55 protein-coding genes and 3 tRNA genes (2 of these 58 cut by a window edge) are annotated in these 56,383 nt (G+C 67.8%); 38 read left to right on the top strand and 20 right to left on the bottom strand.

Going from position 1 to position 56,383, the window contains the following annotated elements; genetic code table 11:
• From truA to tsaD, 9 genes are all read right to left on the bottom strand, one after another.
• A protein-coding gene (gene truA / locus PRL19_RS02345) for a tRNA pseudouridine(38-40) synthase TruA (protein WP_273743748.1) crosses the window boundary here: on the bottom strand, window positions 1–497 show its 5' portion. The gene continues 292 nt to the left of window position 1, outside the view; only the first 497 of its 789 coding nucleotides appear in the window; it begins with the start codon at window positions 495–497; its stop codon lies beyond the left edge, outside the window.
• The gene (locus PRL19_RS02340; protein WP_273743747.1) at window positions 497–1,480 is read right to left on the bottom strand and encodes a 5-bromo-4-chloroindolyl phosphate hydrolysis family protein; all 984 of its coding nucleotides are present in this window, start codon (window positions 1,478–1,480) and stop codon (window positions 497–499) included. Before PRL19_RS02340 ends, truA begins: the two co-directional genes overlap by 1 nt.
• 120 nt (window positions 1,481–1,600) lie before the next feature.
• Entirely contained in the window at window positions 1,601–2,608 is a 1,008-nt protein-coding gene (lpxK, locus tag PRL19_RS02335) for a tetraacyldisaccharide 4'-kinase (RefSeq protein ID WP_273743746.1), read from the bottom strand.
• The gene (locus PRL19_RS02330) at window positions 2,605–3,798 is read right to left on the bottom strand and encodes a 3-deoxy-D-manno-octulosonic acid transferase (protein WP_273743745.1); all 1,194 of its coding nucleotides are present in this window, start codon (window positions 3,796–3,798) and stop codon (window positions 2,605–2,607) included. The genes lpxK and PRL19_RS02330 overlap by 4 nt, the downstream gene beginning before the upstream one ends.
• A complete protein-coding gene (locus tag PRL19_RS02325) occupies window positions 3,798–4,043 on the bottom strand; it encodes a DUF4170 domain-containing protein (protein WP_045983303.1) in 246 nt (81 codons plus the stop codon). Before PRL19_RS02325 ends, PRL19_RS02330 begins: the two co-directional genes overlap by 1 nt.
• 238 nt (window positions 4,044–4,281) lie before the next feature.
• The gene (locus tag PRL19_RS02320; RefSeq protein WP_273743744.1) at window positions 4,282–4,701 is read right to left on the bottom strand and encodes an EVE domain-containing protein; all 420 of its coding nucleotides are present in this window, start codon (window positions 4,699–4,701) and stop codon (window positions 4,282–4,284) included.
• Entirely contained in the window at window positions 4,701–4,973 is a 273-nt protein-coding gene (locus PRL19_RS02315; protein WP_045983301.1) for a YciI family protein, read from the bottom strand. The genes PRL19_RS02320 and PRL19_RS02315 overlap by 1 nt, the downstream gene beginning before the upstream one ends.
• Entirely contained in the window at window positions 4,973–5,911 is a 939-nt protein-coding gene (locus PRL19_RS02310; protein WP_273743743.1) for an NAD(P)H-dependent glycerol-3-phosphate dehydrogenase, read from the bottom strand. The genes PRL19_RS02315 and PRL19_RS02310 overlap by 1 nt, the downstream gene beginning before the upstream one ends.
• Entirely contained in the window at window positions 5,908–6,975 is a 1,068-nt protein-coding gene (gene tsaD, locus PRL19_RS02305) for a tRNA (adenosine(37)-N6)-threonylcarbamoyltransferase complex transferase subunit TsaD (protein WP_273743742.1), read from the bottom strand. Before tsaD ends, PRL19_RS02310 begins: the two co-directional genes overlap by 4 nt.
• Before the next feature lie 66 nt (window positions 6,976–7,041).
• Here tsaD and PRL19_RS02300 point away from each other — a divergent pair, with 66 nt between their 5' ends.
• From PRL19_RS02300 to PRL19_RS02285, 4 genes are all read left to right on the top strand, one after another.
• Window positions 7,042–7,704 (top strand): uroporphyrinogen-III synthase, encoded by a 663-nt coding sequence (locus PRL19_RS02300; protein ID WP_273743741.1) that lies wholly within the window; start codon window positions 7,042–7,044, stop codon window positions 7,702–7,704.
• Window positions 7,705–7,803: 99 nt separating this feature from the next.
• The gene (locus tag PRL19_RS02295) at window positions 7,804–9,189 is read left to right on the top strand and encodes a hypothetical protein (protein WP_273743740.1); all 1,386 of its coding nucleotides are present in this window, start codon (window positions 7,804–7,806) and stop codon (window positions 9,187–9,189) included.
• 10 nt (window positions 9,190–9,199) lie between these two features.
• Window positions 9,200–10,921, top strand: coding sequence for a heme biosynthesis HemY N-terminal domain-containing protein (locus PRL19_RS02290; RefSeq protein WP_045983296.1), 1,722 nt, complete (start codon window positions 9,200–9,202; stop codon window positions 10,919–10,921).
• Between the two features lie 78 nt (window positions 10,922–10,999).
• Window positions 11,000–11,075: transfer RNA gene (locus PRL19_RS02285), tRNA-Thr, on the top strand.
• Window positions 11,076–11,120: 45 nt separating this feature from the next.
• Here PRL19_RS02285 and PRL19_RS02280 read toward each other — a convergent pair.
• Window positions 11,121–12,554 (bottom strand): alkaline phosphatase D family protein, encoded by a 1,434-nt coding sequence (locus PRL19_RS02280; RefSeq protein ID WP_273743739.1) that lies wholly within the window; start codon window positions 12,552–12,554, stop codon window positions 11,121–11,123.
• A 62-nt stretch (window positions 12,555–12,616) separates the two neighbouring features.
• Entirely contained in the window at window positions 12,617–13,678 is a 1,062-nt protein-coding gene (locus PRL19_RS02275) for an ornithine cyclodeaminase (protein WP_273743738.1), read from the bottom strand.
• Between the two features lie 115 nt (window positions 13,679–13,793).
• On the opposite strand from PRL19_RS02275, the gene PRL19_RS02270 reads away from it, so the two are divergent.
• Window positions 13,794–14,225, top strand: coding sequence for an Lrp/AsnC family transcriptional regulator (locus PRL19_RS02270; protein WP_045983293.1), 432 nt, complete (start codon window positions 13,794–13,796; stop codon window positions 14,223–14,225).
• On the opposite strand, the gene PRL19_RS02265 is transcribed toward PRL19_RS02270, so the two are convergent.
• The 3 genes from PRL19_RS02265 to secG all read right to left on the bottom strand — a co-directional run bounded on the left by PRL19_RS02265 (window position 14,222) and on the right by secG (window position 17,206).
• Window positions 14,222–14,917 carry an MrcB family domain-containing protein gene (locus PRL19_RS02265; RefSeq protein ID WP_420704405.1) on the bottom strand — a complete coding sequence of 232 codons (696 nt, stop codon included), beginning with the start codon at window positions 14,915–14,917 and terminating at the stop codon, window positions 14,222–14,224. The two genes, PRL19_RS02270 and PRL19_RS02265, sit on opposite strands and share 4 nt — an antisense overlap.
• A complete protein-coding gene (locus tag PRL19_RS02260) occupies window positions 14,806–16,449 on the bottom strand; it encodes a CTP synthase (protein ID WP_273743736.1) in 1,644 nt (547 codons plus the stop codon). The genes PRL19_RS02265 and PRL19_RS02260 overlap by 112 nt, the downstream gene beginning before the upstream one ends.
• Window positions 16,450–16,597: 148 nt before the next feature.
• Window positions 16,598–17,206 carry a preprotein translocase subunit SecG gene (gene secG, locus PRL19_RS02255; protein WP_273743735.1) on the bottom strand — a complete coding sequence of 203 codons (609 nt, stop codon included), beginning with the start codon at window positions 17,204–17,206 and terminating at the stop codon, window positions 16,598–16,600.
• 72 nt (window positions 17,207–17,278) lie between these two features.
• Here secG and PRL19_RS02250 point away from each other — a divergent pair, with 72 nt between their 5' ends.
• The 6 genes from PRL19_RS02250 to PRL19_RS02225 all read left to right on the top strand — a co-directional run bounded on the left by PRL19_RS02250 (window position 17,279) and on the right by PRL19_RS02225 (window position 21,926).
• A complete protein-coding gene (locus PRL19_RS02250) occupies window positions 17,279–18,709 on the top strand; it encodes a cobyric acid synthase (RefSeq protein WP_273743734.1) in 1,431 nt (476 codons plus the stop codon).
• A gap of 95 nt (window positions 18,710–18,804) precedes the next feature.
• Window positions 18,805–19,761, top strand: a complete 957-nt coding sequence (gene ispH, locus PRL19_RS02245) for a 4-hydroxy-3-methylbut-2-enyl diphosphate reductase (protein WP_252928999.1) — start codon at window positions 18,805–18,807, stop codon at window positions 19,759–19,761.
• A gap of 68 nt (window positions 19,762–19,829) precedes the next feature.
• Window positions 19,830–20,159, top strand: a complete 330-nt coding sequence (locus PRL19_RS02240) for a DUF1330 domain-containing protein (RefSeq protein ID WP_273743733.1) — start codon at window positions 19,830–19,832, stop codon at window positions 20,157–20,159.
• Between the two features lie 63 nt (window positions 20,160–20,222).
• Complete coding sequence (locus PRL19_RS02235; protein WP_148910969.1) at window positions 20,223–20,828, top strand: glutathione S-transferase family protein; 606 nt, start codon at window positions 20,223–20,225, stop codon at window positions 20,826–20,828.
• Complete coding sequence (gene rnhA, locus PRL19_RS02230) at window positions 20,821–21,273, top strand: ribonuclease HI (RefSeq protein ID WP_148910970.1); 453 nt, start codon at window positions 20,821–20,823, stop codon at window positions 21,271–21,273. The genes PRL19_RS02235 and rnhA overlap by 8 nt, the downstream gene beginning before the upstream one ends.
• Window positions 21,270–21,926 carry a trimeric intracellular cation channel family protein gene (locus PRL19_RS02225; protein WP_239441277.1) on the top strand — a complete coding sequence of 219 codons (657 nt, stop codon included), beginning with the start codon at window positions 21,270–21,272 and terminating at the stop codon, window positions 21,924–21,926. Before rnhA ends, PRL19_RS02225 begins: the two co-directional genes overlap by 4 nt.
• Here PRL19_RS02225 and PRL19_RS02220 read toward each other — a convergent pair.
• Window positions 21,923–22,321 carry a group III truncated hemoglobin gene (locus PRL19_RS02220; protein WP_273743732.1) on the bottom strand — a complete coding sequence of 133 codons (399 nt, stop codon included), beginning with the start codon at window positions 22,319–22,321 and terminating at the stop codon, window positions 21,923–21,925. The genes PRL19_RS02225 and PRL19_RS02220 overlap by 4 nt on opposite strands.
• Before the next feature lie 102 nt (window positions 22,322–22,423).
• Here PRL19_RS02220 and queF point away from each other — a divergent pair, with 102 nt between their 5' ends.
• Entirely contained in the window at window positions 22,424–22,885 is a 462-nt protein-coding gene (gene queF, locus PRL19_RS02215) for a preQ(1) synthase (protein ID WP_045981386.1), read from the top strand.
• Between the two features lie 7 nt (window positions 22,886–22,892).
• Here queF and PRL19_RS02210 read toward each other — a convergent pair whose 3' ends face one another.
• A complete protein-coding gene (locus tag PRL19_RS02210) occupies window positions 22,893–23,720 on the bottom strand; it encodes a DUF6635 family protein (protein ID WP_273743731.1) in 828 nt (275 codons plus the stop codon).
• A gap of 201 nt (window positions 23,721–23,921) precedes the next feature.
• On the opposite strand from PRL19_RS02210, the gene ileS reads away from it, so the two are divergent.
• Window positions 23,922–26,819 (top strand): isoleucine--tRNA ligase, encoded by a 2,898-nt coding sequence (gene ileS, locus PRL19_RS02205; protein WP_273743730.1) that lies wholly within the window; start codon window positions 23,922–23,924, stop codon window positions 26,817–26,819.
• Complete coding sequence (locus PRL19_RS02200; protein ID WP_273743729.1) at window positions 26,816–27,052, top strand: DUF3253 domain-containing protein; 237 nt, start codon at window positions 26,816–26,818, stop codon at window positions 27,050–27,052. The genes ileS and PRL19_RS02200 overlap by 4 nt, the downstream gene beginning before the upstream one ends.
• Here the strand turns inward: PRL19_RS02200 and PRL19_RS02195 are convergent.
• Both PRL19_RS02195 and PRL19_RS02190 read right to left on the bottom strand, forming a co-directional pair.
• Window positions 27,049–28,050 carry a hypothetical protein gene (locus PRL19_RS02195; protein ID WP_273743728.1) on the bottom strand — a complete coding sequence of 334 codons (1,002 nt, stop codon included), beginning with the start codon at window positions 28,048–28,050 and terminating at the stop codon, window positions 27,049–27,051. The genes PRL19_RS02200 and PRL19_RS02195 overlap by 4 nt on opposite strands.
• 116 nt (window positions 28,051–28,166) lie before the next feature.
• Window positions 28,167–28,250: transfer RNA gene (locus PRL19_RS02190), tRNA-Tyr, on the bottom strand.
• 124 nt (window positions 28,251–28,374) lie between these two features.
• Here PRL19_RS02190 and rlmB point away from each other — a divergent pair.
• The 23 genes from rlmB (at window position 28,375) to PRL19_RS02075 (ending at window position 52,448) form a co-directional block, all read left to right on the top strand.
• Complete coding sequence (rlmB, locus tag PRL19_RS02185) at window positions 28,375–29,178, top strand: 23S rRNA (guanosine(2251)-2'-O)-methyltransferase RlmB (RefSeq protein WP_273743727.1); 804 nt, start codon at window positions 28,375–28,377, stop codon at window positions 29,176–29,178.
• Between the two features lie 89 nt (window positions 29,179–29,267).
• Entirely contained in the window at window positions 29,268–29,669 is a 402-nt protein-coding gene (locus PRL19_RS02180; protein WP_045981380.1) for a YHS domain-containing (seleno)protein, read from the top strand.
• Window positions 29,670–29,875: 206 nt separating this feature from the next.
• Complete coding sequence (locus tag PRL19_RS02175; protein ID WP_273743726.1) at window positions 29,876–30,307, top strand: CoA-binding protein; 432 nt, start codon at window positions 29,876–29,878, stop codon at window positions 30,305–30,307.
• Between the two features lie 55 nt (window positions 30,308–30,362).
• Window positions 30,363–30,438: transfer RNA gene (locus PRL19_RS02170), tRNA-Trp, on the top strand.
• A gap of 97 nt (window positions 30,439–30,535) precedes the next feature.
• On the top strand, window positions 30,536–30,730 hold the full coding sequence (secE, locus tag PRL19_RS02165; protein WP_042249102.1) for a preprotein translocase subunit SecE: 195 nt from the start codon (window positions 30,536–30,538) through the stop codon (window positions 30,728–30,730).
• 172 nt (window positions 30,731–30,902) lie between these two features.
• Complete coding sequence (nusG, locus tag PRL19_RS02160; protein WP_045981378.1) at window positions 30,903–31,439, top strand: transcription termination/antitermination protein NusG; 537 nt, start codon at window positions 30,903–30,905, stop codon at window positions 31,437–31,439.
• A 76-nt stretch (window positions 31,440–31,515) separates the two neighbouring features.
• The gene (gene rplK / locus PRL19_RS02155) at window positions 31,516–31,968 is read left to right on the top strand and encodes a 50S ribosomal protein L11 (protein ID WP_045981377.1); all 453 of its coding nucleotides are present in this window, start codon (window positions 31,516–31,518) and stop codon (window positions 31,966–31,968) included.
• A gap of 2 nt (window positions 31,969–31,970) precedes the next feature.
• Window positions 31,971–32,669: a 50S ribosomal protein L1 gene (rplA, locus tag PRL19_RS02150; protein ID WP_046001339.1), complete on the top strand. Its 699-nt coding sequence runs from the start codon at window positions 31,971–31,973 to the stop codon at window positions 32,667–32,669.
• 236 nt (window positions 32,670–32,905) lie between these two features.
• Window positions 32,906–33,421, top strand: coding sequence for a 50S ribosomal protein L10 (rplJ, locus tag PRL19_RS02145; RefSeq protein ID WP_045981375.1), 516 nt, complete (start codon window positions 32,906–32,908; stop codon window positions 33,419–33,421).
• Between the two features lie 65 nt (window positions 33,422–33,486).
• Complete coding sequence (rplL, locus tag PRL19_RS02140) at window positions 33,487–33,858, top strand: 50S ribosomal protein L7/L12 (protein ID WP_042249114.1); 372 nt, start codon at window positions 33,487–33,489, stop codon at window positions 33,856–33,858.
• A gap of 228 nt (window positions 33,859–34,086) precedes the next feature.
• Window positions 34,087–38,232, top strand: coding sequence for a DNA-directed RNA polymerase subunit beta (gene rpoB, locus PRL19_RS02135; RefSeq protein WP_046001340.1), 4,146 nt, complete (start codon window positions 34,087–34,089; stop codon window positions 38,230–38,232).
• A gap of 52 nt (window positions 38,233–38,284) precedes the next feature.
• Entirely contained in the window at window positions 38,285–42,523 is a 4,239-nt protein-coding gene (gene rpoC, locus PRL19_RS02130; protein WP_273743725.1) for a DNA-directed RNA polymerase subunit beta', read from the top strand.
• A 114-nt stretch (window positions 42,524–42,637) separates the two neighbouring features.
• A complete protein-coding gene (locus PRL19_RS02125) occupies window positions 42,638–43,009 on the top strand; it encodes a hypothetical protein (protein WP_273743724.1) in 372 nt (123 codons plus the stop codon).
• A 47-nt stretch (window positions 43,010–43,056) separates the two neighbouring features.
• Window positions 43,057–43,995 (top strand): DMT family transporter, encoded by a 939-nt coding sequence (locus tag PRL19_RS02120; RefSeq protein WP_273743723.1) that lies wholly within the window; start codon window positions 43,057–43,059, stop codon window positions 43,993–43,995.
• Window positions 43,995–44,810, top strand: coding sequence for a glycosyltransferase (locus tag PRL19_RS02115; protein WP_273743722.1), 816 nt, complete (start codon window positions 43,995–43,997; stop codon window positions 44,808–44,810). Before PRL19_RS02120 ends, PRL19_RS02115 begins: the two co-directional genes overlap by 1 nt.
• A gap of 256 nt (window positions 44,811–45,066) precedes the next feature.
• The gene (gene rpsL, locus PRL19_RS02110) at window positions 45,067–45,438 is read left to right on the top strand and encodes a 30S ribosomal protein S12 (protein ID WP_042252808.1); all 372 of its coding nucleotides are present in this window, start codon (window positions 45,067–45,069) and stop codon (window positions 45,436–45,438) included.
• A gap of 12 nt (window positions 45,439–45,450) precedes the next feature.
• Complete coding sequence (gene rpsG, locus PRL19_RS02105; protein WP_042252807.1) at window positions 45,451–45,921, top strand: 30S ribosomal protein S7; 471 nt, start codon at window positions 45,451–45,453, stop codon at window positions 45,919–45,921.
• An 18-nt stretch (window positions 45,922–45,939) separates the two neighbouring features.
• Window positions 45,940–48,063 carry an elongation factor G gene (gene fusA / locus PRL19_RS02100; protein WP_045981370.1) on the top strand — a complete coding sequence of 708 codons (2,124 nt, stop codon included), beginning with the start codon at window positions 45,940–45,942 and terminating at the stop codon, window positions 48,061–48,063.
• 61 nt (window positions 48,064–48,124) lie between these two features.
• The gene (gene tuf / locus PRL19_RS02095) at window positions 48,125–49,300 is read left to right on the top strand and encodes an elongation factor Tu (RefSeq protein ID WP_045983513.1); all 1,176 of its coding nucleotides are present in this window, start codon (window positions 48,125–48,127) and stop codon (window positions 49,298–49,300) included.
• 207 nt (window positions 49,301–49,507) lie between these two features.
• On the top strand, window positions 49,508–49,795 hold the full coding sequence (locus PRL19_RS02090; RefSeq protein WP_046001342.1) for a ribbon-helix-helix domain-containing protein: 288 nt from the start codon (window positions 49,508–49,510) through the stop codon (window positions 49,793–49,795).
• Between the two features lie 92 nt (window positions 49,796–49,887).
• Window positions 49,888–50,283, top strand: a complete 396-nt coding sequence (locus tag PRL19_RS02085; protein ID WP_045983085.1) for a VOC family protein — start codon at window positions 49,888–49,890, stop codon at window positions 50,281–50,283.
• A gap of 57 nt (window positions 50,284–50,340) precedes the next feature.
• Window positions 50,341–50,862, top strand: coding sequence for a Twin-arginine translocation pathway signal (locus tag PRL19_RS02080; protein ID WP_273743721.1), 522 nt, complete (start codon window positions 50,341–50,343; stop codon window positions 50,860–50,862).
• An 11-nt stretch (window positions 50,863–50,873) separates the two neighbouring features.
• Entirely contained in the window at window positions 50,874–52,448 is a 1,575-nt protein-coding gene (locus tag PRL19_RS02075; protein ID WP_273743720.1) for a GMC family oxidoreductase, read from the top strand.
• 45 nt (window positions 52,449–52,493) lie between these two features.
• Here the strand turns inward: PRL19_RS02075 and PRL19_RS02070 are convergent, their stop codons facing one another.
• Window positions 52,494–52,994, bottom strand: coding sequence for a ferritin-like domain-containing protein (locus tag PRL19_RS02070; RefSeq protein ID WP_046001347.1), 501 nt, complete (start codon window positions 52,992–52,994; stop codon window positions 52,494–52,496).
• 146 nt (window positions 52,995–53,140) lie between these two features.
• Here PRL19_RS02070 and PRL19_RS02065 point away from each other — a divergent pair, with 146 nt between their 5' ends.
• Complete coding sequence (locus PRL19_RS02065) at window positions 53,141–54,985, top strand: ABC transporter ATP-binding protein (protein ID WP_273743719.1); 1,845 nt, start codon at window positions 53,141–53,143, stop codon at window positions 54,983–54,985.
• Between the two features lie 61 nt (window positions 54,986–55,046).
• On the opposite strand, the gene PRL19_RS02060 is transcribed toward PRL19_RS02065, so the two are convergent.
• Window positions 55,047–56,383: the 3' portion of an OmpA family protein gene (locus PRL19_RS02060; protein ID WP_273743718.1), read on the bottom strand. It continues 1,012 nt past the right edge of the window; only the last 1,337 of its 2,349 coding nucleotides appear in the window; its start codon lies off the right edge, out of view; the stop codon is at window positions 55,047–55,049.

Genomic DNA, 56,383 nt, shown 5'->3' with positions numbered 1-56,383 from the left:
GCCTGACAGATCGACGACCGGAAGGTGGTAAAGTCGTGATGCCCGACCAGATGGGCCGCGCCCGCGCGCATCGCATCCACGTCCAGCGGGTTCAGCACCTGCCACACCTGTCCCCGTCCATGCGTCAGCGGCGCCCGCCGCGCCACCAGTCGGAACAGATAGCGCCGCTCCACGGCCGAGAACCGGGCGTGGAAATCATCCGGCACCCGCGCCGCCCGCAGGATGGCGACGGGCGCGGGCTTCAGGTGCCAGTTCAGTGCCTCGGACAGGCGGAAGGGGTCCCAGTCGCGATCCAGGTCGGCATGGGCCACCTGTCCGGTGGCATGCACGCCCGCATCGGTGCGCCCGGCGGCGGCGATGCGGCGGGTGGCGAAAGCGGGGTCCAGCCGCGCGAGCGCGGCTTCGATCGCGCCCTGGACGCTGGGCTGGTCGGCCTGCGCCTGCCATCCGGCAAAGGGCGCGCCGTCATATTCGACCTGCAGGGCAAAGCGGGGCATCAGTCGCGCGGGACCTTCTGTCCCGGGAACGGGGTGCGCAGCAGATCGTCCAGCGTCTGCGCCTCGGCGCTTTGCAGGGCGGGGCGTTCGGCAGGGTCGACGCGCGTCGCGGCGCCGGTCAGCCCCTCGCGGGCCAGCCGGTCGCGCAGGACCGACATCTCGACATCCAGCGCATCGCGGTCGCCGTCCATCAGCCGATCGGCGCGGGCGATGAAATCCTTTTCCAGATCGTCCAGGAACACCTCATAGTCGCGCCGCGCCTTCTGGTCCTGCGTCCGCACATAGAGATCGGCAAAGCGGATCGTCGCGTCGCGCGCGCCCATCAGGTAGACGCCCAGATAGCGCCGCGCGGATGCCAGCCCGGCGGGATTGTCGCGCACCCGGTCGAACAGGTGCCGCACGGATGCGTCGAACATCGCGACGCGCGCTACCAGCCGGCGGTCGCCGCTGCGCGCGATCGCGTCGCGCATCTGGTCCAGATGGCCCTCGGCCTCTTCGATCATGCGCTGTGCGCGATCCTGCTGAAAGCTGTCCACGCCCGCCGCGGTCTTGTCGCGCCACGGGTCAAGGCCGAAGGACAGCTGGTGCAGGGCCAGACCGGCCATGCCGATCAGCCCGGCCTCGGCCCAGACCCCCGGTTCGGCGGCCCCCAGGCCCAGACCGATCCCTGCCAGCATGCCGCCGAACAGCTTGCGCGGAATGGCCGGGCGCTTGGCCACGCGACGCGCGGCATAGGTCGCCTGCGCGACCAGCCCCTCGCGCGTCAGGACCATGCCGCTGGCAACCAAGCCGAAGGCTGCAAGGTCGGTGACCATCCCCGTGGCCCCCTGGAAGAACGCCCCCAGCAGGAAGGGCGTCGCCGCCAGGGTGATCCACTTGGGCCGACCCTCGTGCGGGTGGCGGGGGGTGGGGGGCAGGGATGCGCCCGGGCGCGTCCCCGGCTGCGCGTCGGGCGAAAAGCGCCCGCCGAAACGTTGCGACATGATGCCCCCTCAGCCCGCGCCGGCCAGGGCCGCGTACAGCGTCAGCAGCAGCAGCAGGTAAAAGCTCAGCCGGCTTTTGGCAGTGGGCGACATGGTGATCCTTTCGGGCATCGTTCGCCCTTATATCGGCATCGCGGGCGCGATTTCAAACAGCCGGTCCAGCGCGGCCGTCAGCGGCGCGTCGTCAGCCAGGGCCAGCCGCACGGGCAGCGCCATCACCTTGGGGCGGAAAGGACGGGGCAGGCGGGCCGCGTCCTTTTCGGTGGTGACCAGCTGCGCGCCGACCAGCCGGGCCTCGGTCTCCAGCCGGGTCAACAGCGCCGGGGTGAAGGGCTGATGGTCGTCCAGCGCCTCGGCCCGGACGATCTGGGCGCCCAGGCCCGTCAGGGTGGCAAAGAACTTCTCGGGGTGGCCGATGCCGGCAAAGGCCAGCACCCGGTGGCCGCGCCAGTCGAATCCCATCTGCAACGGTGCCAGCTGACCGCGCAGATGTACCGGCGCGCCGGGGGGCGGGGCAAAGCCCGCCTGCGCCGCATCCGGCCCGATGGACAGCAGCAGGTCGGCCCGCGCCAGCCCCGCGGCCACCGGCTCGCGCAGCGGACCCGCGGGGATGCACAGCCCGTTGCCGAACCCCTTGGCCGCGTCCACCACGACGATGCCCAGGTCATGCGCCATGGCCGGGTCCTGGAAGCCGTCGTCCAGGATGATCGCCTGCGCGCCGTCGGCCGCCGCGGCCCGCGCCCCCGCCACGCGGTCGCCCGCGACCCAGGCCGGGCCGAACGCCGCCATCAGCAGGGGCTCGTCCCCGGTCAGGGCCGCGTCGTGGCGCCGTTCGTCCACGCGCAGCGGCCCCGTGGCCGACCCGCCATAGCCCCTGGAGACGACATGCACCGCCACCCCGCGCGCCGCCAGCGCCATCTGCAGGTGGATCACCGTGGGCGTTTTGCCGGTGCCGCCCGCATTCAGGTTGCCCACGCAGATGACCGGCACGCCGACCCGCGCCCGCGCGCCCTGCGCCAGGCGGCGGGCCGTGGCGCGGGCATAGGCCGCCCCCAGGGGCGCCAGCAGGCGGGCCGTGGCGGTGGGAGGACTGCGGAACCAGAATCCGGGGGCGCGGGTCATCGTCATGGGGCGGGGCTTTCGACAGGGTCCAGGGCGGCGATCACCCGGTCGGCGATGCGGATCGCGACATCGGCGCCGCCGGTGCTGACCATCCAGGCATTGCTGGCCAGCGTGGCGATGGTTTCCGGCTGGGTCAGTTCGGTGACCGCTTGGGCAAGGTCGTCGGCGGCGCGGACCTGACGCACCGCATGGGCGCCGGTCAGCTGCTGCCATTCGGTCGCATGGGGCCCGGCCTGCGGCCCGTGCACGATGGCCGATCCCAGAGCTGCGGGTTCGAAGGGGTGGCGCATCGCGTCGGCGTCGCCCGACAGGGTGCCGCCCATGAAGCTGACGGGCGCCAGCCGGTACCACAGGCCCATCTCGGTCGGGCCGTCGGTCAGCAGGACCTGGATCTCGTCTCCGAAATCCTCGTCCTCGCTGCGGCGGGCGACGGTCAGGCCGCAGGCCTCGATGTCGCGGGCCAGGCCGTCGATGCGCCTTGGATCATCGGGCGCGATGATCAGCAAGGCCCGGTGCGACCGGCGCAGGGCGGCCTGATGGGCGGACAGGATGGCCTGTTCCTCGGCCGGGGGCAGGCTGGCCGCGAACCACGCGTGGCGGCCGTTCATCTGCTGGGCCATCGATGCCCGTTCGGTTTCCGAACAGCGCAGCGGCTCGCGGATCTCGGATACGGGGCCGGTCATCGCCAGATCGCCCGCGCCCAGGCCCATGCGCCGGGCCAGATCGAGGCTGGTCGCGTCGCAGACCATCACCGCCCGCATCTGCGACAGCAGTTGGCGACGCATCCGGGCATGCAGGCCCCAGCCCAGATCGTTGCCGGTCAGCCGGAATTCGGCCAGGATGACCGGGATCTGGCGCGCGACGGCGGCCGCGATCAGCGCCGGCGGCAGATCGGTGCCCAAGAGCAGGACGGCACGCGGCCTTGCCCGGTCCAGCACCTGCGACACCAGCGCGGGGTCGTCGCCCGGATCGTCCGGTCCCTGGGCCGACAGGCGCACCAGGCGCAGGCCGGGCCGCGCGCGCGACAGGCGGCCCAGGATCTGGGGTTCGGCGCGCAGGGCGTCGGCGCTGGTGTGGATGGCCAGCGCGGGGCCGGTGCCGGCGGGGATGGCGGGCAGGGCGGGGCCGTCGCCGCGGCGGCCGCGCAGATGCAGCCACAGCCCCAGCTGGCCCAGCCCGGACCCCGCCGTGGCCATCAGTCGCCCAGTTCCTCGGTCGCGCTGACGGCGCGTTCCTCGTCGCGCAGGCGGTGCAGATGGGCGATGAAATAGCGGGTATGGGCGCTGTCGACGGTGCGCTGCGCCTCGGATTTCCAGGCGGCGAAGGCGCTGTCGTAATCGGGGAAGATGCCGACCATGTGGATCTGCGAGGGGTCGCGGAACTTGGTGCTGGATGGGTCGACCAGCTCTCCTCCGAAGACAAGATGCAGACGTTGGGACATGGGACCTCCAAGGGGATGTGCAGGGATGGGAACGGCCGCGACCCTAGCGCGCGACCGCCCGGGATTGAAGCGCAAACGCGTAAAACTGGACGCGTTCGGCCTTTGCCAGCCGCCCCCGCGCGCCCCTATGCTGGGGGTGAGGGCAGAAGCCCGGAACCATCGCGGGGACGGGGTGTGCCCGCAGCGCGGCCGCGATCCGGCGCCTTGGCGGGCCGGTCGCGCGCCGCAACCGACGCCGTCAGCCCCGGTCGCCTGCCAGTTCCAGGATCACCGTCCATTCCGCATCGCTGACCGGCTGCACGGACAGGCGCGAATTGTTCACCAGCACCATGTCGCGCAGCCGGGGTTCGGCCTTGGCCTCGTCCAGGCTGATCGCGCGGGGCAGCTTGCGCACCGCGCGGATGTCCACGCATTCCCATTTCGGGTCGGACGCGGTGGTGTCGGGATGGGCGAGGGCGATCACCTCGACGATGCCCACGGCCTCCTTGCCGATGTTGGAATGATAGAACAGGCCCAGTTCGCCCACCTGCATCGCGCGCATGTTGTTGCGCGCCTGATAGTTGCGCACCCCGTCCCATTGTTCCCCCGCGTCGCCCCGGGCGACCAGGTCGTCCCAGCCGAAAACGTCGGGTTCGGACTTGAACAGCCAATGCGCCATCAGCCGATGACCTTGTTCCAGGCGATCACGTCGACCGAGGCGAACAGCCCCGCCGCCTTGTAGGGATCGGCCGCGGCCCAGGCCTGCGCGGCGTCCAGATCGTCGGTGTCCAGGACGACCAGCGATCCGCACATCTGCCCGTCCTCCATCAGGGGACCGGCCATCGCCACGATGCCGCTGTCGCGGATATGGGCCAGATGGGCGTCGCGGGTGTCCAGGCGGACTTGCAGCGCACCGGGCTTGTCCCGGCAGATCACGGCGAACAGGGGCATCATTCCTCCTTCAGGGGTCGGCTCAGCAGGTGGTCCATGGCCTTTTCCACCGAAACGCGCCCCTCGGCAAGGCGGGCGACCATCGCGGCGATGGGCAGGTCCAGCCCGTCGCGCGCCGCCATCAGCGCCAAGGCGCGGGCGGTGGCGGCACCCTCGACGGTGGTGGCGCTGTCCCAGGCCGATCCCGACCCGATCGCACAGCCGAACCGGAAGTTCCGCGACCCCGCAGAGGTGCAGGTCAGCGTCAGGTCGCCCAGGCCGGACAGCCCGGTCAGCGTCTCGGGCCGCGCGCCCAGATGGATGGCCAGCCGCGTCATCTCGGCAAAGCCGCGGGTGATGATGGCGGCGCGCGCGCTGTCGCCCAGGCCCGCGCCGATCACCGTGCCCGCGGCGATGGCGATCACGTTCTTCAACGCGCCGCCCAGTTCGGCCCCGGTCACGTCCGTCGTGCGGTAAAGCCGCAGGACCGGCGTCGACAGGCGGTCCTGCAGCACCTGCGCCGCGGCTCCGTCCGCACAGGCCAGCGTCAGCGCCGTGGGCAACCCACGCGCGATGTCGGCGGCGAAGGAAGGCCCGGTCAGGACCGCCACCACCGCATCGGGCGCCGCCTGCGCGATCAGCGCCGACGGTCCGGTCAGATGCTGCAGGTCGATCCCCTTGGCGGTGCTGACCAGCGCCTTGCCCGCCAGGCGCGGGCCCTGTTCGTCCAGGAACGCCCCCAGGGCCTGCGCGGGCAGCGCCAGCAGGATCGTGTCGCAGGCCAGCGCGGCGTCCAGGTCCTGCGTCACGGTCACCGCATCGGGCATCGCGACGCCGGGCAGACGCGGGTTTTCCCCCTGCCAGTCGATGCGGCGGCCCCACAGGGTCACCGGCCCGTTGGCGGTCAGCGCCACGGCCAGCGCCGTGCCGAAGGCGCCCGCGCCCAGAATGCCGATCATGCCTTGGCCCCCCGCTTGCCGCTGCCCAGCATGGGCGCGGCGCCCTGATCCAGCGGCCAGCGCGGGCGCGCCGACAGCGTCATGTCGTCGCGCTGACCCATGCGGAACCGCTCGATCCCGGCCCATGCGATCATCGCGCCGTTGTCGGTGCACAGGCGCAGGGGCGGGGCCAGGAAACGCGCGCCGGCGCGTGCCGCGACGTGTTCCAACGCCGCGCGAATCTCGCCGTTCGCGGCGACACCCCCGGCGACGGCCAGCACCGGCACCGGCGACAGCGCCAGCGCGCGGCGCGACTTTTCCGCCAGCACATCGGCGACGGCCGACTGGAAGGCCGCGCACAGGTCGCGCCGGTCGGCGGCGCGCAGGCCTCCCTGATCCGCGATCAGCGTGTCGCGGGCGCGCAGCACAGCGGTCTTCAGCCCCGAAAAGCTCATGTCGCAGCCGGGGCGGTCCAGCAGCGGGCGGGGCAGGGAGATGCGATGGGCGTCGCCGCCTGCCGCCTCGGCCTCGACATGCGGGCCGCCGGGCTGCGGCAGGGCCAGCAGTTTCGCGACTTTGTCAAAGGCCTCTCCGGGCGCGTCGTCGATGGTGCCGCCAAGGCGGGTGAAGGCGTCCGGCCCGTCCACGCGCAGGAACTGGCAATGCCCGCCCGACACCAGCAGCATCAGATAGGAATAGTCGATCCCGTCGGTCAGACGCGGGGTCAGGGCGTGGCCTGCCAGGTGGTTCACCCCCACCAGCGGCAGGCCGGTGCCCGCGGCGATGCCCTTGGCGCACATCACGCCCGCCATCACGCCGCCGATCAGTCCTGGCCCGGCGGTGACCGCGACGCCCGTCAGCGCGTCCAGACCCAGCCCGGCATCAGCCAGCGCCTGTTCGACGACCAGGTCCAGGCGTTCGGCATGGGCGCGGGCCGCGATCTCGGGCACGACGCCGCCGAAATCGGCATGCAGGTCGGACTGGCTGCTGACCACGCTGGACAGGATGCGCCGGTCGCCGGTGACCACCGCGGCGGCGGTGTCGTCGCAGCTGCTCTCGATGCCCAGAAAGATCGTCTCGGTCATGGCTCTTGCCCGGATGAGGGGGGACGCGTACCCACAGGGGCGTAACACCCGCCCGACAGGATGCCAATGCCGCCCGCGCCCCGCCCGATCCTGCTGATGACCCGCCCCGGCGACGATTCCGAGCGTACCGCCGCGCGGATCGGCGCGGATGTCATCGTGGCGCCGATCCTGCAGATCGTGCCGGTGGACCATGACGGCGCGGCCCTGGCACGGGCGCCGGGTCTGGTCTTCACTTCGGCCCATGCGGTGGCGTCCGCGGGGCCCGGGCGCGGCCGGCCCGCGATCTGCGTCGGTGAACGCACGGGCCAGGTGGCGCGCGACGCGGGATTCGCGGTGATCCAGGGGGCGGGCACCGCCGACAGCCTGGCGCCCCTGATCGCGGCCAGCCCGGTTCCGTTGGTCCATCCGCACGGGCGGCACCTGGCACAGCGGCTGGCCGTGCCGGGAATCGTCGTCTATGACCAGCGGCCCCAGCCCCTGACGGCCCGCGCCCGCGCGGCGCTGATGGGCGCGCGCCCGGTGGTGGTGCCGGTCTATTCGCCGCGATCGGCGCGGCTTCTGGCGGGGATGGCGGCGGGGGCGCGGGCGCCCCTGTGGCTGGTCGCGATCAGCGATGCCGCGGCTGCGGCCTGGACCGCGCCCGCCGCGCGCCGGGCGGTCGCCGACCAGCCGTCGGGGCGGGCGATGGATGCGGCAATCCGCGCGATGCTGGCGGCGGAACAAAGCTGAGATGGGCGGGTTGAGCGTTCAGCCCGCGCTGATTAGGCTGCGGCCGGCGCATGTGCCGCGCGACCGCCATCCATACGGGCACAAGACGGGGACAGGGACGTGAAGACACCGAAAGACACCATCAGCGGGGACAAGTCCCCGGCCAACGAATCCACTACCGGACCCGAGATCCGCAAGATCCCTGCCCATGTCGGCGTGATCGACCACGCGCCCGTCGGCGCAGGCACCCCCGCGCAGGCGGGCCAGCCCGGAGAGGTTCGTCCCGCGTCGTCGGCCCTGGTGGGCGACGGCACCGACACCATGCCCGCGGCGGAGAAGAAGCCCGCGCCCGGCACGCGTGCAAAAGCTGCGCCGAAGGACACCCCCTTCGCCCCGACATCCGATCAGCCCAAATCCGATCTGCCCAAGACCGACACCGTGCCCCCGCATACGACGCGCGCGAAAGCGGCGGCGCCGGTGCGCAAGAACGGCTTCTGGCCCGTGGTCCTGGGTGGCGTCGTCGCGGCAGGGTTGGGGTCCGCCGCCACGATCTATGCGCTGCCGCATCTGCCCGCGGGTTGGGTGCCTGCCGCGCCGATGGCGCAGCAGGGTGACGATCAGGCGATGATCGACGCAGCCTCGCAGGCCGGACGCGAGGCCGCCGAACAGGCGATCGCCGCGGCCCCGGCTGCCGGTGATGTGCCCGACGATCTGATGCCCCGGATCGAGGCGCTGGAGGAGCAGGTCGCGGCCCTTGGTCAGCCCACCGCCGAATCGGATGCCCCGCAGGCCGATGGCGACGCGACGCCGGCTGCCGGCACGGAGGAGCTTGCCGCCCTGCGCGACCGTCTGGACCAACAGCAGGCCCGCCTAGACGAATTGGCGGCCCGCCCGGCCGTCGACCCCGAGGCCGCGGCCGAATTGCAGCAGCAGATCGAGGCAGCCGCCGCCGAGGCGCAATCCAGCTTGGACCAGACCCGCGCCCAGGCCGAGGAGCTGCAGAGTGCCGCCACCGAAAGCACCCGCCGGGCCGAGGCCGTGGCCGCCATCGCCGCGCTGCAGACCGCGCTGGACGCGGGCGTGACGCCCGACCAGGCCCGCGAAGCGTTGGAAGGTGCGGGGTTGGACACGCCCGAAGCGCTGCAGGCGCAGGTGCCCAGCCTGACCGAACTGCAGGCCGATTTCCCCGAGGCCGCGCGTGCCGCGCTGCGCGCCAGCCTGCGCGACACCAGCGCCAGCGGCGAGGGGAACCTGCTGACCAACTTCCTGCGCGCCCAGACGGGCGCCCGGTCGGTCGAGCCGCGCGAGGGCGACGATGCCGACGCGATCCTGTCGCGGGCCGATGCCGACGTGCAGGCGGGCCGGATCGACGCCGCGCTGACGCAGATGCAGGCCCTGCCGGAGCCCGCCACGGCAGCTCCCGCGATGGCCGATTGGCTGTCCCGCGCAACCGCCTATTCCCAGGCACGGGCGGCATTGTCCGACCTGTCCTCGGGCACGAACTGAGGGCCGCCCGATGCTGTTGTCACTGCTGAAAATCCTGTTCTTCTTTGCCGTCGTCCTGGCCTTGGCCCTGGGGGCGGTCCAACTGTCCGAAACCGGACAGGTGCTGCGCATCGAATATGGCGGCATCGAATATGCTTTGTCGCCGCTGAAGGCGCTGGTGGCGCTGTTCGTGCTGATGATCGCCGCCTGGCTGATCTTCAAGCTGCTGGGGCTGGCACTGGCCGTCCTGCGGTTCCTGGTGGGCGACGAGACCGCCATCAACCGCCATTTCGCCCGCTCGCGCGAGCGCAAGGGCTATGCCGCCTTTGGCGAGGGCATGCTGGCCGTCGCCTCGGGCGAGGGGAAGCTGGCACAGGACAAGGCCGCGAAGGCCGCGAAGTACCTGAACCAGCCGCATCTGACGAACCTTCTGGCCGCGCAGGCGGCCGAGACGTCGGGCGACACCGGCAAGGCCATCGGCATCTATCGCACGCTGCTGGACGACGACCGCACCCGCTTTGTGGGCATCCGCGGGCTGATGCGCCAGAAGCTGGCGGAGGGTGACACCCACAAGGCGCTGCTGCTGGCGCAGAAGGCCTATGCTTTGAAGCCGCGCCACAAGGAGGTTCAGGACACCCTGCTGGACCTGCAGACCCGGGAACAGGACTGGAAAGGTGCCCGCCAGACCCTGAAGGACAAGCGCACGCAGGGCGACCTGCCCAAGGACGTGGCACTGCGCCGCGATGCCGTCCTGGCCCTGCAGGAGGCCAGCGACGTGCTGGCGCACGGCAATTCCATCAGCGCGCGCGAGGCGGCAATCTCGGCCGCCAAGGCGTCGCCGGACCTGGTCCCCGCCGCCGTTCTGGCCGCGCGCAGCTATGTCGCGCAAAAGGATTACCGCAACGCCTCGCGGATTCTGGAGAAGACTTGGTCGGTGCGTCCGCATCCCGACGTCGCGGCCGCCTATGCCGAGATCGTTCCGGACGAGACCCCGGCCGCCCGCCTGCGCCGCTTTGACGCGCTGATCAAGAAGAACGCCGATCACGAGGAAACCCGCCTGCTGAAGGCCGAACTGCTGCTGGCCGCAGAGGACTTTCCCGGCGCGCGCCGCGCCTTGGGCGATCTGGCGGAAAAGCACCCGACGGTGCGGACCCTGTCGATCATGGCTGCCGTCGAACGCGGCGAGGGTGCCGATGACAGCGTCGTGCGTGGCTGGCTGACCCGTGCCCTGTCGGCATCGCGTGGACCCCAGTGGTGCTGCGACAAGTGCCACAACGTCATGCAGGCCTGGGCCCCGGTCTGCGACAGCTGTGGCGGCTTTGACACGCTGACCTGGCGCGAACCCGAGACGCGGCACAGCACGACCTCGGCCACCGGGGCCGAGATGCTGCCGCTGCTGGTCGGTGCGCCCAAGCCCGCGGATGACGTGCCGGACCTGACCGAACCCGTGCAGCCGCACCCGCCCGGCCCGGCAGAGCCCGAAGGCAAGCCCGCCCCGCGTCGGGTCGAGCAGGCGGTCGTCGCCCCCGGCATGGTCCCGCGCGAAAGCGACTATCGGGTCATCGACGAGCCGTCCTCGACCGTGACCACGCCGGAGCCCGTGCTGGTCACCGAGCCGGAGCCCATGCCACAGCCCGCGCCGCTGCCCGAACCGGAGCAGGCTGCCACCCCGGCCGCGGAACCGGTCATGGTCCGCCCCGATGTCGAACCGACGGATGCGGCGGACTGGACGGACACCCGCGCACGGCGCTGACCCGGTGATGCGAATTTTTCGCAGCTGACCCCTTTTCGTCATGGCGCGAAGATGCTATCCGCGCGCCATGACCAGAATGCCGCAGTAGCTCAGCTGGTAGAGCACATCATTCGTAATGATGGGGTCGGGGGTTCGAGTCCCTTCTGCGGCACCATGGTCCGACAGTCAAAGGCCGCCCCATCGGGCGGCCTTTGTCGTTCTAGAGCGGCAGGGCAGGGGTGCGCCCGCTGTCCTCCAGGTCCCAGGCCGCCTGCCATGCGCCCTTGCGGCGGTCCAGCACCAGGAAGTTGCGCTGCGCGATGTAGCGGTGGCGCTGTCCGGGCAGGGGCCGGATGCGGATCGGATGGTCCGGCAGCGGGTCCTCTCCCAGCCAGGCCAATGCGCCCAGAAACCGGGCCCAGCCCTTTGGCGGCGCGCGATGCGCGATGCCCGAGGCCACCAGCTGATGCAGGTGCAGCCCGCCGCCCAGGTCCATCTCGGCCCGTGTGGCCAGGTGGATCTCGCCCGACAGGGCGGTCACGTCATGGCCGTCGCGGCGCGCCATGTCGCGCACCAGGCGCAGGATGCGGCGCCATTCGTCGCGATGGGTGCGGCTTTGCCACTGGTCGCGCAGGTCGTCCTCGTATTTCTGCATCCGCGGAATGGCCACCATCAGCGATTCCAGGATCGACATGCGGGGCCCCAGCAACGGCACGCTGGACATCAGCATGGTGCGGCCCTGCGTCTGGCGACGCGCCTCCGCGTCCATCATCTGCCAGCCGCCCGGCCCCATGATGTCGCGCCGCGTGCGTTCGGACCGCATGTCGGGCGCCAGCAGCCGCAGGCCGGGCGCGTTGATCACCCATCCCAGATGCCCGCCCTGCGGGTCGGCGAAGCGGGCGGGCAGATCGCCCGCCACGGTGCCGTGCTGGAACAGAAGGAAGCTGTCTCGCGCGGCGGCGAACAGCGCCTGTCCCACCGCCGATTCGGTGCGCGACCGGGGAAGCGAGCCCCACCCGTCGCAGATGTCGTGATCGTCCCACTGCATCAGCGACGGCACCCGCGCGGCAAGCCAGGCCAGCTCGGGGGCACCATAAAGCGCGGCATAGCGGTCGAAGAACCGCTGGCGCAGATGCGCGCGCAGCCCGTCCAGCGCCTGGGGCGACGGGCTGTCGGGCACGCGGTCGGGCCAGTCGTCGCTGAGCGGGTGGCCCTCGGTGACCTCGTCGGCATAGACCTGATCGCCACCATGCAGCAGCAGCGCGAAGGGCGCGCGGCGGTGGTCGTCGCGCAGGCGCGCCCACATGGCGTTGCGCTCGGACCCCTCGCGGTCCATGTCGCCGACCTCCTCGCCGTTGCACGAGACATAGGCCAGCCGCAGATCCCCGGTCAGATCGCTCGCGACCTCGAACCGCTGGCCATCCCAGTCATAGGTCGAGGCCCGGTCCGCAGGCAGCGCGAATCGCGCCCGCCAGACGGTGGCGCCGTCATAGCGGGCCAGCGCCACAGGCGCGACCGGACCTGAGGGCGCGGCGACCGGGGCCGGGGACTGATCGCCCGGCATGATGAACAGGGCCGACAGCGACATCCGCCCCAGGGCGACGTCGTCAAGCAGCAGGATCGGGCCGATGGGGCGGTTGATCTGGATGGACATGCCGATCAGCTAAGGCGGAACCTGCGGCTTCGCAATTCGCGATCGTGCCGCAGGCGATCACATCAGGCGGCGTCCTGCCGGGGTGCTGCGCGACACAGCATACCGAACAGGTCGCGCGGGTCGTCGGGATCGGCGATCATGTCCAGGTCCAGGAACAGCCCCGTGCCCTGCAGGCGCTTGTGGATGTGGCGCAGGGCGCTGAAATCCTCGATCGCGAATCCCACGCTGTCGAACAGGGTGACCTGGTCGGCGTGGGTGCGGCCGGGCACGTGGCCCGCGATGACCTGCCACAGTTCGGTCACGGGATGGTCGGGGTCCAGCTGCTGGATCTCTCCCTCGACGCGTGTCTGGGGCGGGTATTCGACAAAGATGCCCGCGCGCAGCAGGATGTCGCGGTGCAGCTCGGTCTTGCCGGGGCAATCGCCGCCGACCGCGTTCAGATGCACGCCCGCGCCCACCATGTTGTCCGACAGGATGGTCGCATATTGCTTGTCCGCGGTGCAGGTCGTCACGATCTGCGCGCCCAGGATCGCCTCCTCGGCACTGGCACAGGGGACGACGCGCAGGCCGCGCCCGGCCAGGTTCGCCACGCATTTCGCGGTGGCGGCAGGATCGATGTCGTAGAGGCGCAGCTCGGTGATGCCGCAGATCGCCTTGAAGGCCAGGGCCTGGAACTCGGCCTGCGCGCCGTTCCCGATCATTGCCATCACCCGCGAATCTCGCGGGGCCAGCCAGCGGGCGGCCATGGCGCTGGTCGCGGCGGTGCGCAGCGCGGTCAGGATGGTCATCTCGGACAGCAGCAGCGGATAGCCGGTTGCGACATCGGCCAGCACGCCAAAGGCCGTGACCGTCTGCAGCCCCTGGCGCATGTTGCCGGGATGGCCGTTCACGTATTTGAACCCGTAATGCTGTCCGTCGGATGTCGGCATCAACTCGATCACGCCGATGTCGGAATGGCTGGCGACGCGGGGGGTCTTGTCGAAATCGGGCCAGCGGCGGAAGTCGGCCTCGATCGCGTCGGCCAGTTCGACCAGCAGCGGCTCGATGCCCACGTGATGGACCAGCTGCATCATGTGATCGACGCTGACAAAGGGAACAAGCGCCTGGCGCGAGGGCGGGGTCATCGGTCTTCTCCTGCAGGGTTTCGTCCATGATGATGCGCGATATGGGTCGGTTTCAACTGGACAGGCAGCAGGAATGGCGGGATCATTGCCCATATTGGCGGGGAATGGTACCATTATGGACGACCTGGATCAGGCGCTGATTGCGCAGCTGCGCCGCGACGGGCGCGCTTCTGTGCTGCACCTGGCGGACAGGCTGGGTGTCAGCCGCGCGACCGTCCGCCTGCGCCTGGCCCGGCTGCTGGAGCGGCAGGAGATCCTGGGCTTCACCGCCATCACCCGCGCCGATGCGCAGGATGCGCCGGTCCGCGGCCTGATGCTGATCGGGATTGAGGGGCGGGGCGCAGACCGCATCATGGCCCGCCTGACCGCGATGGCGCAGGTGACGGCGGTGCATTCGACGAACGGGCGGTGGGATCTGATCGTGGACCTGGCGGCGGGGTCGCTGTCGGAACTGGACGACGTCCTGCGCCGCATCCGCGACCTGGACGGGGTCATGACGTCCGAGACGAACCTGATCCTGTCCACCCGCCGCGCAGGCACCCGCTAGACCAGCGCGCGATACAGGTCCAGCATCCGTATCAGCGCCCTGTCGAACCCCTCCGGATCGGGCGCAGCCGCATCCCAACTGCGCGACAGGACGCAGCCCGCCTGATAGCCCTGCGGCAGCGTCGCGTCCGACCCCAATGCGATGGGCCTCGTGTCAAAGCCATGTCCCGGCAGGCCGTCCCGCGTGCGTGCCGCCCGGTCGCGCAGATGGCGCAGGCCCGCGTCGTGGCCATGCTCGCGCAGCGCGTCCGCCGCGCCATGCTGCAGCGACAGCACGATCCGTTCGTCCGGGGCGTTCACGAAGCAGGCGACGTAAAGCCCGTGGCGCATGCTGCGAGTCACATGCGGCGCGAACCACGCGACCCAAGGCACCGCCGCCCAACCCGGCGCACCGGTGCTGGCCCGCACCAGCAGGCGTTCGGGACGCCGGGCCACCGCCGCCCGCGCCAGCGCCGCCACGTCGCGGCGAAAGAACCCGGCCAGCGGATGCCCAGCCACCGGTTCGGCCCGCGCGAACGCATACCGCCGCGCCGTCAGGGACAGCGCGGCGGCAAGCCGGTCCGGGTCGGGCGCGGGCGCGGTCAGACCAGCCGCCCTTCCTCCATCGCCGCGCGGACGAAGCCTGCGAACAGGGGCGCGGGTTCGAAGGGCTTGGATTTCAGCTCGGGGTGGGACTGCACGCCGATGAACCACGGGTGGTCGGCATATTCCACGACCTCGGGCAGCTTGCCGTCGGGCGACATGCCCGAAAAGCGCAGGCCCGCGGCCTCCAGCTGCGTGCGATAGGTCGCGTCGACCTCATAGCGATGACGGTGGCGATCCTCGATCTCGGTGGCGCCGCCATAGACGTCCGAAATCCGCGACCCCTGGGACAGGACAGCGGTATAGGAGCCGAGGCGCATGGTGCCGCCCTTGTCATCGCCGACCTTGCGGCTGACGGTATAGTTCCCCTGCACCCATTCCTTGAGATGATAGACGACCGGGGTGAACCGCGTCTGCCCGGCCTCGTGGTCGAACTCCTCGGAACCCGCGTCGGGCATGTCGGCCAGGTTCCGCGCGGCCTCGATCACGGCCATCTGCATCCCAAGGCAGATGCCCAGATAGGGCACCTTCTTCTCGCGGGCATAGCGGGCGGCAGCGACCATCCCCTCAGTCCCGCGTTCGCCGAAGCCGCCGGGCACGATGATGCCGTGATAACCGTCCAGAAGATGCGCGCCCTCGCCCTCCAGCTTCTCGCTGTCGACCCAGTCGGCCTTGACGCGGACCTTGTTGGCCATGCCGCCATGGGTCAGCGCCTCGGCGATGGATTTGTAGGCGTCCTCCAGCTGGGTGTACTTGCCGACGATGGCAATGTTCACCTGCCCCTCGGCATGCTCCAGCCGGTCCATCACGTCTTCCCACCGCGACAGGTCGGGGCGCGGCGCGGGGCTGATCTGGAAGGCGTCCAGCACGGCGCGGTCCAGACCCGCGCGATGATAGGCCAGGGGCGCCTGATAGATGGTCTTGAGGTCATAGGCCGGGATGACCGCATCGGGACGCACGTTGCAGAACAGCGCGATCTTGGCGCGTTCCTTTTCCGGGATCGGGTGTTCCGAGCGGCAGACCAGCACGTCGGGGGCCAGGCCGATGGACTGCAGCTCCTTGACGCTGTGCTGGGTCGGCTTGGTCTTCAGCTCTCCGCTGGCGGCCAGATAGGGCAGCAGGGTCAGGTGCATCAGGATGCATTCGCCGCGCGGCCGCTCGTGGATGAACTGGCGGATCGCCTCGAAGAAGGGCAGGCCCTCGATGTCGCCGACCGTGCCGCCGATCTCGCACAGCATGAAGTCGACCTCGTCGTCGCCGATCGCAAGGAAGTCCTTGATCTCGTTGGTTACATGCGGGATCACCTGGATGGTCTTGCCCAGGTATTCGCCCCGGCGTTCCTTCTCCAGCACGTTGGAATAGACGCGCCCGCTGCTGATGCTGTCGGTGCGGCGCGCGGCGACGCCGGTGAATCGTTCGTAATGGCCCAGGTCCAGGTCGGTCTCGGCCCCGTCATCGGTGACGAAGACCTCGCCATGCTCGAACGGGCTCATCGTGCCGGGGTCGACGTTCAGATACGGGTCCAGCTTGCGCAGCCGGACGGTGAACCCCCGCGCCTGCAGCAGCGCCCCCAACGCCGCCGAAGCCAGCCCCTTGCCAAGCGAGGATACGACGCCGCCGGTGATGAAGATGTAACGCGCCATGAGGCCCCCGTGATGTGCAATTCTGTCTTAGCGGGCCGTCCGAATGACGACGATCACGGGACCCACGAAATAACCGATTCGCCCCGTGGCCGCAACGGACCGCAAGTGGAAGGGGGGCGCCTGGCGCCCCCCGCAGTGGTGTCTGTCGTCAGTTCGCCGGTGCGGGCGCGGTGTCCGGCGTGGCGGGTTCCGCCGCGGCGTCGGGCGCCGCCGCCGGGGCCGCAGCGGCGGGTGCCGGGGCGTCGGGGGCGGGCGGGGTCAGCGCGTCGGCGGGTGCCGTCGCGGGGGCCTCTGCCGGGGTCTGGGCCGCGGGGGCCGGGGTCACGGCCGCGTCTGTCACCGGGGCGTCCGCCGCGGGGGTCTCGGTCGCCGGGGCGTCGGTCGCCGCATCGGGGCTGGGCGGGGTCAGCGGGTTGCCCGCGGTCGAGGGCGGCGGGGTATAGGCCGGCAGACCCGGCAGTCCGGTCGCCGGTGCCTCGGTCGGGGCCTGGCCGCCGAACTGGTCCATGATCGAGCTGTTGTTGGCCTGGCGCGCCGCCAGGATCGTCAGCGCGATCGAGGTCGCGAAGATCGCCACGCCCAGGATCCACGTCACCCGGGTCAGCACGTTGGCCGCCTGGCGGCCCGACATGACGCCGCCACCGGCACCGCCACCGCCGCCCATGCCCAGCCCGCCCCCTTCGGAACGCTGCAGCAGGACGACCCCGGCCAGCATCACTGCCAGGATCAGATGGACGGTCAGGATGACGTTTTCCACGGCTTTCGGCCTTTCATTTGCGGACGCGCCTATCTAGTCACCTGTCAGGGTGATGGCAAGCAAGAGTGTCCGATGGTTGCGGTGATGATCCAGGGCACCGGCTCGAATGTCGGCAAGTCGATGCTGGTGGCGGGCCTGTGCCGCGCCGCGACCCGCCGCGGCCTGTCCGTGGCGCCCTTCAAGCCGCAGAACATGTCCAACAATGCCGCCGTCACCGCCGACGGCGGAGAGATCGGCCGCGCCCAGGCCCTGCAGGCCCGCGCCTGCGGGCTGGAGCCGCATACCGACATGAACCCGGTCCTGCTGAAGCCCGAGACCGACCGCGGCGCGCAGGTGATCCTGCAGGGCCGCGCCATCGGCCGGGCCGAGGCACGCGATTACCAGGGGCTGAAGCCTCGCCTGCTGGGCGGGGTTCTTGACAGCTTTGCCCGCCTGTCGGCCGCCCATGACCTGGTGATCGTCGAGGGGGCGGGCAGCCCCGCCGAGGTCAACCTGCGCCCCCGCGACATCGCCAACATGGGCTTCGCCCGCGCGGCGGGGGTGCCCGTCGTGCTGGCGGGCGACATCGACCGCGGTGGGGTCATCGCCCAGATCGTCGGCACCCAGGCCGTGATCGACGCTGGCGACGCCGCGATGATCCAGGGCTTCCTGGTCAACAAGTTCCGCGGCGACCCGCGCCTGTTCGACGACGGCTACCGCATGATCGAGGCGCGCACCGGCTGGCGCGGCTTCGGTGTCGTGCCGTGGTTCGCGGACGCGCACCGCCTTCCGGCGGAGGATGCGGTCGATCTGCGCGCCAGTGGCGGGACGGGACTGCATGTCGTCTGCCTGACCCTGTCGCGCATCGCCAATTTCGACGACCTGGACCCGCTGGCGGCGGAACCCGGCCTGCGCCTGACCATGCTGGCGCCGGGACAGGCGATCCCCGGCGACGCCGGTCTGGTGATCGTGCCGGGCACGAAATCGACGCTTGGCGATCTGGCCTTCCTGCGGGCGCAGGGCTGGGACATCGACCTGGCCGCGCATCACCGGCGCGGCGGGCATGTGCTGGGCATCTGCGGTGGCTATCAGATGCTGGGCCGGATGATCGACGATCCGTCGGGCGCGGACGGGGTGGCAGGGCAGGTGGTGGGGCTGGGCCTTTTGGACGTGACCACCGTCATGGCCCCCGACAAGCGGCTGACCCGCGTGACCGGCACCGCCCTGGGCCAGCCCGTGTCGGGATACGAGATCCACATGGGCCGCACCGACGGCCCGGACTGCGCACGCCCCTTTGCCCATGTCCCCGACCCCGACGGGGCCATCAGCGCGGATGGCCGCGTGACGGGCAGCTATCTGCACGGGCTGTTTTCCGACGACGCGTTCCGCGCGGCCTTCCTGGCCCGGCTTGGTGCCGCCTCGCGTCCGGGGTTCGAGGCCGGGGTGGATGCCGCGCTGGACGATCTGGCGGATCACCTGGAGGCGCATCTGGACGTGGCGGCCCTGCTGGCCGTCGCGCGCTGATCCCCGATGCGGGCGCCCCCGCCATGCGCGCAGGGTGCAGCAGATGTGACCGCGTGGCGCTGGACGAAACCGGGTCGGCACGCTACCTGAGGGGCATGGAACAGATCAAAGCCCCCCTGACCCTGTATCTGGCCGCCCCGCGCGGCTTCTGCGCAGGCGTCGACCGCGCCATCAAAATCGTGGAACTCGCGTTGGAGAAATGGGGCGCCCCCGTCTTTGTCCGCCACGAGATCGTACACAACAAGTATGTCGTCGACACGCTGCGCGACAAGGGCGCGGTCTTCGTCGAGGAACTGGACGAATGCCCGGCCGACCGGCCCGTGATCTTTTCCGCCCATGGCGTTCCCAAGGCCGTCCCGGCCGAGGCGCAGCGCCGCGAGATGGTCTATGTCGACGCGACCTGCCCGCTGGTCAGCAAGGTCCATATCGAGGCCGAACGGCACCACGCCGCGGGCCTGCAGATGATCATGATCGGCCACAGGGGCCACCCCGAGGTCCTTGGCACCATGGGCCAGCTGCCCGAGGGCGAGGTGATCCTGGTCGAGGACGTGGCCGACGTCGCCCGCGTCCAGGTCCGCGACCCCGCGCGCCTGGCCTTCATCACCCAGACCACCCTGTCGGTCGACGACACCGCCGCCGTTGTCGCGGCCCTGCAGGCGCGGTTCCCCACGATCGTCGGGCCCGCCAAGGAAGACATCTGCTATGCCACCACCAACCGCCAGGCGGCGGTCAAGGCGGTGGCGCCGCATGTCGATGCGCTGCTGGTGATCGGGGCCGAGAATTCCAGCAACTCCAAGCGTCTGGTCGAGGTCGGGCGTGCCGCGGGCTGCGGCTATGCCCAGCTGGTGATGCGCGCGGCCGAGATCGACTGGCGGGCGCTGGACGGTATCCGCAGCATCGGCGTGACCGCCGGCGCCAGCGCCCCCGAGGTGCTGATCAACGAGGTCATCGACGCCTTCCACGCCCGCTATGACGTGACCGTCGAGGTGGTCGAGACCGCCGTGGAACGGGTCGAGTTCAAGGTCCCCCGCGTCCTGCGCGAGACGGCCTGACCGAACCGGCCCCTTGCCGGATCGCCCGCCCCGGTCCTATCCTCCGGCCACAGGTTGGAGGACCCCACATGACCGTCTATCTGATTGCCGAAGTCACCGTCACCGACGACGCCTGGATCGCCCCCTATGCGGCGGCGGTCCATGACATCGCCGCCCGCCACAACGGCCGCTACCTGTCCCGGTCCGGCCATATCGAGACGCTGGAGGGCGAGGCCCGCGACGTCACCCTGATCGCGCTGATCGAGTTCCCGACCCGCGAGGACGCGATGGGCTTCGTCAACGATCCCGACTATGCGCCCCATGCGAATGCCCGCAAGCGCGGGTCCGTCAGCCATTTCCGGCTGATCGACGACAGCGACGCGGCCGGCAGCATCCCGTATCTTCCCGCGCCCGCCTGAGGCCCGCTGGCCTGCCGCGCCGATCGCGGCTATAGCGGCGCGGACAAGGCGGAAAGGGACAGCATGCGGCTCTATTCGATGCCCTCATCGGGCAACAGCTACAAGGTCAGGCTGCTGGCGGCGCTGACCGGCCAGTCGCTGGACCGGGTCGATTGCGAATACGGATCGGCCGCCCTGCAGCAGGCCAAGGACCAGGGCGCGCTGCCCTTCGGCAAGCTGCCGGCGCTGCGTCTGGACGACGGGACCACGCTGGCGGAATCGAACGCCATCCTGTGCTATCTGGGCGAGGGCACGGCTTATTGGCCCGCCAGCCGGACCCTGCGGGCGCAGATGCTGGGCTGGATGTTCTGGGAACAGTACAACCACGAACCGGTCATCGCGGTGCGCCAGGCGCTGGTCAGCTATCCCCATCGCGCGGCGGATGCCACGCCCGACCGGCTGGCCGACCTGCTGGATCGCGGCCACGCGCTGCTGTCCGTGATGGAAAATCATCTGGCGACCCAAGACTGGCTGGTGGGCGACGCGGCCAGCCTGGCCGACATCTGCCTCTATGCCTATACGCACAGCGCGGGTGCGCGCGGCGGGTTCGACATGAACCGCTTTCCGGCCGTGCGCGGCTGGCTGGCGCGGGTGGCGGCCCTGCCGGGGCACGTGACCATCGATGGCTGAGCTGTTCGCCTGGACCGACGGCGCCTGCAGCGGCAATCCCGGCCCCGGCGGCTGGGGCGTGCTGATGCGCGCGCTGGACGGCGCGAACGTGGTCAAGCAGCGCGAGTTGCAGGGCGGAGAGCCTGCCACGACCAACAATCGGATGGAGCTGATGGCCGCCATCAGCGCGCTGGAGGCGCTGACCCGGCCCAGCACCATCGTGATCGTGACCGACAGCAATTATGTCAAGAACGGCGTGACCCAGTGGATCCACGGCTGGAAGCGCAACGGCTGGAGGACCGCCGACAAGAAGCCCGTCAAGAACGTCGAATTGTGGCAGCGGCTTGATGCGGCGCAGGCCACCCACAGCGTCGAATGGCGCTGGATCAAGGGCCATGCCGGCCATGCCGAGAACGAACGTGCGGACGAACTGGCCCGCGCGGGCATGGCGCCGTTCAAGCCGTGACGGGACAGGTGATCGCGGGGCTGCCCACGCTGGTCTGGGTGCTGGACTATGCCTCGGTGCTGGTCTTTGCGCTGACCGGGGCGTTGGTGGCCAGCCGCGCGCAGCTGGACCCGGTGGGCTTTGTCTTCATGGCCGCGATGACGGCCGTGGGCGGCGGGACGCTGCGCGACCTGATCCTGGGCCGCGACATGGTGTTCTGGGTCGCCCGGCCGTCGCTGGTCGTGGTGGCCGCGGTGGCGGCGATGGTCGTGTTCTGGACCGCGCACCGGTTCGAAAGCCGTTATCGCCTGCTGCTGTGGCTGGACGCCTTTGCCCTGTCCGTGGCGGTGCCCGCGGGCGTCGCAGTGGCCCTGGCGGGCGGGTTCAGTCCGGTCATCGTGGTCATCATGGGCGTGGTCACCGGCACCTTCGGCGGGCTGATGCGCGACGTGGTCGGCAACGAGGTGCCGCTGGTCCTGAAACAGGGCGAACTGTACCTGACCGCGGCCTTTGGCGGGGCGCTGGCGGCGGTGCTGCTGGTCTGGATGGGCTTGGGCCGGGTCGAGGCCCTGGCCGCCTGCGGCGTGGTCACCTTCGTGCTGCGTGCGGGCAGCATGGTGCGAGGCTGGAAGCTGCCGGTCTATCGCCCCCGCCCGCCGCGCACCCGCGGCTAGCGCAGGACGGGCGGCCCCGCGCGGCCCGCGTCGATGTTCTGCACCCCGGCGCGCAGCCCCTGGCCGATGCGATGCGCCATCTGCGACCAGGCGCGGGCCGACCAGGGCGGCAGGGTGCGGCGCAGCGCCTCGTCGAACAGCGCCAGCCAGATCTCGAAATGCTCGGGGCGGACGTTGCCCGCGGACAGGTGCGCGCGCATCGGGCTGCCGTTGTAGCCCGCCTTTTGCAGGATCGCGCCCTTCCAGAAGGCAGCGATGCGATCCTCATGCGCGGCCCAGTCGCCGACATGTTCGGCAAAGATCGGGGCCAGCACCTCGTGCCGCCGCACGGCGCCGTAGAAGACGGCGACGGTGCGGGCGATCTCTGCCTCGGTGATGTCGAAACGCGGGTCCATGCGCCGCATCTGGGGCAGGGGCGGCGCGGTTGCAAGGGGCCGCGTGCCGCCGTAAGGGGGGCCACCCGGTCGCAGCCCACCCGGACAAAACAGGAGCGAGCCATGAGCCACTATACCGACGCGCTGACCCAGCTGGGCAGCGACACCCCCCTGCCGCAGCACCCCGACCAGGCCGTGCTGGAACGTGTGCCCAACCCCCAGCCCGGCCAGACCTATGCCGTGCGCTTTACCCAGCCCGAATTCACCAGCCTGTGCCCGCTGACCGGCCAGCCCGATTTCGCGCATCTGGTGATCGACTATGTCCCCGGCGACTGGCTGGTCGAATCGAAATCGCTGAAGCTGTTCCTGGGCAGCTTCCGCAACCACGGCGCCTTCCACGAGGATTGCACCGTGGGCATCGGCCGCCGCATCGCCGACCTGCTGGAGCCCGCTTGGCTGCGCATCGGCGGATACTGGTATCCGCGCGGCGGCATGCCGATCGACGTGTTCTGGCAGACGGGCGCGGCGCCTGCGGGCCTGTGGCTGCCCGATCAGGGCGTGCCGACCTATCGCGGGCGCGGCTAGGCGGCGTTCAGCCGCGCCAGGATCGCAGCGCGATCAGCGCCGTGTCGATCACGTCGCCAAGTCGGGCCAGCAGGTGTTCGGGTTCTGGCGCGCCGCTGTCCGTCTCGGCGTCCAGCCGTGCCATCAGGCGCGACAGGCGCCGCCGATGGACGCCGGTCCACAGCTGGACCGGGTCCGCGATCAGCCCCGCGAAGGTGGTGACCAACGACCCCGCGACGGCCAGCGCCACCCCGGTCGCGACGACCGTCAGCGGCGCGGTCTCCACCGGAAAGGCCCAGTACCATGCCCGCCCCAACGTGTCGCCCAGGGCGAAGTCGCGCACCGCGGCACCATGCGCGCGCATCTGCGCCATGGGCCCGGCAAGCGAGATCATGCCCGGTGTCGCGCGGTGAAACAGCGCGATCCCCACGGTCAGCACGATCAGCGAGGTCGTGATCTCGGCTACGGCATTGCGGGTGTCGGCATGGCTGCGGATGGCGCGGGCGATGCGGTCGGGGGACGTGTCCGGACCCAGGCCCTGCCGCTGCAGATCGGCGATCAGCGCGCCCAGGTCGCGCTGGATCACCGTCGAGACGTCGGACCGCAGGAACACCCGCCGGCTGCGCAGCCAGCCGCCCACCCGCGTGGCCCCCATCCACGTCAGGGCCCAGCCCGCGCCCAGCATCAGCAGGGCCACCGGCGCCAGCATCACGTTCACCGGCGCGCGCAGCAGGTCCGCGCCGATCGCGTGGCGGTGCAGCGCCAGTGTGCCACGCGGACCGTAGCGCAGCCGTGCGAACCGGCGCAGCGCCGCATCGCGACGGGTCAGGCGGCTGCGCAGGGGGGCGGGGGGCATCGGGCTCTCCGAAGGCGGTGGCCGCAGTCTAGCGGGACGGGGGCCCATGCGCTAGGTTCGGCGCTTGCAGCGCCAAGCGGCGCTTTCTATAGAGGGCGGATGAAATTTCCGGCGTTCGGATCTCGAATTAGCAGCCCGGTGGCGTGAGGTTTCACGCCGCCGGGTCAGTCTTGTCCGAACATCTCTCAAAGGAACGCCCCGATGGCCGACGCCACGCAGCCCGATTACCGCGATACCGTCTTTCTGCCCCAGACCGAGTTTCCGATGCGTGCGGGCCTGCCTGCGCGCGAACCCGAATGGCTGGAGCGGTGGGCGCGCATCGGCGTCTATGACCGCCTGCGGTCCACCGCGGCGGGGCGCAAGCCGTTCGTGCTGCATGATGGCCCGCCTTATGCCAACGGGCATCTGCATATCGGCCACGCGCTGAACAAGACCATCAAGGACATCGTCGTGCGGTCGCACCAGATGATGGGTTTCGATGCGCGCTATGTGCCGGGCTGGGACTGTCACGGCCTGCCGATCGAATGGAAGATCGAGGAGAAGTACCGCAAGGAAGGCCGCGACAAGGACGCGGTCGACATGGTCGAGTTCCGCCAGGAATGCCGCCGCTTTGCCGACGAATGGGTCGACATCCAGCGCGAGGAGTTCAAGCGCCTGGGCGTGACCGGGGCCTGGGACCGGCCCTATCTGACGATGGACTACCACGCCGAGGCCGTCATCGCGGCCGAGTTCATGAAGCTGGTGATGAACGGCTCGCTGTATCAGGGGTCCAAGCCCGTGATGTGGTCGCCGGTGGAGAAGACCGCCCTAGCCGAGGCCGAGGTCGAGTATCACGACCATACCAGCCACACGATCTGGGTGCGGTTCGGGGTGCAGGGGCAGGGCGCCCTGTCGAACGCCAAGGTCGTCATCTGGACCACCACCCCCTGGACCATCCCGCAGAACCGCGCCGTCGCGTTCAACCCGCAGATCGCCTATGGCCTCTATCAGGTCGATGCCGTGGCCGAAGGCTCGACCGCCGTCGCCGGAGAGCATCTGGTGCTGGCCGATGCGCTGGCGCAAGGCGTCATGACGCAAGCCAAGGTGACCGAGTTCCAGCGTGTTGCGGACGTGACAGCCGCTGATCTTGAGGGGCTGATCCTGTCCCACCCCCTGCGCGGAGTCGAGGGTGGCGCAGGCGAGTGGGACTATGACGTCCCCATGCTGCCCGGCGATCATGTCACCGACGAGGCGGGTACGGGCTTCGTCCACACCGCGCCCAGCCATGGCGACGACGACTATCAGCTGGGCCTGCGCTTCAAGCTGCCGATGACCTACAATGTCGAGCCGGACGGCAGCTATCGCAAGGACCTGCCGATCTTCGGTGGCGAGGCGATCGTGGCGCCCGACGGCAAGGACGGCCCGGCCAATGTCAGCGTCATCAAGCAGCTGGCCTGGGCCGGGGCGCTGCTGGCTAAGGGCAAGATCAAGCACTCCTATCCGCACAGCTGGCGGTCCAAGGCGCCGCTGATCTATCGCAACACGCCCCAGTGGTTCGCGGCCATCGACAAGCCCTTGGACGACGGGCTGGGCCAGCATGGCGACACGATCCGGGCGCGGGCGCTGACCTCGATCGACCAGCTGGTCAAGTGGTGGCCCAAGACCGGGCGCAACCGCATCCATTCCATGGTCGAGAACCGCCCCGACTGGGTGCTGTCGCGCCAGCGGGCCTGGGGCGTGCCGCTGACCTGCTTCGTTAAGAAGGGCGCCAAGCCCACCGACGACGACTTCCTGCTGCGCGATGCGCGCCTGAACGACCGGATCGTCGCGGCCTTCGAGGCGGATGGCGCGGATGTCTGGTACAGCGCGGGCTTCAAGGCGCGGGTGCTGGACGGGATCGCGGACCCTGAGGCCTATGACCAAGTCATGGACGTGCTGGACGTGTGGTTCGACAGCGGCTCGACCCACAGCTTCGTGCTGCGCGACCGCGAGGATGGCGCACCGGACGGGATCGCCGACGTCTATCTGGAAGGCACCGATCAGCATCGCGGCTGGTTCCAGTCGTCGCTGCTGCAGGCGTCGGCCACCAAGGGCCGCGCGCCCTATCGCAACGTGGTCACGCATGGCTTCACGCTGGACGAGAAGGGCATGAAGATGTCCAAGTCGCTTGGCAACACCATCGTGCCCGCCAAGGTGATCGAACAGTACGGCGCCGACATCCTGCGCCTGTGGGTGGCGCAGGCCGATTATACCGCCGACCAGCGGATCGGCCCCGAGATCCTGAAGGGCACCGCCGACAGCTATCGCCGCCTGCGCAACACGCTGCGCTTCCTGCTGGGGGCGCTGGCCGCGTTCGACGATGCCGAACGCATCGAGCCCGCCCAGATGCCCGAGTTGGAGCAGTGGATGCTGCACCGGCTGGCGCAGCTGGATCACCAGGTTCGCCAGGGCTATGCGGCGTTCGATTTCCAGGGCGTGTTCCAGACGCTGTTCCAGTTCTGCACCGTCGATCTGTCAGCCTTCTATTTCGACGTGCGCAAGGACGCGCTGTACTGCGACGCGGCGGACAGCGACCGCAGGCGGGCAGCGCGGACGGTGCTGGACCTGCTGTTCCACCGGCTGGTGACCTGGCTGGCGCCGATCCTGCCCTTCACGATGGAGGACGTCTGGCTGTCGCGCTTCCCGTCGGAGGATGACAGCGTGCACCTGCACGATTTCGCGCAGACGCCGGCCGACTGGCTGAACGAGCCGCTGGCCGCCAAATGGGAGCATGTCCGCCGCGCCCGCCGCGTGGTCACCGCCGCGCTGGAGGTCAAGCGGACCGACAAGACGATCGGCGCCAGCCTGGAGGCCGCGCCCGTCGTCCATGTCGAGGATGCCCAGATGCTGGCCGCGCTTAAGTCGGTGGCCTTCGCGGATGTGTGCATCACGTCGGACCTGTCGCTGACCGCGGACCCCGCGCCCACCGAGGCGTTCCGCATGGCCGAGACCCCGGGCATCGGCGTCGTCTTCGAGACCGCCGAGGGCGAGAAGTGCCAGCGCTGCTGGAAGATCCTGCCCGATGTCGGCACGCATGCCCATCCGGGCGTCTGCGCGCGCTGCGACGCGGCCCTGGGATGACCGATGACGACCTGCGCGGGGCGATCCTTGCGCAGGTCACGCGGCTGCGGCCGGGCACGACTTGCTGCCCCAGCCGGATCGCCCGCGATCTGGCCGATGACTGGCGCCCGCTGATGGACCCGCTGCGGCGGCTGGCGCTGCGGATGGCGGCGGAGGGGGACATCGCCGTCCTGCAGAAGGGGCGCCCCGTGGGGCCCGATCCGCGCGGCCCGATCCGATTGGCGCGGCGCTAGACCAGCCACCACCCCCGTGCCTTCAACTGGTTGCGAATCATCTTTTCCGGGGCAGGGGTCGGCCTGTCGGCAAAGATCGGGCGCACCTTCTGGCGTCCCTTGTCCTGATAGATCAGCTTGCGCGCAGGCTCCCATTCCCGCAGCACGCGCTTGACCTCCCTGGCGGCGACGGCGTCCTCCAGCGCGGTGATCGCGGCCTCGGGGTCGCGGGCATAGAGGAGCGGCAGCCGCCGGTAATGGCAGGTCACGTCGCCGTCCAGACCGTCCAGCGCAGAGCCGGGCCGCCCGCCGCCCAGACTGTGGATGACCAGCGGCAGCACCGCCTGGTCCAGCCACGGGTCCATCACCTGGCAGGCCAATGCGTCATGCGGACTGTCGCGCAGGGCCAGCGCCCAGGCCAGGAACCGCTGGCCGAACTCTGCAGGGTCGGGCCCGAAGAACCACCCCGCGTTGAAGTACAGATAGCGTTCCCAGTGTTCGTCAGGCTGCGACAGGTCCAGCGTGGGGGCGAAGGACAGCCCGAACCGGTCGTAAAGCGATTGCCAGATGCCGTGATAGCCCGGGCCGTAAAGCGGCGGCTTGGGCCAGGTCCCCTCGCGCCGCATCGAGGCGGATGGCCGGGCGAAGTCGAAGCGGACCCGGTCCAGCGGCCCGGTGATCAGCGTGTCGGTGTCCAGAAACAGGAACGGCTCGCCCGCAGGCAGGACCGACAGGGCCTCGATCTTGTTGCCCTGGGGATAGGAGGCACCGAAATGGCGCGCGGTGAACGGCAAGATCATGGCGCCGAAATCGGCCAGCAGTTGGCGGCACGGGTCCGAAATGGCCGTATCATGCCCGCTCCAGGCGCCGTCGGGGGTGGGTTCGGCGATGAACACCGTGCCCGTGAAGTCCGGGGCATGCGCGCGCAGGCTGGCCATGAAGATCACGGCCTCGAACTCCAGCCGTCCGGCCTGGGCGACGATCAGCAGATTGGGCTGCTTAAGTTTCCTGGGGGGCACCCGACATCCTTTGCGGAACGTGATCGGGTTCAGCCTAGCGGTTGTGCGGGGACAGCAAAAGCCCCACTGCAGGGATGGTCCCTGCCACCACTTGATCATCCGGAATGTCGGGAAAGTGGTGGGCGACCCTGGAATCGAACCAGGCGTGGGTCTCCCCGGCGGAGTTACAGTCCGCTGCCGCACCTTGCAGCACGTCGCCCGCCGATCGCTTTCGGCGTGCGGGGTGATTAGCCGCCCCGTCGGGGGGCGTCAAGCGGATTTCCGGGGCTTGCGCGATGCGCGCCCTGCGCGCAGAGAAGGGTCCACAAGGAAAGGAGGCCGCGCATGTCCGACAAGAGCGGAAACGCCAAGAAGCCCACATGGGTCATCGACAAGGAACGCGCCCGCCGCGCGGCCGCCGCCGAGACGGTCTGGCTGTTCGGCCTGCACGCGGTCCGCGACGCGCTGGCCAACCCGGTGCGCCAGAAGCTGCGCCTGGTGGTCACCCAGAATGCGCTGGCCCGGCTTGGCGAGCTGCACGGGATGGAGCCGGAGATCACCGATCCGCGCATCTTCGACAAGGCCGTGGGCTTGGCCGCCGAAAGCGTCCATCAGGGCGCCGCGCTGGAGGTCAAGCCGCTGAAATGGGGCAGCCTGTCGGAGGTCGCGCTGCGCGAGGCGCCCGGAGAGACGCGGCCGCTGCTGGTCGCGCTGGACCGGGTGACCGACCCGCACAACGTCGGTGCGATCCTGCGGTCGGCCGAGGTGTTCGGCGCGCGCGCGGTCATCGCCCCGCACCGCCATTCCGCCCCCGAGACTGGCGCCCTGGCCAAGACGGCGTCGGGCGCGCTGGAGCGTCAGCCCTATCTGCGCGTGCCGAACCTGGCCGAGGCGCTGACCCAGCTGAAGAACATGGGCTTCATCCTGGTGGGTCTGGACGGCACCGGCACCGAATCATTGCCCGACCTGATGTCGGACCTGTCGGGCAGGGCGGTCTGCCTGGTGATGGGCGCCGAAGGGCCGGGCATGCGGGAGCTGACGATGAAGACCTGCGACCATGTCGCGCGGATTCCCTTTGCTGCCGATTTCGGGTCGCTGAACGTGTCGAATGCCGCCGCCGTGGCCCTGTATGCCGCGGGGCGTGCCTGAATATCACATCCCTGCGACGATTATGTCACGCGCGTTGAGATTTGGTCCGGCTGCTGTCAAGTAGACCGGACCGCAACCGTCGAGTCGTCATGAAAGCCTCTGTCCTGTGCCTGCTGATCAGCCTTGCGGCCGCGCTTCCCGCGGCGGCGCAGGACTGGGCCGTGGGTGGGTTCGACCCGGTGGGCTATGCGCAGGCCGGGCGCCCGACCCCGGGGCGCAGCGACATCGCGACGATGTGGAAGGGCCAGCTGTGGCATTTCGCATCCGAAGAGAATCGCGCCCGGTTCGAGGCCAACCCGCGATCCTTTGCCCCGGCGTTAGACGGAATGTGCCCGGTGTCCATCGTCGACGGACGCCCGCAGATGGGCGATCCGCGCCATTTCGCGGTGGTGGCGGGCAGGCTGTACCTGCTGGAATCAGGTGCCGCGGAACGGCGCCTGTCCAGTGACCCCGCCGGGATCGTGGCAGAGGCTCAGCGCCTGTGGCGCTGACGCTGGCGACACAAGAATCACAAATGCGTGATCAGGGTGGAACTTTTCTGCCTGATGCCCATTTACACCTCATGGCATGACCCCGGAACGGTCATGTCCAGATCACTGTCCCTCGTTCCGCGACTTGCGCCCGGCCATCGTATGGACCGGGCGCTTTTTCTATGAGAGGCTGCAACCTGCGGCTGCGGCCCGGAGGAGGGACGATCATGGACATCCACACGGACGAGGATCACGACATCGCGCGCATCGCCCGGGACACAAAGGTCGTGGCGATGGTGGGCCTGTCCCCCAACGAGGCGCGGCCCAGCTGGGGCGTCGCCCGCTATCTGCAGTCCCAGGGCATCCGCGTCATCCCGGTCAATCCAGGTCACGACGGCCAGACCATCCTGGGAGAGCGCGTCTATGCGACGCTGGCCGACATCCCGGCTGCCGAAGGGGTGCAGCTTGTCGACATCTTCCGCCGCTCGGACGCGGTGGGGCAGGTGGTCGACGAGGCGCTGGCCCATCTGCCCGACCTGCAGGTGATCTGGACCCAGCTTGGCGTGCGCGACGACGCGGCCGCCGAGCGTGCCCGCGCACGCGGCATCACCGTGGTTCAGGACCGCTGCCCCAAGATCGAGTTTCCGCGCTATCTGTAGCGGTCCGATATCTGCTTGACGGGCGGACGGGGTGGCACTAATCAGGCCCGACCTCAGGGGTATAGCTCAGTTGGTAGAGCATCGGTCTCCAAAACCGAGGGTCGTGGGTTCGAGTCCCCCTGCCCCTGCCAGGTCCTTCCGCCAGACCTGCGTCCTGACCGCGATCAGGGTTGAAAAGCCGGGCGTGCCCGGCTAGACCCGCGGTCGCATTTGCCCAAGGAGCCGCCCGTGGCCAATCCCGTCCAGTTCATCAACCAGGTCCGCGCCGAAGCCGCCAAGATTTCCTGGCCGACGCGCCGCGAGGTGATCACCACGACCATCATGGTCCTGATCTTCGCCTCGATCACCAGCCTGTTCTTCTTCCTGGTCGACCTGACGATCCGCACCGGTCTGACCCAGGGGCTGCGCCTGATCAGCGGCTGATCGGGGCTTGCAATTGCGGGCGGGGGGCGGTATTTCCCCCCGACTGTCCGGGACACGGCGTGCATCGAATGCGCATGCGCGCCGATTTGCATATTTCCGGGCGACATGGAATTCAAAGGGTTGGCGCGCTGTCCGCGTGATTCCCGAAAGATGAGCAGGGGTCGATCGAGACATGGCAAAACGTTGGTATTCGGTCAGCGTCCTGTCGAACTTCGAAAAGAAGGTCGCCGAGGCGATTCGCCAGTCCGTCGCCGAGAAGGGCCTGGACGACCAGATCGACGAGGTCCTGGTCCCGACCGAGGAAGTGATCGAGATCCGTCGCGGCAAGAAGGTGACGTCCGAGCGCCGCTTCATGCCCGGCTATGTGCTGGTGCACATGGAGATGTCGGACCGGACCTATCACCTGGTCAACTCGATCAACCGCGTCACCGGCTTTCTGGGCGCGCAGGGCAAACCGATGCCGATGCGCGACGACGAAGTGAACATGATGCTGCACCGCTCGGACGACGGCGCACCCGCCGCGCCGCGTAACCTGATCCGCTTTGACGTGGGCGAGAAGGTCAGCGTGACCGACGGCCCGTTCGAGGGGTTCTCGGGGATGGTCGAGGAGATCGACGAGATTTCCTCGCGCATCAAGGTGACGGTGTCGATCTTTGGCCGGCCGACGCCGGTCGAACTGGAATTCACGCAGGTTTCGAAATCTTCGTGATCGGCTGCGGGAGGCCGTGAGGCCGCACCGCTAAATCGGCCCCCGTGCGGGGCTTGATGACAAAGGAGAAGGCCAGATGGCCAAGAAAGTTGTTGGCAGCCTGAAGCTGCAGATCAAGGCGGGCCAAGCGAACCCGTCGCCCCCCGTCGGCCCGGCCCTGGGTCAGCGCGGCATCAATATCATGGCGTTCTGCAAAGAGTTCAACGCCAAGACCCAGGAGATGGAGCAGGGTTCGCCCGTGCCCGTCGTCATCACCTATTATGCCGACAAGTCGTTCACCTTCGAGACGAAGACGCCGCCCGCGTCCTTCCTGCTCAAGAAGGCAGCCGGCCTGAAGCCGGTCGGCAAGCGCAACCGCGCCAAGGGTTCGGACAAGCCGGGCCGTGCCACCGCAGGCACCGTGACGGTCAAGCAGATCCGCGAGATCGCCGAGACCAAGATGAAGGACCTGTCGGCGAACGACGTGGATGCCGCGATGAAGATCATCGTCGGTTCCGCCCGGTCGATCGGCATCGAGGTGAGGGGCTGATCATGGCAAACGTTTCCAAGAAAAAGACTGCCGCCCGCGCCGCCTTTGAAGGCAAAGCCAACCTGACCGTCGAGGACGCCGTCAAGCTGGTCAAGGCACAGGCCTCGGCCAAGTTCGACGAGACCGTCGAGATCGCGCTGAACCTGGGCGTCGACCCGCGTCACGCCGACCAGATGGTCCGCGGCGTGGTGACCCTGCCCGCAGGCACCGGCAAGGACGTCCGCGTCGCCGTGTTCGCCCGTGGACCCAAGGCTGACGAAGCCAAGGCCGCCGGTGCGGACATCGTCGGCGCCGAGGACCTGATGGAGACCATCCAGTCCGGCAAGATCGAGTTCGACCGTTGCATCGCGACGCCGGACATGATGCCGCTGGTCGGCCGTCTGGGCAAGATCCTAGGCCCGCGCAACCTGATGCCGAACCCCAAGGTCGGCACCGTGACGATGGACGTGAAATCGGCCGTCGAAGCAGCCAAGGGCGGCGAGGTCCAGTTCAAGGCCGAGAAGGCGGGCGTCGTCCATGCCGGCATCGGCAAGGTCTCGTTCGACGAGGACAAGCTGGCCCAGAACCTGCGCGCCTTCGTGGACGCGGTGAGCCGCGCCAAGCCGACGGGTGCCAAGGGCACCTACATGAAAAAGGTCTCGATCAGCTCGACCATGGGTCCGGGCGTGTCGATCGACGTGGTCTCTGCGACCGCGAACTGACCGCAGGAATTTCCCCGCCGGACAAGGGCGGGGAATGGCGGGGCCGCACGCGGCCCTGTCCTGTCCGAGACGGAGGGTGCGAGGGAGACCTTGCTTAATTGCCTTCCTGAGATGGGGAAGCGTTTTTCCGAAGGCCCAGTCCTTCGGGTGATCTTGCCCTAACGGACCCGACCCGGTCCCGTTCGAGACCGGGAAAAGTGAGAGCCGGGGGGAAACCCCCAACTTGGAGTGAAACCGTGGATAGAGCACAGAAAGAACAGCTGGTCGAGGAACTCGGCCAGATCTTCGAAAGCTCTGGCGTCGTGGTGGTTGCCCACTACGAGGGGATGACGGTTGCACATATGCAGGACCTCCGCGCGCGCATGCGCGAAGCGGGTGGTTCGGTTCGCGTTGCCAAGAACAAGCTCGCCAAGATCGCCCTGGAAGGAAAGCCTTGCGCAAGCATCGCCGACTACCTGACGGGCATGACCGTGATCACCTATTCGGAGGATCCGACCGCTGCTGCGCGGATCGCCGACAAGTACGCCAAGGATAACGATCGTTTCGTGATCCTGGGCGGTGCGATGGGTGGTTCGGCCCTGGATCCGGCCGGTGTGAAAGCCGTCGCCTCGATGCCGTCGCGTGATGAGCTGATCGCTCAGATCGTGTCGTGCCTCGGTGCGCCCGCTTCGAACATCGCCGGTGCCATTGGCGCGCCTGCTTCGAACATCGCGAGCATTCTCACGACCCTCGAGGAACGTGAGGCTGCGTAAGCAACCTATTCCCGACTGGTGGTTGAAGACCCGACGTTGGAACATTAACTGGAAAGAACGGAAAAATGGCTGATCTGAAGAAACTCGCCGAAGAAATCGTGGGCCTGACCCTGCTGGAAGCCCAGGAACTGAAGACCATCCTGAAGGATGAGTACGGCATCGAGCCGGCTGCCGGTGGCGCCGTCATGATGGCTGGCCCCGCTGCTTCGGCAGAAGCCGCCGAAGAGAAGACCGAATTCGACGTCGTCCTGGTCGAAGCCGGCGCCAACAAGATCAACGTGATCAAGGAAGTTCGCGGCATCACCGGTCTGGGCCTGAAAGAAGCCAAGGACCTGGTCGAAGCTGGCGGCAAGGTCAAGGAAGGCGCTTCCAAGGCCGACGCCGAAGAAGTGAAGAAGAAGCTGGAAGCAGCCGGCGCCAAGGTCGAGCTGAAGTAATCGATCCTTTGATCGGTTGAAGACAGGCAGGGTCCGGGGTTTCCCGGTCCCTGCCGAACCTGTCTTGAAGGGCGGTCCGGCTGGCGGACATTCCTTCAGGGCATGTTCGAGGTTCGGGAGCCGCGCGGTGGGACGCGTGGCACGAATGGAACCTCACCCCTGCATTCGTAGGTGCGTTCCGGGGGCCCCGACCCGGACGCGCGCGAAGACGAAAGGTGACAAGACCCCATGGCGCAAGCTTATGTCGGCCAAAAGCGGATCCGCCGCTATTATGGCAACATCCGTGAAGTTCTGGAGATGCCGAACCTGATCGAGGTTCAGAAATCCTCCTATGACCTGTTCCTGAACTCGGGCGAGGGCAGCGGTCATAACGATGGTGACGGCATCCAGGGCGTGTTCCAGTCGGTGTTCCCGATCAAGGACTTCAACGAGACGGCCACGCTGGAGTTCGTCAAGTACGAGCTGGAGAAGCCGAAATACGACGTGGACGAGTGCCAGCAGCGCGACATGACCTATGCCGCGCCGCTGAAGGTCACCCTGCGTCTGATCGTGTTCGATGTCGACGAGAACACCGGGGCGAAATCCGTCAAGGACATCAAGGAACAGGACGTCTTCATGGGCGACATGCCCCTGATGACGACGAACGGCACGTTTATCGTGAACGGCACCGAGCGCGTGGTCGTGTCGCAGATGCACCGCAGCCCGGGCGTGTTCTTCGACCATGACCGCGGCAAGACCCATTCCTCGGGCAAACTGCTGTTCGCCTGCCGCATCATTCCCTATCGCGGCTCGTGGCTGGACTTCGAATTCGACGCCAAGGACCTGGTGTTCGCCCGCATCGACCGCCGCCGCAAGCTGCCGGTGACGACGCTGCTCTATGCCCTGGGCATGGATCAGGAAGCGATCATGGACGCGTTCTACGAGACCGTGACCTACTCCCTGCGCCGCGAGGGGCGCGAGCAGGGCTGGGTGACGCGGTTCTTCCCCGAGCGCGTGCGCGGCACCCGGCCTGCCTATGACCTGGTAAACGCCGATACCGGCGAGGTCATCACGAAGGCCGGCGAGAAGGTCACCCCGCGCCTGGTGAAGAAGCTGCTGGAATCCGAAGAACAGCTGAACCTGTTCGTCCCGTTCGAGCGCATCGTCGGCCGCTTCGTCGCCAAGGACATCGTCAACGACCAGACCGGCTTCATCTATGCCGAGGCCGGCGACGAGATCACCGCGGAATACGACAAGCAGGGCGAGATGACTGGCGGCCTGCTGAAGGTGCTGCTGGACAACGACATCACCGACGTGCCGGTTCTGGACATCGACCACGTCAACGTGGGTCCCTACATCCGCAACACGATGGCGGCCGACAAGAACATGGGCCGCGAAGGCGCGCTGATGGACATCTATCGCGTCATGCGCCCGGGCGAGCCGCCCACCGTCGAGGCCGCGTCGAACCTATTCAACTCGCTGTTCTTCGACAGCGAGCGTTACGACCTGTCCGCCGTGGGCCGGGTCAAGATGAACATGCGCCTTGATCTGGACGCCCCCGACACGCAGCGCACGCTGCGCCACGAGGACATCGTGTCCTGCATCAGCGGCCTGGTCGAACTGCGCGACGGCAAGGGCGAGATCGACGACATCGACCACCTGGGCAACCGCCGGGTGCGTTCGGTCGGCGAGCTGATGGAGAACCAGTACCGCGTCGGCCTGCTGCGCATGGAGCGTGCCATCCGCGAGCGCATGTCCGGCGTCGAGATCGACACCGTCATGCCGCAGGACCTGATCAACGCGAAACCCGCAGCGGCGGCGGTGCGTGAATTCTTCGGCTCCAGCCAGCTGTCGCAGTTCATGGACCAGACCAACCCGCTGTCCGAAGTGACGCACAAGCGTCGCCTGTCGGCCCTAGGGCCGGGCGGTCTGACGCGCGAACGCGCAGGCTTCGAGGTTCGCGACGTCCACCCGACCCATTACGGCCGGATGTGCCCGATCGAGACGCCGGAAGGCCAGAACATCGGCCTGATCAACAGCCTTGCCACCTTTGCACGGGTGAACAAGTACGGCTTCATCGAGACGCCCTACCGCAAGGTGGTCGACGGTCACGTGACCGACGACGTCGTCTACATGTCCGCGACCGAGGAGATGCGTCACACCGTGGCGCAGGCCAACGCGACCCTGGACGAGAACGGCAACTTCACCGACGAGCTGATCTCGACCCGCCAATCAGGCGACTTCATGCTGAACCCGGTCGATGCGGTCGACCTGATCGACGTGTCGCCCAAGCAGCTGGTTTCGGTCGCCGCGGCGCTGATCCCGTTCCTTGAGAACGACGACGCCAACCGCGCGCTGATGGGCTCGAACATGCAGCGTCAGGCCGTGCCTCTGCTGCGTGCCGAGGCGCCGTTCGTGGGCACCGGCATGGAAGCCACCGTGGCGCGCGATTCGGGCGCCGCGATCATGGCGCGCCGTGGCGGCATCATCGACCAGGTCGATGCGCAGCGGATCGTGGTCCGGGCGACCGAGGACATGGGCGCGGGCGACGCGGGCGTGGACATCTATCGTCTGCGCAAGTTCAAGCGTTCGAACCAGTCCTCGACCATCAACCAGCGCCCGCTGGTGAAGGTCGGAGAGAAGGTCGTGGCCAACCAGGTCATCGCGGACGGTCCCTCGACCGACCAGGGCGAACTGGCGATCGGCCGGAACGTGGTCGTCGCCTTCATGCCGTGGAACGGCTACAACTACGAGGACTCGATCCTGATCTCCGAGCGGATCCACCGCGATGACGTGTTCACCTCGATCCATATCGATGAATACGAGGTTGCGGCCCGCGACACCAAGCTGGGGCCGGAAGAGATCACCCGTGACATCCCGAACGTGGGCGAAGAAGCCCTGCGCAACCTGGATGAAGCCGGCATCGTCTATATCGGCGCCGAATGCGGTCCGGGTGACATCCTGGTGGGCAAGATCACCCCCAAGGGCGAAAGCCCGATGACGCCGGAAGAAAAGCTGCTGCGTGCCATCTTCGGTGAGAAGGCGTCCGACGTCCGCGACACCTCGCTGCGTCTGCCGCCGGGTGCCTATGGCACGATCGTCGAGGTCCGGGTGTTCAACCGCCACGGCGTCGACAAGGACGAGCGTGCCCTGCAGATCGAGCGCGAGGAAGTCGAGCGTCTGGCGCGCGACCGCGACGACGAACAGGGCATCCTGGACCGCAACATCTATGCGCGTCTGAAGACCCTGATCCTGGGCAAGACCGCCCTGAAGGGGCCGAAAGGCATCAAGTCGGGGACGGAGATCACCGAGGAGCTGCTGGGCACCATGTCCCGCGGCCAGTGGTGGCAGCTGGCCGTCAGCGAAGAGGACATCGCCAAGGATGTCGAGGCGCTGAACGGTCAGTACGACACCCAGAAGAAGCTGCTGGAGGCCCGCTTCGAGGACAAGGTCGAGAAGGTCCGTCAGGGCGACGACCTGCCGCCGGGCGTGATGAAGATGGTCAAGGTGTTCGTCGCCGTGAAGCGCAAGCTTCAGGCGGGGGACAAGATGGCCGGTCGTCACGGCAACAAGGGCGTCGTGTCCAAGGTCGTCCCGATGGAGGACATGCCGTTCCTGGCGGACGGCACTCCCGTCGACCTGGTTCTGAACCCCCTGGGCGTGCCGTCGCGCATGAACGTGGGTCAGATCCTGGAGACCCACATGGGTTGGGCCAGCCGCGCCCTGGGCCTCAAGATCGACGAGGCGCTGGAAGAGTATCGCCGCAACGGCGACATGACTCCGGTCCGCGAGGCGATGCGCATCGGTTACGGCGACGAGCTGTATTCCGAGATGTTCGACGGCCTGGACGACGAGACCCTGCGCGAGCATGCGGGCACCGTCCGCACGGGCGTGCCGATCGCGACGCCGGTCTTCGACGGCGCCAAGGAGGCCGACGTCAACGACGCGCTGACCCGTGCCGGGTTCGACACGTCGGGCCAGTCGGTGGTGTTCGATGGCCGTTCGGGCGAACAGTTCGCCCGCAAGGTCACCGTGGGCATGAAGTACGTCCTGAAGCTGCACCACCTGGTCGACGACAAGATGCACGCGCGTTCCACGGGTCCGTACTCGCTGGTCACGCAGCAGCCCCTGGGCGGCAAGGCCCAGTTCGGCGGCCAGCGTCTTGGCGAGATGGAGGTCTGGGCCCTGGAAGCCTATGGCGCGGCCTACACGCTGCAGGAAATGCTGACGGTCAAGTCGGACGACGTCGCCGGCCGCACGAAGGTCTATGAGTCCATCGTCAAGGGCGAGGACAACTTCGAGGCGGGCGTGCCGGAATCGTTCAACGTGCTGGTCAAGGAGGTCCGGGGTCTGGGCCTCAACATGGAACTCCTGGATGCGGACGAGGAGGAGTGAGGGCCCGCGCCCTCACCACCCCTTCCTCCGTGCCCTTCATTAGGAATTGAGAATGAACCAGGAACTCGCCACCAACCCCCTGAACCCGCTGGCCCCGCCGCGGCAGTTCAATGAAATCAAGATCTCGCTGGCCTCGCCCGAAGAAATTCTGGCCTGGTCCTTCGGCGAGGTGAAGAAGCCCGAGACCATCAACTACCGCACGTTCAAGCCCGAGCGTGACGGCCTGTTCTGCGCGCGCATCTTTGGTCCGATCAAGGACTATGAGTGCCTGTGCGGCAAGTACAAGCGCATGAAGTATCGCGGCCTGGTCTGCGAGAAATGCGGCGTCGAGGTGACCCTGCAGAAGGTCCGCCGCGAGCGGATGGGCCATATCGAACTGGCCGCGCCGGTCGCGCATATCTGGTTCCTGAAGTCGCTGCCGTCGCGCATCGGCCTGATGCTGGACATGACGCTGCGCGATCTGGAGCGGATCCTCTACTTCGAGAACTATGTCGTTATCGAGCCGGGTCTGACCGACCTGACCTATGGCCAGCTTCTGTCCGAGGAAGAGTTCCTGGACGCGCAGGACAACTTCGGTGCCGACGCCTTCCAGGCGGATATCGGTGCCGAGGCCATCCGTGCGATGCTGTCGAACATCGACCTGGCGGCGACCGCCGACCAGCTGCGCGAGGACCTGAAGGCCGCCACCGGCGAGCTGAAGCCCAAGAAGATCATCAAGCGCCTGAAGATCGTCGAGAGCTTCCTGGAATCGGGCAACCGTCCGGAATGGATGGTCCTGACCGTGATCCCGGTCATTCCGCCGGAACTGCGCCCGCTGGTCCCGCTGGACGGCGGCCGGTTCGCCACGTCGGACCTGAACGACCTGTATCGTCGCGTCATCAACCGCAACAACCGCCTCAAGCGGCTGATCGAGCTGCGTGCGCCCGACATCATCGTGCGCAACGAAAAGCGCATGCTGCAGGAATCGGTCGATGCGCTGTTCGACAACGGCCGTCGCGGCCGCGTCATCACGGGCAACAACCGTCGCCCGCTGAAGTCGCTGTCCGACATGCTGAAGGGCAAGCAGGGCCGCTTCCGCCAGAACCTTCTGGGCAAGCGCGTCGATTTCTCGGGTCGTTCGGTCATCGTGACCGGCCCCGAGCTGAAGCTGCATCAGTGTGGCCTGCCCAAGAAGATGGCCCTGGAGCTGTTCAAGCCGTTCATCTATTCGCGGCTTGAGGCGAAGGGTCTGTCCAGCACGGTCAAGCAGGCCAAGAAGCTGGTCGAGAAGGAGCGCCCCGAGGTCTGGGACATCCTGGACGAAGTCATCCGCGAGCACCCGGTCCTGCTGAACCGTGCGCCCACGCTGCACCGTCTCGGCATCCAGGCGTTCGAGCCGATCCTGATCGAGGGCAAGGCGATCCAGCTGCACCCGCTGGTCTGTTCGGCCTTCAACGCCGACTTCGACGGCGACCAGATGGCCGTGCACGTGCCCCTGTCGCTGGAGGCGCAGCTGGAAGCGCGCGTCCTGATGATGTCGACGAACAACGTGCTGTCGCCCGCCAACGGCGCGCCGATCATCGTGCCGTCGCAGGACATGATTCTGGGCCTGTACTACGTCTCGATGCAGCGTGACCGCATGAAGGGCGAGGGCATGGCCTTTGCCAACATTGACGAGGTCGAGCATGCCCTGGCCGCCGGCGAGGTGCATCTGCACGCCAAGATCCAGGCGCGCCTGAAACAGATCGACCAGAACGGCAACGAGGTCTGGAAGCGTTTCGAGACCACCCCGGGCCGCCTGCGGCTTGGCGGTCTGCTGCCCCTGAACGCCAAGGCGCCCTTCGAGCTGGTCAACCGCCTGCTGCGCAAGAAGGACGTGCAGGTCGTCATCGACACCGTCTACCGCTACTGCGGCCAGAAGGAATCGGTGATCTTCTGCGACCAGATCATGGGTCTGGGCTTCCGCGAGGCCTTCCGTGCCGGCATCAGCTTCGGCAAGGACGACATGGTCGTGCCCGACACTAAGTGGACCATCGTCGGCGAGGTCCAGGAGCAGGTGAAGGAGTTCGAACAGCAGTATCTGGACGGCCTGATCACCCAGGGCGAGAAGTACAACAAGGTCGTGGACGCCTGGTCGAAGTGCAACGACCGCGTGACCGAGGCCATGATGTCTACCATCTCGGCCAACAAGCGCGACGAGAACGGCGCCGAGATGGAGCCGAACTCGGTCTACATGATGGCGCATTCCGGTGCGCGGGGTTCGGTCAACCAGATGAAGCAGCTGGGCGGCATGCGTGGCCTGATGGCCAAGCCGTCGGGCGAGATCATCGAGACGCCGATCATCTCGAACTTCAAGGAAGGTCTGACCGTTCTTGAATACTTCAACTCGACCCACGGCGCCCGGAAGGGTCTGTCGGACACCGCGTTGAAGACCGCGAACTCGGGCTATCTGACGCGTCGTCTGGTCGACGTCGCCCAGGACTGCATCATCCGCGAGCATGACTGCGGAACCGAGCGCGCGATCACCGCATCTGCCGCGGTGAACGACGGCGAGGTCATCAGCCCGCTGGCCGAGCGCGTGCTGGGCCGGACCGCGGCCGAGGACGTGCTGGTGCCGGGCGAGGACGAGATCATCGTCCGCGCCAACGAGGTGATCGACGAACGCAAGGCCGACGCCATCGAGGCGGCGGGCGTGCAGTCCGTGCGCATCCGTTCGGCGCTGACCTGCGAATCCGAGGACGGGATCTGCGCGCTGTGCTATGGCCGCGATCTGGCCCGCGGCACGCTGGTCAACATCGGCGAGGCTGTCGGCATCATCGCCGCGCAGTCGATCGGCGAACCGGGCACCCAGCTGACGATGCGGACCTTCCACATCGGCGGCATCGCGCAGGGCGGCCAGCAGTCGTTCCAGGCCGCCTCGCACGAGGGCACGATCGCCTTCCGCAACGAGAGCATCCTGGAAAACGCCAATGGCGAGCAGGTCGTGATGTCGCGCAACATGCAGATCCTGGTCATGGACGACCAGGGGCAGGAGCGCGCCAGCCACAAGCTGTTCTACGGCTCCAAGCTGTTCGTGAAGGAAGGCGAGCGGGTCATCCGCGGCGCGAAGCTGTTCGAATGGGACCCCTATACCCTGCCGATCATCGCGGAGAAGGGCGGCATCGCCAAGTTCGTCGACCTGCTGTCGGGGATCTCGGTCCGCGACGAGACCGACGATGCGACGGGCATGACCCAAAAGATCGTGACCGACTGGCGGTCGGCCCCCAAGGGCAACGACCTCAAGCCCGAGATCATCATCATGGACGCCAACGGCGAACCGGTGCGCAACGACCAGGGCAACCCGGTCAGCTATCCGATGTCTGTGGATGCCGTGCTGTCGATCGAGGACGGCCAGGAGATCAAGCCTGGCGACGTGGTGGCCCGCATCCCGCGCGAAGGCGCGCGGACCAAGGACATCACCGGTGGTCTGCCGCGCGTGGCGGAACTGTTTGAGGCGCGTCGTCCCAAGGATCACGCGATCATCGCCGAGATCGACGGCTATGTCCGCTTCGGCAAGGACTACAAGAACAAGCGCCGCATCACGCTGGAGCCGTCCGAGGAGGGTCTGACCCCCGTCGAGTACATGGTGCCGAAAGGCAAGCACATCCCGGTGCAGGAAGGCGACTTCGTGCAGAAGGGTGACTACATCATGGACGGCAATCCTGCGCCGCATGACATCCTGCGCATCATGGGGATCGAGGCCTTGGCTGACTATCTCATCGACGAGGTGCAGGACGTCTATCGACTGCAGGGCGTGAAGATCAACGACAAGCACATCGAGGTGATCGTTCGCCAGATGCTGCAGAAGATCGAGATCCTGGACGGCGGCGACACCACGCTGCTGAAGGGCGAGAACGTCGAGCGTGACGAGTTCGTCGAGGAGAACGCCAAGATCGAGGCACGCGGCGGACGTCCCGCCACGGGCGAGCCTGTCCTGCTGGGCATCACCAAGGCCAGCCTGCAGACCCGCAGCTTCATCTCGGCCGCCTCCTTCCAGGAGACGACCCGCGTGCTGACCGAGGCTGCCGTCCAAGGCAAGCGCGACAAGCTGGTCGGTCTCAAGGAGAACGTCATCGTGGGCCGCCTGATCCCGGCGGGCACCGGTGGTGCGACCACGCGCGTTCGCCGCATCGCGACCGAACGCGACGCCGAGGTGATCGAGGCACGCCGCGCCGAGGCCGAGGCCGCTGCAGCCCTGGCCGCGCCCGAGCCGTCCTTTGCCACCCCGGCGGCCGATCCGGTGGATCTGCCGCAGGACGGCAGCGACGATTGATCGCAACGCCTGACTGATGATGCAAAGGCCCGGCACCCAGTGCCGGGCCTTTGTCTTTTGGGTTGACCGCCCTTGCGGGCTGCACATACTGCATCTGCCGTTCAAGGAACCGTGATGCGCATGCAAGCCCTGGGTCTGTGCCGTTTCCCCCTGCCGGTGCAGGGCGGGTTGCAGATCGTGGCAGGAAACGCCCAGGCCCGCATGGGCCGCCATTCCGAACCCCTCACGATGCGGAAGGGCCAGCGTCGTCCGATTGTCGGCATGGTCCAGCCTTCCGTGTGTGACACCGATGGCGGAGTCGGCAATCAGGCCGATCGGGGCCTGTTGCGTCAGCATCCTGTCACTGTCGGCAATGCCGATGCGCGAGTGTCGATCGACCGGTACAAGGCGCAGCCGACATCCGTGCCGGCACCACGTCCCGCACGGGCAGGGCGGTTGCGGCACCCCGCGCAGGATGCCGACAGCGGGGATCCTCCGGCGGCCTGACCCGTCGCTGCAAGCCCCCCTCCGCCATCCTGTTCCGGAAAGCCGCCATGTCCACGCCCCTGATGTCCCCGCTGCGCCGCACGCGGCCCGCCTCGATCCGGCCAGAACCGCTACAACCGGGCGACAACCTGCGCGGGGCAGGGCTGATGACGCTGTCGATGATGGGGTTCACCTGCAACGATGCGATCATCAAGTTCGTGGTTCAGGACATTCCGCTGTATCAGGCAATCACGCTGCGGGGGGTGTTCGTGCTGCTGGCCCTGATGATCCTCGCGCAGCGTGCGGGGGGCCTGCGGCTGCGCATTCCGGCCCCCGCCCGCGCGCCGATGGTCCTGCGGCTGGTCGGAGAGATCGGCTCGACCCTGCTGTTCCTGAACGCGCTGCAGCGCATGGCCATCGGCGACCTGACGGCGGTGATGCAGTCGCTGCCGCTGGTGGTGATGCTGGGGGCGGCGCTGTTCTTCAAGGAGACCCTGGGCTGGCGGCGCATCCTGGCGGTGGGGGTGGGCATGCTGGGTGTGCTGATCATCCTGCGTCCGGGCAGCGGCACGTTCGGCATCTGGTCGCTGGTCGCACTTGGGGCGATGCTGCTGGTCGCGGTGCGCGACCTGTCGACGCGCCAGTTCGGGCGCGACATCAGTTCGAACACCATCGCGTTCTATGGCGCGGTGCTGGTCACGCTGACCGGGTTCGTCCTCAGCCTGGGTCAGGGCTGGGTGATGCCGCATCTGTGGCACCTTGCCCTGCTGGCCCTGGGCAGCGCCTTCCTGACCGTCGGTTACCTCTGCGCCGTGGCCGCCATGCGCGTCGGAGAGATCGCGGCCGTGTCGCCCTTCCGCTATACCTCGCTGCTGATGGCCATCTTTCTGGGACTGGTGGTCTTCGGCGACTGGCCGGACCTCTGGACCTGGGTCGGATCGGCCCTTGTCGTGGGGGCGGGCATCTATACCATCTGGCGCGAGGCTCAACTGGGACGGCGGCGCTGATGCGGGTGCAGATGCTGGGACTGTGCCGCTTTTCCTATCTGGGACTGCGCGGCTATCAGGTCGAACATGACAGCATCGCGGCGCGCCGTGCCTATCTGTACGATCCCGACCGGCTGGCCCGGCGCTGGCTGTGGTTCCAGACCGTGGCCCTGCCGGGTTGGCTGGCGCAGACCGATCCTGACTTCACGCTGGTGATCATGACCGGGCCGGACCTGCCCGAACCCTGGCTGGGCCAGCTGCGCGACCTGTGCGACCGGGTGCCGCAGCTGCGCCTGTCGCTGGTGCCGCCGATGGACTATCACCTGGAGGCCTGTCACGCGGCGGTGGCGCCGCATCTTGACCCGGATGCGCAGGTGATCGGTCATTTCCGCCATGACGACGACGATGCGGTGGCGGTCGATTACATCGCCCGCGCGCGCGCCGATTTCGCGCGCGTCAGCCCGCTATGGCAGGCCGAGGGCAAGCTGTCGCTGGACTATGGGCGCGGCCTGATCATCGCGGCGCGCGACGGCCAGCTGAAGATCACCCCGCGGATCTGTCACAACATGGGGGTGGCGCTGACAATCTTCCTGGCGCCCGACGCACCGCGGACGGCGCTGCATTTCAACCACACCAAGCTGGCGCAGTGGATGCCGGGGGTTCAGGTGACGCGACCCCTGATGTTCATCCGGTCGATCCATGCCGACAGCGATTCCGGCGACATGGGGCCGGGCGTGCCCTGGCAGCCCGAGGAAGGCACGATGAACAGGCTGCTGCGCAGCCGTTTCGGCCTGCGCCGGGCGGATCTGGCCGCGCTGGCGCGCAGCCTGGGCTAGGCCGCAGGGGCCATGGGGGCTTGTTGACAGGGGCGGGGATTCCCCCTATGACCACGCGACCCGGCGGGAAACCGCATCGGGTGCCAGAACCTGTGAGGTCAGGGTCCGGGCAGAACAGCCTCGATCCTCTGGAATTATGCCCGTCAGCCCTTTATGGGCGGGACGGGCTTGGCATTTTGCGATTCGCGCAGGATGCCGTCGAGAAGCGGCGCAACCAGTGGGTTGCGAGTATTGACAGAGCAAGACGGGGAACCGAATGCCGACGATCCAACAGCTGATCCGCAAGCCGCGGCAGCCGAGAGTGCAGCGGTCTAAATCCATGCACCTTCAGGGCTGCCCGCAGAAACGCGGTGTCTGCACGCGCGTCTACACCACGACGCCGAAGAAGCCGAACTCCGCTATGCGTAAGGTGGCCAAGGTCCGCCTGACGAATGGCTTCGAGGTCATCTCCTACATTCCGGGCGAGAAGCACAACCTGCAGGAACACAGCGTCGTGCTGATCCGCGGCGGCCGCGTCAAAGACCTTCCGGGTGTCCGTTACCACATCCTGCGCGGTGTGCTGGATACCCAGGGCGTCAAAGACCGTCGTCAGCGTCGTTCGAAATACGGCGCGAAGCGTCCGAAGTAAGGAGAGGCATCCATGTCACGTCGTCACGCCGCTGAGAAGCGCGATGTCCTGCCCGACGCCAAGTATGGCGATCGCGTGCTGACCAAATTCATGAACAACCTGATGGTTGACGGCAAGAAGTCGATTGCCGAGCGGATCGTCTACAACGCGCTGGAGCGCGTCGAGACCCGTCTCAAGCGCGAGCCCATCGAGGTCTTCCACGAGGCGCTGGAAAACGTGAAGCCGTCCGTCGAGGTGCGTTCGCGCCGCGTCGGTGGTGCCACGTACCAGGTCCCGGTCGAAGTTCGTCCGATCCGCCGCGAGGCGCTGGCCATCCGCTGGCTGATCACGGCCGCGGCCAAGCGCAACGAGAACACGATGGAAGAGCGCCTTGCGGGCGAGCTGTCCGATGCCGTCAACGGCCGCGGAACCGCCGTCAAGAAGCGCGAAGACACGCACAAGATGGCCGACGCCAACAAGGCGTTCAGCCACTACCGCTGGTAAGGCGAAAGGATCCACTTCATGGCACGCGAATATCAGCTTCCGCGTTATCGCAACTTCGGCATCATGGCCCACATCGATGCCGGCAAGACGACGACGACCGAGCGCATCCTTTACTACACCGGCAAGTCGCACAAGATCGGCGAAGTGCATGACGGCGCTGCGACCATGGACTGGATGGAGCAAGAGCAGGAGCGCGGCATCACGATCACGTCTGCCGCGACCACCACGTTCTGGCAGCGTCAGGAAGACCCCACCACCGAGGGGACTTCGGACACGAAGTACCGCTTCAACATCATCGACACCCCCGGCCACGTGGACTTCACCATCGAGGTCGAGCGTTCGCTGGCGGTTCTGGACGGCGCGATCTGTCTGCTGGACGCCAACGCCGGCGTCGAGCCGCAGACCGAGACCGTCTGGCGTCAGGCCGACCGCTACAAGGTTCCGCGGATCGTGTTCGTCAACAAGATGGACAAGATCGGCGCGGACTTCTTCAACTGCGTCCGCATGATCAAGGACCGCACCGGCGGCATCCCTTGCCCGATCGCCCTGCCGATCGGCGCGGAGGACAAGCTGGAAGGCATCGTCGACCTGATCAAGATGGAAGAGTGGGTGTGGGAAGGCGAAGATCTGGGCGCGTCCTGGGTCCGCAAGCCCATCCGTGACGAGCTGAAGGACCTGGCCGACGAGTGGCGCTCGAACATGATCGAGCTGGCCGTCGAGATGGACGACGCCGCCATGGAAGCCTACCTGGAGGGCAACGAGCCCGACGAGGAGACGCTGCGCGCGCTGATCCGCAAGGGCACGCTGTCGCTGTCGTTCTTCCCCGTCACCGCAGGTTCGGCGTTCAAGAACAAGGGCGTGCAGCCCCTGCTGAACGCGGTCATCGACTTCCTGCCGAACCCGCTGGACGTGCCGGCCTACATGGGCTTCACCCCGGGCGACGAGACCGAGACGCGCAACATCGAACGCCGTGCGGACGATGCGATGCCCTTCTCGGGCCTAGCGTTCAAGATCATGAACGACCCGTTCGTCGGCTCGCTGACCTTCACGCGCATCTATTCGGGCGTGATGAAGAAGGGCGATCAGCTGCTGAACGCCACCAAGGGCAAGCGCGAGCGCGTCGGCCGCATGATGATGATGCACTCGATCAACCGCGAGGAGATCGAGGAGGCCTTTGCAGGCGATATCATCGCGCTGGCCGGTCTGAAGGACACCACCACGGGCGACACCCTGTGCGATCCGGCCAAGCCGGTGGTCCTCGAGACCATGACCTTCCCCGAGCCGGTGATCGAGATCGCCGTCGAGCCCAAGTCGAAGGCCGACCAGGAGAAGATGGGCCTGGCCCTTCAGCGCCTGTCGGCGGAAGACCCGTCCTTCCGTGTGGAAACCGATCTTGAATCGGGCCAGACGATCATGAAGGGCATGGGCGAACTTCACCTCGACATCCTGGTCGACCGCATGAAGCGCGAGTTCAAGGTCGAGGCGAACATCGGTGCGCCGCAGGTGGCCTATCGCGAGACCATCTCGCAGTCGGCCGACATCGACTACACGCACAAGAAGCAGACCGGTGGTACGGGCCAGTTCGCCCGAATCAAGCTGACCATCACCCCGACCGAGCCGGGCGAAGGCTATTCGTTCGAATCGAAGATCGTGGGCGGTGCGGTGCCGAAGGAATACATCCCGGGCGTCGAGAAGGGCATCAAGTCCGTCATGGACTCGGGTCCGCTGGCAGGCTTCCCGGTCATCGACTTCAAGGTCGCGCTGACGGACGGTGCGTTCCACGACGTCGACTCCTCGGTCCTGGCGTTCGAGATCGCGGCCCGCGCCGCGATGCGCGAAGGCCTGCGCAAGGCCGGCGCCAAGCTGCTGGAGCCGATCATGAAGGTCGAGGTCGTCACGCCGGAAGAGTATACCGGTTCGATCATCGGCGACCTGACCAGCCGTCGTGGCATGGTCCGGGGGCAAGACAGCCGCGGCAACGCGAACGTCATCGACGCCTTCGTGCCGCTGGCCAACATGTTCGGCTACATCAACAACCTGCGTTCGATGTCGTCCGGCCGTGCTGTGTTCTCGATGCAGTTCGACCACTACGAGGCCGTGCCGCAGAACATCTCGGACGAGATCCAGAAGAAATACGCCTGATCTTGCGGCGGGGCGTCACGCCCCGCCACTTTACAAGCATTGAAGAACAAGGAGCCATTCCATGGCAAAGGCAAAGTTTGAACGGAACAAACCGCACGTCAACATCGGCACGATCGGCCACGTTGACCACGGCAAGACGACGCTGACGGCGGCCATCACGAAGTACTTCGGCGAATTCCGCGCCTATGACCAGATCGACGGCGCGCCCGAAGAGAAGGCCCGCGGGATCACGATCTCGACCGCGCACGTGGAATACGAATCCGAGACGCGCCACTATGCGCATGTCGACTGCCCGGGCCACGCCGACTACGTCAAGAACATGATCACCGGTGCCGCCCAGATGGACGGCGCGATCCTGGTCGTGAACGCCGCCGACGGCCCGATGCCCCAGACGCGCGAGCACATCCTGCTGGGTCGCCAGGTAGGCATCCCCTACATGGTCGTCTACCTGAACAAGGTCGACCAGGTGGATGACGAGGAACTGCTGGAACTGGTCGAGATGGAAGTCCGCGAGCTGCTGTCCTCCTACGACTATCCGGGCGACGACATCCCGATCATCAAGGGTTCGGCGCTGGCAGCCATGGAAGGCCGCGACAACGCCATCGGCGAGGATTCGATCCGCGCGCTGATCGCCGCCGTCGACGAGTACATCCCGACCCCCGAGCGTGCGATCGACCAGCCGTTCCTGCTGCCGATCGAGGACGTGTTCTCGATCTCGGGCCGCGGCACCGTGGTCACCGGCCGCATCGAGCGCGGCGCGGTCAACGTGGGCGACGAACTGGAGATCGTGGGCATCCGCGACACCAAGAAGACCACCTGCACGGGCGTCGAGATGTTCCGCAAGCTGCTGGACCGCGGCGAGGCCGGCGACAACGTGGGCGTCCTGCTGCGCGGCATCGACCGTGACGGCGTCGAGCGCGGCCAGGTCCTGGTCAAGCCGAAGTCGGTCACCCCGCACACCCAGTTCGAGGCCGAGGCCTACATCCTGACCAAGGAAGAGGGCGGCCGCCACACGCCGTTCTTCGCGAACTACCGCCCGCAGTTCTACTTCCGGACCACGGACGTCACGGGCACCGTCAAGCTGCCCGAGGGCACCGAGATGGTGATGCCCGGCGACAACCTGAAGTTCGAGGTCGAGCTGATCGCCCCGATCGCGATGGAAGAGAAGCTGCGCTTCGCCATCCGCGAAGGCGGCCGCACCGTCGGCGCAGGCGTCGTCTCCAAGATCATCAAGTGATCCAGGGCCCGAACGGGCCAGGGAATGCTGATGCTGCCGGATGATCCTTTCGGGGATATCGCGGCGGACAGGGCCACCCTTCGGGGTGGCCCTTGTCGTTTGTGTCTGGCGACGGTGCCAATATGGATGACATGACCAAAAAGTCGCGTTGACCGAAGCGGGGCCGCGCGCGAGACTGCAGGTCAGGAACAGGACAAGATCAAGCTGATGTGCCAGATCTTTGCCGGGCAGCACCCGGACCGCTACGAGACCGTCACCCGCCGTTTGCGCCTGAACGGCCAGTCGACTTCGATCCGGCTGGAGCGTGCATTCTGGTGCATCTTGGACCGCATCGCCGCCCGCGAAGGCGTGACGACGCCCGCCTTCATCTCCAAGCTGCACGCCGAAGTGCTGGAGTTGCACGGAGAGGCGCGGAACTTCACCTCCCTGCTGCGCTGCGCCTGCACGATCTATCTGGGCGAGGACGACGTCGCCCCGGCGATCGCCGCAGAGTGACGCGAATATTTTCGCTGTAGTAATCCGATACTACCCGGCCCGTCCCCAAGCCCCTAGCCTCGATCAGGCAAGACACGTGCAGGGAGGGCCAGATGGCCAAGTACATCCACTCGATGATCCGCGTTCTGGACGAGGCGGCCTCGGTCGATTTCTATGACCGCTGCTTTGGACTGAAGGTGGCCGAGCGGCTGGATTTCGAGAAATTCACGCTGATCTACCTGTCCAATGGCGAAAGCGGGACCGAGCTGGAGCTGACCGTCAACAAGGGCCGCACCGAGCCCTATGACCTGGGCGACGGCTATGGGCACGTGGCCTTTTCGGTCGACGATGTCGACGCGACCCACGCCCGGCTGGAGGAGATCGGCTTTGCCCCCCGCAAGCTGGTCGATTTCGCGCCGGGCGGCGAGGTGATCGCCCGCTTCTTCTTCATCAAGGACCCGGACGGATACGAGATCGAGGTCCTGCAGCGGGGCGGCCGCTACAGCTGATCAGCCTGCCGCGCCCTTGGGAGGGGGCGCGGGACCACATCAAGGGAGGAGGAACCCATGTCTGAACCAACGACCAAGGGCCTGACCCGTCGGGCGCTGCTGTCGCGGGCCGTCGCGGCGGGCGCGCTGGCAGTGGCCGGCGCAGGCTTCATCGCGGCACCCGATGCGGCCTGGGCCGTCGAGGTGACCGCGATCAGCGAGCACGAGATGGCCACGCTGCTGCAGATGGCCCGCGACATCTATCCGCATGACCGCGTGGGCGACCGTTTCTATGCGATCGCGATCAAGGGATACGACACCGCCGAGAACCAGCCCATGGTGGCCGAGGGCATCGCCGCGCTGGACGCCGCCGCGCAGGCGGCCGGGCATGAAGACTATGTCTCGATCGGGTGGGAGCAGGACCGCGTGGCGATCCTGCGCGGGATGGAGGACAGCGCGTTTTTCCAGACCGTCCGGGGCGGGCTGGTGACCGGTCTCTACAACCAGAAAGAGGTCTGGCCGATCTTCGGCTATGAGGGAGAGAGCTTCTCCCAGGGCGGCTACATCTATCGTGGCTTTGACGACATCGACTGGCTGTAAGGGGGCGGATCATGGCAACGGCTGCGAAATTCGAACTGACCGACGACAGCGTGGTCGTCATCATCGGCACCGGCGCGGGCGGCGGCGTGCTGGCCAACGAACTGGCGCAGAAGGGCGTCAAGGTCGTGGCGCTGGAGGCGGGCGGGCGCTATCTGCCCGAAGACTATATCAACGACGAATGGGAAAGTTTTGGCCAGTTGGCCTGGACCGACCCGCGCACGACCAGCGGCGACTGGCGCGTGGCCAAGGATTTCAGTGGCTTGCCCGCCTGGATCGTCAAGGCGGTCGGCGGCACCACGACCCATTGGGCGGGCGCCTCGATCCGGTTCCAGGAGCATGAATGGAAGGCCCTGACCACCTATGGCGCGGTCGAGGGGGCGAACCTGCTGGACTGGCCAATCGACGCGGCCGAGATGGCGCCGTGGTACGAGAAGGCCGAGGCCAAGCTGGCCGTCACCCGGACCGGCGACTTTCCGGGCCTGCCCGGCAGCAACAACTACAAGGTGTTCGAGGCGGGGGCCAAGGCCATCGGCTATACCGAGGTGTCGACCGGGCGCATGGCGATCAACAGCATCGACAACGACGAACGGCCGGCCTGCCAGCAGACGGGGTTCTGTTTCCAGGGCTGCAAATGGGGCGCAAAGTGGTCGGCCGCCTACACCGACATCCCCAAGGGCGAGGCGACCGGCAACCTTGAGGTCCGCGACCACGCCCATGTGGCCCGCATCCTGCACAACGACCAGGGCCGCGTGACCGGGGTCGAGTATTTCGACAAGGACGGCGCCCTGCAGTTCCAGGCCGCGCGCATCGTGGCGGTGGCGGGCAACAGCTTTGAAAGCCCGCGGCTGCTGCTGAATTCCGCCAGCGAGATGTTCCCCGACGGTCTGGCCAACAGCAGCGGTCAGGTGGGACGCAACTACATGCGTCACACGACCGGGTCGGTCTATGGCATCTTCGAAAAACCCGTGCGCATGTGGCGGGGCACGACCATGGCCGGCATCATGCAGGACGAGGCGCGCCACGATCCCTCCCGCGGCTTCGTCGGCGGATACGAGCTGGAGACCCTGTCCTTGGGCTTGCCCTTCATGGCGGCCTTCCTGGACCCCGGCCGGTGGGGGCGCGAGTTCACGACCGCCTTGGACCAGTACGAATACATGGCCGGGATGTGGATCGTCGGAGAGGACATGCCGCAGGCGACGAACCGCGTCACCCTGTCGGACACGGTCGACAAGTTTGGCCTGAAGGTCGCCAACGTGAATTTCAGCGACCATCCCAACGACGTGGCGATGCGCAATCACGCCTATGAGCGGGGGCAGGCGATGTACCGGGCGATGGGGGCCACGCGGACCCTGCCGACGCCTCCCTATCCGTCCACGCACAACCTTGGGACCAACCGCATGTCGGAGCGGCCGGAGGACGGCGTGGTCAACAAATGGGGGCAGACGCATGACATCGCGAACCTGTTCGTGTCCGATGGCAGCCAGTTCACGACGGGCGCGGCGGAAAACCCGACCCTGACCATCGTCGCGCTGGCGATCCGTCAGGCCGACCATATCGCCAGGGAAATGGCCGCGGGCACGATCTGAGGAAAGACGACCGCCCGGGGATGTCCTCCGGGCGGTCGTAGTGGATCAGCCGTTGGCGGCCTTCTGGTTTACGCCGCCCTCGGCGATGCGGGTCATGTGCTTGTCGCCGTCGCGGGTGCTCTCCAGGCATTCCTGCAGCACGCCGCCATCGGCATCCAGATCCAGGCGGTTGGCAAAGCTGCGCACGCAGCCATAGCCCGCGATCGCGTAATGGGTCAGGCGCTGATACTGGGTGATGATGGCCGCGTCGCGGACGTCGTCATCACCGAAATCGGCCTGCAGCGCGTGCTTGCGGGCCTCGGTTACCAGACCTTCCATGCCCTTGCAGTGCTCTCCGGTGGGGTCGACGCCGTGCTGGCTGCACAGGGTCGCCAGATGCTCCATGCCGCGGGCGATGCCTTCGTTGCCGGCGATCAGCGCCTCGGCCAGTTCGCGCGACTTGGCGACGCGACCCATCTCGGTCACGACGGGCATGGACTGCTTGCAGGCGGAATACAGGTCCTGCAGCTGGTCCAGATACAGGTCCTTGAGGGAATTCATGGTCATGATACGGCCTTTCTGATGGTGCTGGATGACCAACGATCCCCGGCCCGCCCCGTTCCATCGCGATGGCAAAGATCGCCCCTGCGCGCTTGACTTTGCGGGCGGTCCGGGTCAGCACTGCGGCCCCTTCAGCAGCGGAGGACATCCCCATGTTCGCCTGGTTCGAACGACGCATCGACCCCTATCCCGACCAGACCCCGACCATGCCCCCGTCGGGTCTGTGGCGGTTCGTGCTGCATTACAGTCGCGGCACGCTGCCCTGGCTGGTGCTGCTGGCCGTGGGATCGGGCCTGATCGCGCTGATCGAGGTGGCGCTGTTCGGCTGGCTGGGGCAGCTGATCGACCAGCTGGCAGACACCCCGCGAGAGGTCTTCTGGGACCGTCATGGCGGCAGCATCGCGCTGATGGCGCTGGTGCTGCTGGTGGTGATGCCGGCGCTGAACGTGGTGACATCGCTGGTCCTGCACCAGTCGCTGATGGGCAATTTCCCGCAGCGCATCCGCTGGCAGGCGCATCGCTGGCTGCTGCGCCAGTCGGTCGGCTATTTCCAGGACGAATTCGCGGGCCGCATCGCGCAGCGCCTGATGCAGACCGCCCTGGCCGTGCGCGAGGTGTCCATGAAGATCATGGACGTGGGCAGCTATGTGTTGATCTATTTCCTGGGCGCGATGGTGCTGGCCGCCAGCCAGGACTGGCGTCTGGCCTTGCCCTTCCTGGTCTGGGCCGCGGCCTACGGTGCGCTGCTGTGGTATGTCGTGCCGCGCCTTGGCCGCGTGGCACAGGAACAGGCCGATGCCCGCAGCGCGATGACCGGACGCATCGTCGACAGCTATACCAACATCGCGACGGTCAAGCTGTTCTCTCACTCCGACCGGGAGGAGGCGTGGATGCATCAGGGCATGGACCGGTTCCTGGGCACCGTCCACGCGCAGATGCGCCTGTCCAGCCTGCAGGACATGGTGCTGAACCTGCTGAACGTCTGGCTGGTCGCGGCGGTGGCCGGGCTGGGACTATGGCTGTGGACGCAGGGGCTGATCGCGGTCGGGGCGGTGGCCATCGCGGTGCCGCTGGCCCTGCGGCTGAACAACATGTCGCACTGGATCATGTGGGAATTCGCCGCCCTGTTCGAGAATATCGGCACGGTGCGCGACGGCATCACCAGCCTGTCCCTGCCGCGAGAGGTGCGCGACGCGCCGGGGGCGCAGCCCCTGCTGCCCGGTCCTGCGGCGGTGCGGTTCGACAACGTCACCTTCCGCTATGGCGGTGCTGCGGGGGCGCAGCCGATGGCGGTGCTGGACGACCTGACGCTGCATCTGCAGCCCGGTGAACGGGTGGGCTTGGTGGGCCGGTCGGGCGCGGGAAAATCGACGCTGATCAACCTGCTGCTGCGCTTTCACGACATTGACGCGGGGCGCATCACCATCGACGGCCAGGACATCGCGCAGGTGACCCAGGACAGCCTGCGCGCGGCCATCGGCGTGGTCACGCAGGACAGTTCGCTGCTGCACCGGTCGGTGCGCGAGAACATCGCCTATGGCCGCCCCGACGCGACCCCGGATCAGATCGACCACGCCCTGCGCATGGCCGAGGCGGACGGGTTCGTCCCGTCCCTGTCCGACAGCCAGGGCCGGCATGGGCTTGATGCGCATGTGGGCGAACGCGGCGTCAAGCTGTCGGGCGGCCAGCGCCAGCGCATCGCCATCGCGCGGGTCGCGTTGAAGAACGCGCCGATCCTGATTCTGGACGAGGCCACAAGCGCCCTGGACAGCGAGGTCGAGGCCGCGATCCAGTCCCGGCTGGAGGCATTGATGCAGGGCAAGACGGTCATCGCCATCGCGCATCGCCTGTCCACGATCGCCGCGATGGACCGGCTGGTGGTCATGGACCAGGGCCGGATCGTCGAACAGGGCAGCCATGCCGAACTACTGGAACGCGACGGCCTGTACGCCCGGCTGTGGCATCGCCAGTCCGGCGGTTTCCTGGCCGCGGACTGAGGGCAGGACGTGAAAAAGGCCCCGGCGCGATGCCGGGGCCTTCGTCGTTTCGTGGGTGCGCTTACTGCGCCAGCAGGTCGGTGATCCGGCGGACCGAGGCGCGACGGTTGTCGCGGATGTCCCCCTCGGCACGGACGCGCAGGAACTGCTCGCCATAGCCTTGGGTCACCAGGTTCTCCGGCGGCACGTCAAAATACTCGGTCAGTGCCAGCGCCACCGATTCCGCACGACGGTCCGACAGCGCCAGGTTGGCGGCGTCCGACCCGACCGTGTCGGTATGACCCTCGATCATGAAGATCTCCTGCGGGTTCTGGGCGATCTGGTCCTGGATCGCACGACCCAGACCCTGCAACTGCTGCGCCTGATCAGACCGGATAGCGGCAGAGCCGGTATCGAAGGTGATCGCGTCGATGTTGACCGGCGCCACCAGCGCCCGCACCTCGGGGATGTTGCGGATCTGGGACAGCGTAAAGCGGCGGTCGACATTCGCCTCGCGCAGCAGGGCCTCGCGCAGCTGATCTTCGTTCAGGGGCGCATTGCCGGTCTGAACGGGGGCAGGGGCGGGCAGGGCGCCGATATCGACGGGCTGCACATCGGCGGTGTCGTCGATCAGCTGCGTGGTCGTGCCGTCGGCGCTGACCAGGGTGCGGCGCAGAACCTGCAGGTTCGCGTCACGAATGGTCACAACGCGGCTGCCGTCTTGGCGCGTCACGATGGTGCGCGACGAACCGTCGTCGAAGTTCTCGGTCTGCACTGTCGAGCCGGGCTGGCGCAGCAGGGCGACCTCGTCCTTGATGACCTCTTGGCTGCCATCGGCGCGGGTGACGACGACGCGGTCCGGCGCGGACAGCGCAACTTGGCGGTTGTTGTTCAGGTAGGATCCGACAGCCACGGCACCCAGACCCAGCAGCAGCGCATTGCGCAGGCGGTTGTCGTCGTCCTCCTCCTCGGCCTGCGGTGCGGGCTGACCGGTGGCGCCCGCCAGCGCATCGCGCAGGCTGGTGGTAAAGTCCTCGGACGACGACCGGGCGTTCTCCTCGGTCACCTGCTGCTCGGTGATCTCGCCCGATCCATCGGCTGCGTCCAGCGCCGCCGCGGTGGCCGGTGCGGTCGCCTGAGCGGCCTCGCGCGATGCCTCGGTCTCGACGGTGTCCTCTTCGGCGGCACGACGGATCATCTCTCCGTTCTGGCCGACGCGGTACATCTGCGCCTCGGTCGGGGCCAGGCGCAACTCGCCCGCCTCATTGGTCTCGACGACGACGCCGTTCGGGGTCATCGCACGACCGCCATCCGCACAGGGGAACGTGCTGCCGTCCAGACAGGTCAGCGCCGAGGTGTCCAGGCCACCCTGAACCTCTTGGGTCAGCACTCCGGCCAGACCCGGCAGGGCGCCAGCGC

The sequence above is a fragment of the Paracoccus marcusii genome (genome assembly GCF_028621715.1).
Classification (GTDB): Bacteria; Pseudomonadota; Alphaproteobacteria; order Rhodobacterales; family Rhodobacteraceae; genus Paracoccus; species Paracoccus marcusii.
This window is presented reverse-complemented; position numbering and strand designations above follow the sequence as displayed.

Coding starts and splice junctions, on each gene's coding strand:
- PRL19_RS02340 (WP_273743747.1), bottom strand. CDS start 1,480: ATGTCGCAACGTTTCGGCGGGCGCTTTTCGCCCGACGCGCAGCCGGGG.
- lpxK (WP_273743746.1), bottom strand. CDS start 2,608: ATGACGATGACCCGCGCCCCCGGATTCTGGTTCCGCAGTCCTCCCACC.
- PRL19_RS02330 (WP_273743745.1), bottom strand. CDS start 3,798: ATGGCCACGGCGGGGTCCGGGCTGGGCCAGCTGGGGCTGTGGCTGCAT.
- PRL19_RS02325 (WP_045983303.1), bottom strand. CDS start 4,043: ATGTCCCAACGTCTGCATCTTGTCTTCGGAGGAGAGCTGGTCGACCCA.
- PRL19_RS02320 (WP_273743744.1), bottom strand. CDS start 4,701: ATGGCGCATTGGCTGTTCAAGTCCGAACCCGACGTTTTCGGCTGGGAC.
- PRL19_RS02315 (WP_045983301.1), bottom strand. CDS start 4,973: ATGCCCCTGTTCGCCGTGATCTGCCGGGACAAGCCCGGTGCGCTGCAA.
- PRL19_RS02310 (WP_273743743.1), bottom strand. CDS start 5,911: ATGATCGGCATTCTGGGCGCGGGCGCCTTCGGCACGGCGCTGGCCGTG.
- tsaD (WP_273743742.1), bottom strand. CDS start 6,975: ATGACCGAGACGATCTTTCTGGGCATCGAGAGCAGCTGCGACGACACC.
- PRL19_RS02300 (WP_273743741.1), top strand. CDS start 7,042: ATGCCGCCCGCGCCCCGCCCGATCCTGCTGATGACCCGCCCCGGCGAC.
- PRL19_RS02290 (WP_045983296.1), top strand. CDS start 9,200: ATGCTGTTGTCACTGCTGAAAATCCTGTTCTTCTTTGCCGTCGTCCTG.
- PRL19_RS02280 (WP_273743739.1), bottom strand. CDS start 12,554: ATGTCCATCCAGATCAACCGCCCCATCGGCCCGATCCTGCTGCTTGAC.
- PRL19_RS02275 (WP_273743738.1), bottom strand. CDS start 13,678: ATGACCCCGCCCTCGCGCCAGGCGCTTGTTCCCTTTGTCAGCGTCGAT.
- PRL19_RS02270 (WP_045983293.1), top strand. CDS start 13,794: ATGGACGACCTGGATCAGGCGCTGATTGCGCAGCTGCGCCGCGACGGG.
- PRL19_RS02260 (WP_273743736.1), bottom strand. CDS start 16,449: ATGGCGCGTTACATCTTCATCACCGGCGGCGTCGTATCCTCGCTTGGC.
- PRL19_RS02250 (WP_273743734.1), top strand. CDS start 17,279: ATGGTTGCGGTGATGATCCAGGGCACCGGCTCGAATGTCGGCAAGTCG.
- ispH (WP_252928999.1), top strand. CDS start 18,805: ATGGAACAGATCAAAGCCCCCCTGACCCTGTATCTGGCCGCCCCGCGC.
- PRL19_RS02240 (WP_273743733.1), top strand. CDS start 19,830: ATGACCGTCTATCTGATTGCCGAAGTCACCGTCACCGACGACGCCTGG.
- PRL19_RS02235 (WP_148910969.1), top strand. CDS start 20,223: ATGCGGCTCTATTCGATGCCCTCATCGGGCAACAGCTACAAGGTCAGG.
- rnhA (WP_148910970.1), top strand. CDS start 20,821: ATGGCTGAGCTGTTCGCCTGGACCGACGGCGCCTGCAGCGGCAATCCC.
- PRL19_RS02220 (WP_273743732.1), bottom strand. CDS start 22,321: ATGGACCCGCGTTTCGACATCACCGAGGCAGAGATCGCCCGCACCGTC.
- queF (WP_045981386.1), top strand. CDS start 22,424: ATGAGCCACTATACCGACGCGCTGACCCAGCTGGGCAGCGACACCCCC.
- PRL19_RS02210 (WP_273743731.1), bottom strand. CDS start 23,720: ATGCCCCCCGCCCCCCTGCGCAGCCGCCTGACCCGTCGCGATGCGGCG.
- ileS (WP_273743730.1), top strand. CDS start 23,922: ATGGCCGACGCCACGCAGCCCGATTACCGCGATACCGTCTTTCTGCCC.
- PRL19_RS02200 (WP_273743729.1), top strand. CDS start 26,816: ATGACCGATGACGACCTGCGCGGGGCGATCCTTGCGCAGGTCACGCGG.
- rlmB (WP_273743727.1), top strand. CDS start 28,375: ATGTCCGACAAGAGCGGAAACGCCAAGAAGCCCACATGGGTCATCGAC.
- PRL19_RS02180 (WP_045981380.1), top strand. CDS start 29,268: ATGAAAGCCTCTGTCCTGTGCCTGCTGATCAGCCTTGCGGCCGCGCTT.
- PRL19_RS02175 (WP_273743726.1), top strand. CDS start 29,876: ATGGACATCCACACGGACGAGGATCACGACATCGCGCGCATCGCCCGG.
- nusG (WP_045981378.1), top strand. CDS start 30,903: ATGGCAAAACGTTGGTATTCGGTCAGCGTCCTGTCGAACTTCGAAAAG.
- rplK (WP_045981377.1), top strand. CDS start 31,516: ATGGCCAAGAAAGTTGTTGGCAGCCTGAAGCTGCAGATCAAGGCGGGC.
- rplA (WP_046001339.1), top strand. CDS start 31,971: ATGGCAAACGTTTCCAAGAAAAAGACTGCCGCCCGCGCCGCCTTTGAA.
- rplL (WP_042249114.1), top strand. CDS start 33,487: ATGGCTGATCTGAAGAAACTCGCCGAAGAAATCGTGGGCCTGACCCTG.
- rpoB (WP_046001340.1), top strand. CDS start 34,087: ATGGCGCAAGCTTATGTCGGCCAAAAGCGGATCCGCCGCTATTATGGC.
- rpoC (WP_273743725.1), top strand. CDS start 38,285: ATGAACCAGGAACTCGCCACCAACCCCCTGAACCCGCTGGCCCCGCCG.
- PRL19_RS02125 (WP_273743724.1), top strand. CDS start 42,638: ATGCGCATGCAAGCCCTGGGTCTGTGCCGTTTCCCCCTGCCGGTGCAG.
- PRL19_RS02120 (WP_273743723.1), top strand. CDS start 43,057: ATGTCCACGCCCCTGATGTCCCCGCTGCGCCGCACGCGGCCCGCCTCG.
- PRL19_RS02115 (WP_273743722.1), top strand. CDS start 43,995: ATGCGGGTGCAGATGCTGGGACTGTGCCGCTTTTCCTATCTGGGACTG.
- rpsL (WP_042252808.1), top strand. CDS start 45,067: ATGCCGACGATCCAACAGCTGATCCGCAAGCCGCGGCAGCCGAGAGTG.
- rpsG (WP_042252807.1), top strand. CDS start 45,451: ATGTCACGTCGTCACGCCGCTGAGAAGCGCGATGTCCTGCCCGACGCC.
- fusA (WP_045981370.1), top strand. CDS start 45,940: ATGGCACGCGAATATCAGCTTCCGCGTTATCGCAACTTCGGCATCATG.
- tuf (WP_045983513.1), top strand. CDS start 48,125: ATGGCAAAGGCAAAGTTTGAACGGAACAAACCGCACGTCAACATCGGC.
- PRL19_RS02090 (WP_046001342.1), top strand. CDS start 49,508: ATGTGCCAGATCTTTGCCGGGCAGCACCCGGACCGCTACGAGACCGTC.
- PRL19_RS02085 (WP_045983085.1), top strand. CDS start 49,888: ATGGCCAAGTACATCCACTCGATGATCCGCGTTCTGGACGAGGCGGCC.
- PRL19_RS02080 (WP_273743721.1), top strand. CDS start 50,341: ATGTCTGAACCAACGACCAAGGGCCTGACCCGTCGGGCGCTGCTGTCG.
- PRL19_RS02075 (WP_273743720.1), top strand. CDS start 50,874: ATGGCAACGGCTGCGAAATTCGAACTGACCGACGACAGCGTGGTCGTC.
- PRL19_RS02070 (WP_046001347.1), bottom strand. CDS start 52,994: ATGACCATGAATTCCCTCAAGGACCTGTATCTGGACCAGCTGCAGGAC.
- PRL19_RS02065 (WP_273743719.1), top strand. CDS start 53,141: ATGTTCGCCTGGTTCGAACGACGCATCGACCCCTATCCCGACCAGACC.